Here is a 45075-nt window from a genome sequence, read left to right as displayed (position 1 = left end):
TATTCATATAGTTAATGTTGGTTTATTCGTGGTGTTACCAAAATTACTGTTTTCCGACACCCCCACCAATTTTAAGCGCTTTACTTATAATGGAGTGCTGGAATATGACTTATATATTTTTGTATTTATAACGAGAGGGAAGGGCGTATGTAGTAAGTCGGATGTTGATGTTTTACGGTAGGCTTTTACAGCTACTATATAATAAGAAAGCTTTTCGCCAACAAACTGAATGCAATGAAACTTGCTTGGCATGTGGCTACTAAGTAAAGAATCGAGAGCGTTGCTTTTAGTTGTTAAGTTATTTGGATCCATTTTGGATCCATTGGTGGGAAGGAATGTCTGATTATGTCTAACATGCTAATAATACATTTTGCTGTATGCCGCTATTTTAAAGGACATTAACAGACTTATTCGGACATTTTAATCCGTTAAAATTGGGCTGAGAGGGTTCAAGTCCCGCCTTCCGCACCAAATCACAGTAACCACCACCCAATTGCTCTGTAAGCCAGAATGGCTGCGCGATTGGGAGGAATTTTGCGGTTCTAAAACCTAATTCTAGGTCATATTCCAACTTGTCAGTAAATACCAGTTTTAGCACGGTTCTTTTGTGCTTTATGTCGTCTGAAAGCCAGAGTTTATGCGGGTTTTCTAAAAAATTCATAGCGGTTCTAAAAGTGGTTTCAAAATCAGGCAATGGTCTGCCGCAATTTTTGATTTTTTCATCTACTTCGGTTTTTTTCGCTCTAGCTCCTGAATACTTTTTTCATAGGTGCTGATAAGTGTTGGGCTTTCAGTATCAATAACCCGAGCCACAAGCTTCTCGATTTTACTCTCAATACCTTTGAGTGTTTCTACATTGCTTGCATGGTTTGACTGGTGATTATTGCGGCGCTTGTCCCAGTGTATCGAAAAGTTCTTCTTTGCCAGTTCAAATAGGTCAGAAGGAGGTTTGAGCTTGATGAGCATGTCATTAAACTTGCTTTCCACTTTCTCTGCTTTTGCGGATTTGCCGTACTGTGAGCAGCTTTTACGGTAACAAAGGTAGTAATCGTAATATTGGAGCGTCCTTTGCTTTTTGCCGAGGTGAGTGTCTCACCGCAGCCTGAGCAGGTGATAAACCCTCTTAGCGGGAAATCCAAATTCAAATCTTTACGGGTAGGAGCTTTAGCTTGGCCGTTTAAACGATTTTGAATGAATGCTTGTCCCAGAGAGCGGAACGAGTGTTGTTAATTGGTTTGTTAGATTTCTTACTCATAATGTGTCCACAACCTTAGGACTTTTATGGTGTTTGACTCTTCCAAAACTTGGTAAACAATACGGTGCTGTATGTTAATTCGCCTCGAATATGCGCCTGCGAGATCACCCACTAACTTCTCAAATGGTGGTGGAGTGTGAAACGGATCTTCCTGAATGATTTCTAAAAGAGCTTTAGTCTTATTTTTTAAACCGCTGCTAGTGAGTTTTTTAGCATCTTTTTGTGCTTGCTTAGTGAAAACAACATTCCATGTCACCAGTCCAAATCTCCATCACATTCTGAAACGTCCGTTTCCATTCCACTTTTAATTGATTCTCTCATTCCAGGGATTGAAAGAAGATACAGAGTTTCTTGTATTGAGTTCCAATCACTCTCGGAGACAAGTACTGCGTTATTTCGTTTACTAGTAATTAAGACAGGCTCATGAGACTCGGCAGTTTCGTCTATAACACGGTACAAATTAGCACGCGCTTCGGTAGCTGATAACGTAGACATAAATATTCCTCCATACTCCCTGAGCGTACGTTAAAGCGTACTAAAATTCAACTGAAATTTAGACACAATAACTCCCAGTGAAATGCTAGCCCCCGCATTTTCGTGGGTTAGCTGAAAGAGTGTCAGGGAAACACGTTCAGGGTTGACAAAGGGAGTCATATCAACGTTTAAGCTAACCGGCAGCTCGTTAGCGCGAAGCGTCCTTTGTTGATGCGCTTTGTGTACGCCCTGCATGGGCATGAACTAATGAGGTGAAAGTTCTCTGTAGGAAGGTCATCATTCTTGAGCAATTAATATTGCTATTAGAAGATAACTACTAGCGAACGGCAAGGGCTAATTCGTGAGGATTTGTCTGAAGGAAGCCGCTAGCCATAAGTTTGCTCATTATGCAGATGGTTTTTCCATACTGGTAAAGACGCCTCGTTCGGGTGAACGCGTGTTAAATAGTATCAGCAGATTCCTGAGTCACCGTTTGAAGCTGGTTGTTAATACAACCAAAAGCCACGTCGTTAAAGCCAGTGAAAGCAAATTCCTTGGATTTACCTTCAAGGCAGGCCGCATTCAATGGCACCCAAAGACTGTTCAGAATTTCAAGCAACAAGTCAGACGGCTAACAAACCGTAACTGGGGTGTGTCGATGCATTACCAGCTCTTTAAACTCAGCCAATATTTACGTGGCTGGATTAATTACTTTGGCATCGCAAATTGTTATCAACGCTGTGTAGAACTGGATCACTGGATCCGGCGCAGAGTGCGAATGGCTTACTGGCGTCAGTGGCGAAAGCCGCGTACCAAGGTACGAAACTTAATGAGACTGGGCGTGCATGTTCAAGCTGCGGTGGCGTGTGGTATCACCAGCAAAGGGCCATGGCGTAGTGCAAAATCTCTGGGGATCAATCAGGCGCTATCACTTGATTACCTAAAATCCGAAGGGCTTTATTCGCTACGTGATGGATGGATCGCGCTTCACTATTGTTACCAACTATCCTAAATGAAACGCCCTGTGCGGAGCCGCATGCAGGGTGTTGTGGGGGCTGGAGGCTAGATACCTCCGGCTACCCGATTAGGTTTCGGACCTCAGCAGTTGCTTTGAATGTTCATTGATTTCGTTGTGCTCGAGCATCTTTAGCGGGCTAGTAGAATTTACAGCCCAATAATGCCTTGGCCCCGAATAATGAATTGTATTAAATATCAGGTTGTGGAATAAGTTAAGACAAAGCAGCAGGTTATCTCTTTCTTTTTCAAGTGAAGCAGCGTTCATTTCTTTTGTTTTTGGATGAGCACTAGCGTTTCTTAGCTTGCTCCAAGACTTTTTTTCATCTTGAGATATGATGCCAAGTTGAACTAAATAATCTAAGGATTTTGCTGCTGTGATATTTTTCCAATAGGATACACTGCTTTTTAATCTGTCAATTTGTGCGGTAGGTATCTCAATCTCTGATATTAATTTTTTGATTCTCAATATTTCTTCATCTAGGTGGTCATTGACACCCAACTGCTTAAACTTAGGTATAAAGACATCATTTAACATGCCTTCAATAGCAACTGACAATGTCAATATTGTAATGCTGTTTTTAGATTGAAACGAGTACCAAACTCTTGCCCATTGACTATAGATGCTTTCAAAGAAATTTGGCTTTACTTTATATAATTCAAAGATATTTCTAAAAATCTGATAATGATAATCTGTTTCGACTCTTTTATTTCCGTATGTGCTTGGCACAGGGTTTGATGATCTCTGGCGTTTTTGTATGTTACTGATGCTTTTTATAATACTTACTTGACTTTGCTTGTTTCTCTTTACTATGAAAATTGGCTGAAGCATGCTTCCACTTGTAAAGCCGATATAGAATTTTAGACATTCAAAAACTTGCTCAACATCAAATACTCCTGTTACGCGACAATATGTATATTGTTTCTTGTCAATAATGGATATCTTGAACTTATCCATCTCGATAACAGTTTCATTCCAGCTATGGGATTCATAACCTAGCGTAGATGTTTCGCTGTTGGATTTATTTGCAGGAATATCACAGTATTCGGAAAACTCGAAATAGAGAAAGTTATCATCTCCTTCTTCAATTTCTTCGCACTGTAAGTTACTGAGAATAATATTTTTTATATTTGGTGGTTGCCTATCAGATAAACTGAATTCAACGGAGAATCCTGATGCTTTCAAAGTATCACCAGATATGGTTTCACATTCTAGATAGAACTTTTCTTTCTCATCCAGTGAGTCTTTTGGAAGTTTCTCTGAAAACATTACACTCGGTATATTATTATTTTGAGTGCATATGAATTCGAGATATAGAACTCCATGCTTGTTAATTTTTATAACACCATGTCCAAATAGCTCAACCCCATCTTCTTGCCATATCTTTATATTTATACAATGAAGTTCAAGCTTTCCTTCTCTCAGTAGTGGCGATAGTTCTTTTGTTGATTGCATTTGTGCTCTAAACTCTTGAAGATGTTGATAATTGCTATGAGAAACCTAACGCCTCGTTAAGAGGCAAAAAATTGTTGGCTAAAATTAGCGACGAAGGAGCAAAAGCCAACTGTTTTTTGTCCTTTTAAACGACTTGTTATAAGTAAACTACGCCGTACTATTTTTTAAAGATTCTTTCTACTTCATCACGTATAGGGCGATAAAAGAATTTCTTACCCAGTAAGATAAGTACTTCATTATCAGGATCAATTAGCTTGAATATTTTACCGGTTGGTTCATCGGCAGTTTCATGATGACCAATCATTGGAGAAGGAAAGAAAAAACCAGCATCATGAGAAATAACATATGTATCTAATTTCTCATCAAAATGCTCCCAAGCATTGCGTATGTCTCTATTAGCAATAGGAGAGTCATCGGTAACACCGAAGTGTTCTTTTAATTTTATTCCTCGGCTTTGTCTCATGGCTAATTGCTCAGGGATCTCTTTCTTTTTGCCCATTGAGGTCGGCCAAAAATATCGAGACAGAGCCGCAGCGTGGCCAATAGCTTCCTGAATTGAACTAATCAGTTCATAAGCATCATCGCTACCAACCATTGAATCATATCGAGCAAAAGCATTTAAACAACGTTCTGCCGAATAATGAATGGATTGTCCATAAAACGCCAAATGCATTGGTTGAATACCGTCACAAGTTTCATGTGTGATTTTTGCTCTGCGTTCTAACTCGGCATTATCCATATGTGACTAAATCCTCATTTACTTATAACAGGGTATTACTGCGAATTCTCGGTAACAACCTGCATTAGTAATGCCTCAATTTCACCACTTCGCAAAAATTCCCTAATTTTAACAGCACGATAGCCGAAATATCTACTCTTAATTGAGTTGATTATTTTGATGAAAGCGAGAATTGAGATTTATAGAGGTCTCTGTAAATCCAGTAAGTGTTCTATTTATATTATTATTATCAAACACATAGAAAAATTACACTGTTAAAAACGAGCCTTTAAGTGCGTGAAAGCAAAAATTTCCACTCTAAGTTCAATTCCATGAATCAACACCAAGCTACAAGAAACAGCGGCTCGGTAGCATCGAAGCGCTGAGCACAAACAAAACTCCCATCACTCCGCAGTTCTCCCCACGCCGCACCTGCGGATTTCATCAAGCGTTTTTTCTGCATGTGCAGAACTGCCATGAGTCGCCGTAGAGCTAGCCTAGAGCGCATATTTAACATTATTAGGAATTCTGCATATTTCGCATTTTTGCAGTCTTAAAATGCATTTGAGAGTCTGGCTAAAATCATCATTGAAATTCAATAAATAGGGCGATGCTTCGGAAAAGGGTAATTTGGGTAATCAGATTACTAAATAGTTACCGTTAAGTTACCATTTGTTGAATGAAATAAACTCTCTTATATTCATATGGTTAAGAGTGATTTTTTATGATGTTACCAAAATTACTGTTTTGCGACACCCCCACTAATTTTAAGCGCTTTACTTATAATGGCATGCAGGAATTCAACTATATATTTTTGTGTGTAAAACGATAGGGAAGGGTAATCTTACTAGGGAGTAGTAAGCCGGATGTTGGTGTTTTAGGGAACGGTTTTACAGCTTCTATTTATTAAGAAAGCTTTTCGCTAACAAACCGAATGCAATGAAACTTGCTTGGCATGTGGCTACTAAGTAAAGAATCGAAAACGTTGTTTTTTGTTGTTAAGTTATTTGGATCCATTTTGGATCCATTGGTGGGAAGGAATGTCTGATTATGTCTAACATGCGAATAATACATTTTTCTGTATGCCGCTATTTTAAAGGACATTAACAGACTTATTCAGACATTTTAATCCATTGAAATAGGGCTAAGCGGGTTCAGGTTCTGCCTTCCGTACCAAATAAAACAAGGCTAGTACGGTTAGTGCTTAGATGCGGTTCATTTTGCAGCAGTGCGGGCAAGCCTTGATTACGGAGCCATTCCAAACTTAAAACGTTAATGCTATGCCTTATGAACCTTGAATGGCTTCGAGCCCTTCTCTCATTGAGATGATCGAGGCCTTTAGTTTTTCCTTTTTAGACTCATATTCTCCTAACGTATCTTCGCAGTTAGGCGCTTCAGTTAGGCGTCTTGAGGCTTCGTTTGTTTCTAAAATTAACTGTTCTATATAATGTGTTGATGTATTCATAGGAAAGCAGAAGTTTTCTTTTAATTAGTTCTTCACTCTATTCATTGTTCGCGCCCTACGATGCTTCGGCAGGGTAAAAAAAATGAACAATCTAAGTGTATCCTAATCCCTAAAGTATGTTGTTGAAAAGAATACCTCGGAGGCATTAGGTAGCTATTCTAATACGTAACAGGTAAAAAGAAAGTCCAAAGTTCTAACAAATCTGTTCGTGTATTTAAGAAGCTTCTGGTTTAAATAACAAATGTTTTATTTCAATCGTGTTTGCCGTCTTTAACTAGCGTAGATAAAAGTTTGATTAAAATTCAAAGAATTCCTTAAATTACACTGTTACTAGGGCAGATCAGTAGCTATACTGTGCGCCGAAAATTGTAAGTATAGAAAGATTGATAAAGGATACATTAAGTGACTCCTATTACTAAAACCTTCCAGTATGGCAAACATACTGTCACCTTGGAAACAGGTGTAATCGCAAGACAAGCAACCGCAGCTGTTCTAGCAAGCATGGATGATACCTCTGTTCTTGTTACTGTGGTGGGCAAAAAAGAAGCAAAAGAAGATCAGGACTTCTTCCCATTAACAGTAAACTACCAAGAAAAAGCCTATGCGGCGGGTAAAATTCCGGGAGGGTTCTTCAAGAGAGAAGGGAGACCTTCTGAAGGCGAAACGCTCATCGCCCGTTTAATTGACCGTCCTATCCGTCCTCTTTTCCCAGATGGTTTCAAAAACGAAATTCAAGTTGTTATCACAGTTGTTTCAGCTAACCCTGAAATCCCAACTGACATTATTTCCATGATAGGTACTTCTGCGGCGTTAGCCATTTCAGGTATACCTTTCAATGGCCCACTTGGTGCCGCACGGGTTGGCTATCAAGACGGTCAATATATCCTGAACACCCTTACTTCAGAGCAAGAAAAGAGCCAACTAGACTTAGTTGTTGCTGGTACTGAAAATGCAGTATTGATGGTTGAATCTGAAGCTGACGTACTTCCTGAAGAAGTTATGTTAAGTGCAGTGATGTTTGGTCACCAAGAAATGCAAACCGTGGTTAATGCGGTTACTGAGTTCGCCAAAGAAGTGGGTACAGAATCGTGGGATTGGCAGCCTCCTGCTGAAAACACTGATTTAAAAGCAAAAGTAAAAGAACTTGCTGAAGCAGACATGATTGCTGCTTACCAGATTTCTGACAAGCTTGAGCGTAAAGTGGCCGTTGAAGCTGCAACAAGCAAAGCAACTGCTGCCATTTTAGAAGCTAACGAAGAACAAGCTGAAAAAGAAGTTCGTGACTTATTGCACGACTTAGAAAGCGACGTTGTTCGTTCACGTATCTTAGCGGGTGAGCCTCGTATCGATGGTCGTGACCCGCAGATGGTTCGCGCCTTAGATGTAGGCACTGGCATTTTACCAAGAACACACGGTTCATCGCTTTTCACTCGTGGTGAAACACAAGCCTTGGTTGCAGTAACATTAGGTAACGAGCGTGATGCTCAGATGATTGATGAACTAGGTGGCGTAAGAAATAGCCGCTTCATGTTGCACTACAACTTCCCTCCATATTGTGTAGGTGAAACGGGCATGATAGGTTCACCTAAGCGTCGTGAAATTGGTCACGGTCGTCTTGCTAAGCGTGGTATTCAGGCGGTTATGCCTGATCCTTCTGACTTCCCTTATGTTATCCGCGTTGTTTCTGAGATTACAGAATCAAATGGTTCATCATCAATGGCATCAGTTTGTGGTACGTCATTAGCATTGATGGATGCAGGTGTCCCGATTAAAGCATCAGTTGCTGGCATTGCAATGGGCTTGGTAAAAGGCGACGAAAACTTCGTGGTATTGTCCGATATTCTAGGTGACGAAGATCACTTAGGCGACATGGACTTTAAAGTGGCGGGTACAACAAACGGTATCACTGCTTTACAAATGGATATCAAAATCGAAGGCATTACCAAAGAAATTATGCAAATCGCGTTGAAACAAGCGAAAGAAGCGCGTTTGCACATTTTGGGTGTAATGGACCAAGCAATTCAAGGTCACAGAGAAGAGCTTTCTGAGTTTGCACCTCGTATTTATACCTTAAAGATTGATCAAGACAAGATCCGCGACGTTATCGGTAAAGGCGGGGCAACTATCCGTCAAATTACTGAAGAATCTGAATGTAACATTGAAATTGAAGACGATGGTACAGTGAAGGTTTACGCGACGGATCTTGAGCGTGCAGAAAAAGCGATTGGCATGATTGAAGCTATTACGGCTGATTTAGAAGTGGGTAAAACTTACCACGGTAAAGTCACCCGTTGTGTTGATTTCGGTGCATTCGTTGAAGTGTTGCCAGGCAAAGAAGGTCTAGTACACATTTCACAAATTGCTCACGAGCGCGTGAATAAAGTTTCTGATTACTTGAAAGAAGGCCAAATGGTTGATGTAAAAGTAATGGAAATTGATCGTCAAAATCGTGTTCGCCTGAGCATGAAAGAGTTGATTGAAAAGCCGCAGGCAGAAGAAAAGCCTGAGCCGGGTAACGAAGCGTAACCGGGCTAAGAGCAAAATTTGAGAAGGGAGCTTGGCTCCCTTTTTTTATCGGTTAAATTTATGCAAAGAGAGAAAGTGCAATGACACCAGAACAAATCCAACAAGTAGAAGCTGGCGTATTTAAGCGTCTTGTTGCACATTTAGACAACAACAAAGATGTTCAAAATATTGATTTAATGATCCTTGCTGATTTTTGTCGCAATTGTTTATCAAAGTGGTATGCCGCAGAAGCAAAGGCTTTAGGCGAAGAAATGGATTATGAAACCGCTCGAGAAAAAATTTATGGTATGCCGTACTCCGAGTGGAAAGATAAATATCAAAAACCTGCAACACCTGAACAAATGGCTGCATTTGAAGCCAAACAGGCGAAAAAGTAAGTATTCCGTCAAGCGCGTTTCAAACCGTTACGATTTAGCGATGCATAAGGTTATTGATGTTCAAACAAAGTTCATTAGACTACTGACATTGTTGCTGTTTTCCCTATTCATGCATCTCAGTAAGGCCCACAAAAAGGAATCAGAATGACACGATTGAAATGTGCCATGTTGTTTGTTGCTGCACTTGCAGCGTCTGGTTGTACTTCGCTTTCAACAAAAGGCGGGAGTACGGCGCAAATGAATAATTTACTCATTGCAGAACCAGAAGCGAGTAGCTTGCGCAATCAACGTTGGTTGGCGCGTTTGAATCATATTTTGAGTCAAGTCGAAGATATTCCAAACGATCAACGCGCCGAATTATTATTTCAACGAGGAACTCTGTATGACGGGTTTGGCTTGTGGGCGTTGGCGCAAGCGGATTTCCTTGCAGCCTTAAAATATAAGCCAGATATGGCTGAGGCGCATAATTTTTTGGGTATACATTACACCCAGAATCAAGAGTTTATTCGTGCTTATGATGCATTCGATTCTACATTAGAAATCGAACCCACCCATGAATTTGCCCATCTCAATAGAGGTATTGCTCTATATTACGGCGGTCGCCCTGAGCTTGCTGTCAGTGATTTTGAAGCCTTTTATCGTGAAGATCCCAAAGATATTTTTAGAGCACTTTGGCTGTACATTGCAAAACGAGAAATGGACCCTGAGCAAGCCTTGAATTCGCTAAAGCGTATGCGTGATGACTTGGATAATAGTCGTTGGGAGGTCAACATTGTGGATTTCTATATTGGCCAAATTAGCGAAACAGAATTAAAGAACCGTTTGGTGTTGAACGTTCATAATGACCAAGAGCTAACTCGTCGTTTATGTGAAGTGTACTTTTACTTAGGCCGCTATCATTCTTTTGAAGGCCATCATGGAGAAGCCTCAAATTACTTTAAATTCTCACTTAGCACCAACGTCTACGAATATGTGGAACACCGTTATGCGCGTTTAGAATTAGATTTGATGCACAAGCGTACGTTAATGGAGTAGCCCCCGAAATGAGAACAGTGAAACAGTTGATTCCTATCGCAATACGTACTGTTGTCGCTGTCTTGTTTTTTGGCACTTTAAGCTTTAGCTCTAATCACAATACCGCACTACTCATGCATTATGCTGATAACAGTGATCAACCACAGCGTTATTGGTATCGTGCGGCGCAACTTGGTGATGAAACCGCTATTCAGCTATTAATCACTTTTTCAACAGAAAAAGAACAACTGCATTGGCTAAAGTTGCTTTCCGAAATGGATATTGCTGATGCGCAGTATTACTTAGGCATGCTCACCGAAAGCAAGTCTATTCGTGCCAAAATGCTGAGCCTCGCAGCAAGCCAAAATCACCTTGGTGCGTTATTTGAGCTTGGTCAAAGTAGCCCAGATAACGCAAGTAAAACCGCCGCCTTTACTAAAGCTGCCGATTTGGGACATGAACCTTCACAATATGCACTTTATCAGTGGTATTGGATGCAAGAAGAATATGCGCTGGCGCTACCGTGGTTAATCAAAACAGCAGAACATCATGGGCCTAGTGCTTTGCTGTTAGCGCGCTATCTGTGGAAGTCAGAACAGCGAAATGACGCGAAAAAATGGTTTAATAAGGCTTCATCGCTTGGTAACAAGGAAGCCAATACATATTTGTCGTTGATAAAGAGCTATTGGCAAAAAGCTCCACGCAGAAGGGGATTAACTTCAAGCTCGGATTCTCAGCAATGCGCGATGAACCTACAATTTGTTGCCAACGGCTTAGAATCAATCAAACAAGCCACGGAGTTTAAACGTTTATTAAAAAAAGATAAGCGTCTGAGTTCATTGCCAATATGCGTAAATCAACCCGTGTGGCTAGAAACGAAACGCATGCATTGTCAGCATTTCGCCATTAACGATTACCGCATGACTTGTGATGTGAGCGCGCTCGATAAGCATTTCGAACCCGGTGATTTTACCCATGTTGTCATTTTTGCAGAACAAGGCAAAGCCAATGTAAACAATGGCATCATGTATTTGGATTTAGCAGATAAATACTCAGTTTTTGTGCATGAGCTAGCGCACTTTGCAGGCTTTGTTGATGAATATCCTATCAGTGATGAATTGGCCGAGCGCGTGTGTCTTGCGCAAGCTTCTCATCCCAATATTTTGGTGAGAGCCTTACCGGAAAAGCGGGATAATGAAAATGGTAGCGCTGAAAAAATTGAGGCCGAATTTTTAGATGATGTTGATACACTTTCAATAGCGTCACCAGAGCCTGAATTTGATACCGGATATTGGCAACAATTTTCAAATAGTTTGGTCATCAGCAAGACCCGAACTTGTAACAACCACCCAAATCAAGCTTATAAGTTTGTAGGTAAAATGACCTTCATGGAATATCACGATCAGGAGTATATTCCAGCATTGTATCTTGATATATGGCGCAGCAGGTTAAATTCGCCAGAAATGCTGGTCCCAGCGTCATTAAACGTGACCCATGCGCTGGAAGATAAAGGTGATTTTGCTGGCGCTGAAAAGTGGCGAGCGCACTTTATGGCATTTAGACGTGGTCAAATTCATGCAGCAGCCAATACAACGCCTGATACAACAGGGCAGGCAACAACTCCTATAAAAGAAGCGCAAGAAAGCGGTGCTAGAAATACTCTCGAAAACTAGAAAGGCGCCCACAAAAATGAGCGCCTTTTAACTATCTAATGGTTAATGACTAAGATTAACTACCAAGTGGCAATTACAAATACTCTTTAAAGAATAACACCACAGCTTGGGTATAAATGTCTCGGTTTTCTTTTTTGCGATAGCCGTGACCTTCGTTAAGGGCATCCATGTACCAAACCGGTTTGCCTTTTTCTTGTAACGCTTTCACGATTTGTTCCGCTTCGGTAACGGGCACACGCGGATCGTTATGGCCTTGCACAACAAACATCGGTATATCAATTTTATCCACATGGTTATTCGGGCTAATCGCTTGTAGATGTTTACGCATGTCTGGATCGCGCTCATCGCCATATTCTACGCGGCGTAAATCACGTCGATAGGATTTGGTGTTCTCAAGGAAGGTCACAAAGTTGGAAATGCCGACAATATCCACTGCCGCTTTTAAGCGGTCACTATAATGCACAGCACTCGCTAAAACCATGTACCCGCCATAACTGCCGCCAATCACCGCAACACGCTCTGAATCTAGGTCTGGCTGGGTTTTAATCCAATCTAACAATGCACCAATGTCTTTTACAGAGTCTTCACGTTTGAAGCCATTATCAAGGCTTAAATATTCCTTACCATAACCCGCAGAACCGCGCACATTTGGGGCAATAACGGCTGCACCGAGTTGTTTTACCCACAGTTGGAATGTGCTGCTAAAAGACGGTCGATATTGAGACTCGGGACCACCATGAATGCTAATAATCACCGGGAGCTTTTGTTTTTTGGTGGTGAGTTGAGGTTTGTAAATAAAGGCTGGAATAGAGCGTTTATCAAAACTTTCGTAGCGAATAAGCTGTGGCTCAGCAAATTTCGAGGTGTCTAAACCGCCAACTTCACTGAAAGTCCAGCGGGTGAGTTTGTCTGAATGTAATGGTTTTCTATCTAGCTTTAATACGTAACTGTCGCTTGGCGATTGCGCCGTGTTTAAAGTCAAACCTAAATTGCGCCCAGTGTCACTAAAAGAAAGGCCACCAATTAAACCAATGGGTAAGTCTTCCACTTTTTTATAAGTCAGGTATTTGGTGTCCATCAAATACAAGGTGTTAAAACCTTCTTCATTGATGGTAAAGGCGGCTCGTTTGCCAGTTTTATCAATGGCAAAGCCTGCTACATTCCAGTCAATATTTTTCGTAATAACCGTGACTTCGCCACTTTTAAAGTCTTTGTATGCAAGCTGATTAAATTCACTAAATTGGTTGGTAATAAAGAAAAATCCCTTTTCGTGTCTATCGTAGGCAAGGCCAAAATTCACGGAGTCTTTTTCTAAATCGCCAGCAATTAGCGTCCTTTCTTTACTTTCAACATCCAGTAAATACACATAAGAATTGGCCGCGCTGATATATTCTTGAACGAGCAGTTGTTTGCTGTCTTCAGACCATGCAATTGGGCCCCAATAACTGCCTGAATTAGCTTCTAACAGCAGTTTAGCCGAACCTTTATCTTCTGGTGACATGTACCATAAGTCATTAGAAGTGCCGTTACGTTTCGTGCTTCTAAACGCAAATAAGCTGCCATCCTGATTCCACACCATATTGTCGTTTTTCGACTGACCGTCGGTTAACATGGAGTAGTCGCCCGTTTGGGTATCTAACAAATATAATTGTGCGAACTCACTACCGCCTTCGTCCATAGAAAACCCTAAATTATTGGTATTAGGGCGACGATTCACACTGCCAATGGGTTCTTGGAAAAAGGTAATTTGTTGGCGAGCGCCACCGGCGTTATCCACCTTATGAATTTGGCTTACGTTGCCAAAACGTGTAGAGACAAAAATACTGCTACCATCTTGTGTGAACTCGCGAAAGGGCGCAGAGCGAACATTCTGGTAACGACGCAAATCGTTAACAATCTCCTTGGGAATCTCGGGTACATCTTGCATCACAAGATTACCATTATTAGCAGTACGAACCTGCGGCCCTTCAGCATAAGCATGAGAAACCATGCTAAGTGCTGTTGTTGCTACCAAGAGCAAGCGTGAAATTCGGCGTTTTTGCATCCTGTATTTCCTGTCGTTGTTTTTATGCATTGTTATGTATTGTTAAGAGGCCCATTTCTCCCAGAAACAGACAGGCACGATATGCCAAACAATACCCTTCTTATTTATAAATAAAACAAATAGTTAAAACCGAAAAACAGATTTTCGCAAGTCGCATCCGGTAAAGTGCAGGAATTTGAGGGGAGATGAGTTTGAGTCGGTAATTGGGCGAGTGGAAAATAGGTAGAACTCAGGCACAGAAAAAATTCAATGATCGTTTTGCATAAAGGTTGGGTTAAAAGGCTGTTTAAAATGCCATTGTTTAGACGTAAAAAAGGGTATCGCTTAATTGATACCCTTGTAAGTCAGAAGCACGTTAATCGTTATAACTACATACCTATTGCAAATTATCAGTCTCTCCATAGAGAACTGCGAGCAAATCCTCTGTCGCCGGGAAGTGGCAGTGGAGCGTACATGGAAATATCCACGGCGAGTTTGCGACAAATCATCTATGGGATGACTGACAATTAAACCCCACTCTTTAGCGTCAAATAAACTTGCTCTTCACTTTCATGTTGTTGGTTATTTTACTTCCTCACCCGCTGCTTGCTTATCGGCATGATAGCTGGAGCGCACCATCGGGCCGCAGGCGGCGTGGGTGAAGCCCATTTCGCGGGCGTCTTTGTCGAGTTGATTGAACTCGTCAGGGTGAACGTAGCGTTTAACGGGGTAGTGATGCTTACTCGGTTGTAAATATTGACCGAGGGTCAGCATGTCGACGTCGTGGGCGCGAAGGTCTCTTAATACTTCTCGAATTTCATCGTTGGTTTCGCCCATGCCCATCATTAAGCCGGATTTAGTTGGAATGCCGGGGTAACGCTCTTTGAATTGTTTGAGTAGGTCAAGCGACCATTGGTAGTTCGCACCTGGGCGACATTCTCGGTATAGCGATGGAATGGTTTCTAGGTTGTGGTTGAATACATCAGGTAAACCTGCGCCAAATATTTCAAGTGCGCGTGCCATACGGCCACGAAAGTCGGGAACCAATACCTCAATGGTGGTGCTTGGGCTGTGCTCGCGAATGGCGTTGATGCAATCGACGAAATGTTGTGCGCCGCCATCGCGCAAATCGTCACGGTCTACCGAGGTAATAACCACATATTTCAGCTTCATTTGGGCAATGGTTTTGGCGAGTTTTTCGGGTTCTTCGGCGCTTGGTGGTAATGGCTTTCCGTGAGCAACATCGCAAAATGGGCAACGACGAGTGCAAATATCGCCTAAAATCATAAAGGTTGCAGTGCCGTGGTTAAAGCATTCCGCTAGGTTTGGGCAGCTTGCTTCTTCACACACCGAATAGAGGTTGTTCTCGCGTAAGGTCTTTTTGATTTCGTCAATGCGGTCGGTAGAGCGGGGAAGTTTAATTTTAATCCACTCTGGCTTACGCAGCATTTCTTCTTTTTCGGTCGGGATGATTGTCACCGGAATGTGACGTACTTTATCCTCATCACGTAATTTCTCGCCTGCTACGCGGCGACTACTTGGGTTAGACATCTATTCATCTCGCTAATGTTGAGTTAGCTCTGGAATGCTATCCAATCCAGAGTCAGAGTATTCGATACGTTCTATTTTTAGATGTTGGCAAAGCGCTTCAACGAGCATGGTTCCTGCCTGCGACATGTTATCAACGCCGCCTAAGTCTGCACTATTGACCATTTCCATCCCGGCATAACCGCAAGGGTTAATGCGCTGAAAAGGTGATAAGTCCATATTGACATTAAACGCGAGGCCATGAAAGGTGCAACCTCTTCGAATGCGTAAGCCTACGGAGCAGACTTTTTTCTCATCAACGTATACGCCTGGTGCGTTTGCTTTAGGATAGGCGGTAATGTCATTCACTGCTAAAGTGCTTACAACACATTGCTCTAGTGCGGTAACAGCCTCACGCACGCCAATATTAAAGCGTTTTAAATCTAAAAGGATGTACAGCATTTGTTGGCCGGGGCCGTGGTAGGTGACTTGCCCGCCACGGTCAACTTGTACAACAGGAATGTCGCCGGGAGCAAGAATATGTTCTTCTTTACCAGCTTGTCCTTGGGTGAACACGGGGTTGTGCTCCACAAGCCAGATTTGGTCAGGCGTATCGCTTCCCCGATTATCGGTGAAGGTTTGCATTGCTTTCCAGATGGGAATGTATGCCTGACGACCAAGTTGTCGAACAATGATTTGTTTTTGCAATGCGCTACCTCGGTTATAGCACCACGCGAACTAGCTCTAATTTGGCCAATTCTGTGTAGATGGTTTCCATATGTTCTTTGCTGGTGACTTTCACACTGATGGAAACAGAGTGGTAGTTACCTTTCGCGCTAGGTTTGATGGTTGGTGCATAATCGTCAGGTGCATGAACATTCAAACACGAAACAACTTGGGTTGGTAAGTCGTCGTGAGCAACGCCCATAACCTTGAAAGTTTGATGGCAAGGGAAATCCAACAATTCGTCAAATTTAGTATCCACGCGGCTTCTCTCATTACTTGTCTTTACTAAAAATTGGCGGGATTATACAAGATTTAATGCGGTGAGGTAATAGCAAAAAGGGAAGCGGATGCTTCCCTTGTGTAACCAATTCTTGATGCTAGTTAGCTTTCTCTTCCGCTTTGGTGTCGGTTTGTTGTGGCGTGTCGTCATCTAAACCAAACTTAAGGCTAAAATAGTCGCTCATTTTATCAAAGAAACCACCTTCATTGACACCGTGTAAGGTCACAAGTGGATATTCGGCAATGTCTTTATCATCGATTTGCAAATACAGTTTGCCAACCACTGAGCCTTTTTCGATAGGCGCTTCTAGCTTGCTATTCAACTGGAAGTTCGCTTTTAAATCTTTACGCTGACCACGAGGAATGGTTATCGGCGTGTCTTGCAAAATACCAAGGTCGACGGTGTCTTGGTCGCCCATGTAAATGCGGTGTGATACGAAACTCTCGCCTGCTTGATAAGGCGTAATGGTCTCGTAAAAGCGGAATCCGTATTTCAAGAGTTTTTTATTCTCAACTTTACGAGCACGCTCGCTTTCTGTGCCCATAACAACGCTGATCAAACGCATGTCACCTTGCACAGCAGAAGTGATTAAGCTATATCCTGCGGCTGAAGTGTGTCCAGTTTTAATTCCATCAACATTTAGGCTTTTATCCCACAGTAAACTGTTTCGGTTGTATTGTTTAATACCGTTGAAAGTGAACTCTTTTTCCGCATAAATGGCGTACATTTCAGGTTCTTCTGTAATAATTGCTCGGGATAGGATTGCCATATCTCGTGCGGTAGTGTAATGCTCAGGGTCGTGTAAACCGTGGCTATTAACATAGTTGGTGGATGTCATACCCAATGCTTGTGCGTAGGAATTCATCATAGTGGCAAAGGCGTCTTCGCTTCCTGCGATGTACTCTGCCATCGCAACACATGCATCGTTGCCAGATTGAATGATGATGCCGCGCAGTAAGTCCGATACTTTGACTTGTTTGCCAACTTCAATGAACATTTTTGAGGATTCAGGAAAGTTCTTCGACCACGCGTTCTCGGAGATTGTTACCATGTCATCCATGGTAATGGTGCCGTTTTTAATTTCCTGACCAATGACATAGGAGGTCATCATTTTGGTTAAACTGGAAGGGTGGAGCTGAATGTCTTCATTCTCAGCAGCAATTATATGGCCCGTGTCATAATCCATCAGCACAAATCCCTTAGCGCCAACAGGAGGTACGGGGGGTACGATTGTGGCGGCATGAGTGGTGAGGGTGAAAAAAGTAAAAAGAAAAATACCAATAAAAGCAGAATAAAGGCGTTTGTTTGTTAATCCCATTCTAAGTCCGTTCTTCTCGTTTTATGTTTTGATGTGTTCGAAAATGGCAGCCAATATAGCACATATGACAACTGCTTGGGCAGAAATGCGAGCGCTTCTTACCAGCACATTGTAACCATTCCTTAGCTGAGACTGGTAAAGTCGAAAAAAGTTTTATTGCGTTACCTGAAATTGATCATAAACAGTATAAGCATTGTGGTATCCGTTTGCTTTTAATTCGTTTAGCAGCTTTTTTGCTTCTTGTTCATTGGAAAGCGGGCCTAAACGTAAGCGATAAATACCATTACCTTCGGGTACATGCGTTGGCACTTGGTACAACATGGTCAACCCTTTGGCGAGGGCATCGATTTTACGTTGATCTTGTAAAGCCGCTACCTGAATAAATAAGGCTCTATCACTTTCTTGGTTAAGCGGAGATGCAGGATTTGGCTTCTCTTTTCCTACCGTAATTTGCCCGTCTGGCGTCACATGTACCACTTGTAATTTTACGTGAGCTGTTCCGGTTTTTAGTATGCCAAGTTTGCGCGCTGCGGCGTAAGATAAGTCGATTAAACGGTTGCCATGAAACGGGCCTCGGTCGTTTACTCTCACAATCGCGGTTTGTTGGTTGTCTAAGTTGGTTACTTTCACATAGGAAGGAATGGGTAAGGTTTTGTGGGCGGCGGTCATTTCGTACATGTTGTACACCTCGCCGTTTGCCGTAAGATGACCGTGAAACTTTTGTCCATACCAAGAAGCTCTGCCAACGGCTTCGTAGCCTTTTCCGGTTTGCAACGGTTGGTAGCGCTTGCCTAATACCTCGTAGCTGCGACTATTAACTTGGTTGTAATCTTCGTAAACGGGCTTGGCATCTTGTGTTGTGATATTGCTGGGTAAGCGATGAGGGGCCGAGTCGTTACGTTGGGAATATCGCCCCCCTGACGACACGCAGCCAGACAAAACCAGAATGCTAATTAAGCCAAAAATGATAATTCTCATAAACACTCAGCGCCTAAAATGCCTTTGACTTAGTTATTCTCTTGATAAGAAACGTTTTTGTGTTGCTATTGCCATTAGAATGCCAAAACCTGTCATTAATGTCACCATTGATGTGCCGCCGTAGCTAACTAAAGGCAAGGGCACACCTACCACGGGAAGAATGCCCGATACCATTCCCATGTTAACGAACACGTAAACAAAAAAGGTTAGGGTGATGCTACCGGCGAGTAGTTTGCTGTAAGCTTCTTGAGCGCGAACTGCAATGATCATACCTCTGATAACTATAATCCCGTAAAGCAACATCAGCCCTGCAACTCCAGCAAAACCAAATTCTTCACTGAATACGGAAAAGATAAAGTCAGTGTGGCGCTCTGGTAAAAACTCTAGCTGTGACTGCGTTCCTTGGAGCCAGCCTTTGCCATCAATACCGCCTGAGCCAATAGCAATTTTGGACTGAATGATATGGTAGCCGGAGCCGAGAGGGTCACTTTCTGGGTTTAAAAATGTTAAAACACGCTGTTTTTGATAATCCTTCATTAGAAAAAACCAGAGGATGGGGGCAAAAGCCGATGATAAGAAAACAAATAAGCTAATGAGCTTCCAACTCATTCCTGCCAAGAAAATAACGAATATGCCAGAGCAAGCAATTAATAGAGAAGTTCCCAAGTCGGGTTGTTTAGCAATTAATAGCGTTGGCACGATAACAATAATAAAGGCAATAGCGACTCTAAATGTACGAGGTGGCAAGTTAAAGCGGCTGATAAACCATGCTACCATCATCGGCACCGCAAGCTTCATTATCTCGGATGGCTGAAAGCGGAAAACCCCAAGGTCGAGCCATCGTTGTGCGCCTTTACCCGTGACGCCGATAATCAGTACCGCAATCAACATCAGCACACCAATAACATAAAAGTAGATCGATAAACGTCGATAAGCTAACGGTGGAATTTGCGCCATAATCAGCATGGCCACAAAAGCGATCCCTAAGCGCACTACTTGTTTTTCGACGAGCAGCAGATCTTGGCCTCCCGCGGAATAAATGGTGAAAAGACCTACGCCCATTAATGCTAACAGAGCGACTAAAAGCGGAGTGTCTAAATGAATTTTTTCTAAGAAGCTAGTTTGATTATTGTCGAGGTTATTCCGTGACATGACGAGCTTGCTCCTGATGTGAATGTGCCGCTTCAGGTAATGCGCCGTTCAACTCAACGGTTTGAGAAATGAGTGTTGGGCGATCTTTGAAATAGTAGTCAAAAATGGTTCTAGCGATGGGAGCCGCTTGTGAACTTCCTCCTCCGGCATTTTCTAAAGCAACCACCACCACAATTTCGGGGGAGTCGTAAGGTGCGTAGCCAACGTACATTGCGTTATCTTTTAGATGATCGGCAACCGTCTCTTCATCGTACTCTTCATCTTTGCCAATACTAAATACTTGCGCGGTTCCTGTTTTTCCTGCGGAAATGTAATTGGTGTTTTTAAACGCGCGTCTGGCGGTGCCTTTTTCACGGTTTACTACGCCGTACATTGCATCAAGCACAATATCCCAGTTTTCAGGATTTTTTACTTCAATGGGGGCGAGGGTTTTGGGTTCAGCCAGTCTTACATCACCTTCGAAAGAAAAGCCTCGAAGTAACTGAGGGACATAGCGTTCCCCGCGATTTACTAACGTAGCAATAGAACTGGCCAGTTGAATAGGTGTTGCGGTCCAATAGCTTTGACCAATGCCAACAGAAATTGTGTCGCCAATGTACCAAGGTTGGTTGAATCTGGCGCGCTTCCATCCCCTTGAAGGCATATTTGCACTGGATTCTTCGTATAAATCGAGCCCTGTATACTGCCCGAAGCCGAACTCAACCATGCTACCGTTAATACGGTCAATACCGAGCTTGTAGGAAAGGTCGTAGAAAAACACATCACACGATTGCTCTATTGAGCTAGTAACATCCACCCAGCCGTGACCCCAAGGTTTCCAGTCGCGCCATTGGTGCTCAACGTTTTTAATTTTGAAGCGTCCATTATCGAACAAGCGGGTATCTGGTTTTATGACACTTTCTTCAAGCCCAAGTAAGGCAAGATGGGGCTTAACCGTGGACGCAGGAGGATATTGACCTTGGGTTGCGCGATTAATAAGAGGACGATCTTTGGATTGCAATAAATGGTTGTAGTTTTTGCTGCTGATACCATGAACAAATAAATTCGGATCGTAACTCGGGTTACTGTACAAGGATAAGACCCCGCCATCTCTGGGGTCGAGTACAACAACCGCACCGCGCTTTCCTTCCAGCGCCTCTCGCACGACTTGCTGAAGTTTAATGTCAATATTAAGTACAATGTCTTGCCCCGGTGTTGGGGGTTGGAATTGCAATGTGCGGATAATTCTACCTTGGTTGTTAACTTCTACCTCTTGATAACCAACATGTCCGTGCAGCAACTGTTCATGGTATTTTTCAACACCACGTTTTCCGATGTCGTAGGTGGCCGCATAATTGGCTTCAAGTTCTGCCTCTTGCAGTTTATTTAAATCCTTTTTATTGATTTTAGCGACGTAACCAAGCATATGGGTAAGTGCATCTGCGAACGGGTAGTAACGAGTCAAACGCGCATCTACACTAACGCCCGGATGCATGTGCTGGTGGGCCGAAACCAGAGCAACTTCTTTTTCTGTTAAGCGATTCCGCAGTGTGACAGGCTTAAAGCGGCGTTGACGCTTGTATTCTTTATAAAAGTCGTCAATTTCAGATTGCTCTAAGTCTAATAATGTTTTTAAGTAGGTTAGTGTTGCTGCTAAATCATCAACTTCTTCAGGAATGATTCGAAGACTAAAGATAGGGCGGTTTTCAGCCAGTAAAACCCCATTTCTGTCGTAAATAAGGCCTCGGTTTGGGGCAACGGGTAATACTTTAATTCGGTTTCCGTTAGACCGAGTTTGGTAATCTTCAAAGCGAGTGACTTGCAGGTAGTATAAATTACTCAGTACCGCAAACATCATTAACGCAATAATAAATAGTGCAATAACGGTACGACGAGCAAACAAGTTTGCCTCAGCAGTATGGTCTCTTATTGTTATTCTTTTTGGTGGCAAGGTCTTATCCCAGTGTTATTCACGATGGTAAGGGTGATTGTTATTTAAGGACCAAGCCCGATACAAGCTTTCGGCAATCACAATTCTTACTAAGGGATGAGGTAGGGTCAAGGGGGAAAGCGACCATTTTTGCTCTGCATTCGTAAGGCACTCAGGCGAAAGCCCTTCAGGGCCTCCGACCATTAAACTGACGTTGCGGCCATCTAGCTGCCACTTTGTTAGTTGCGATGCGAGGTCGTGAGTGTTCCACGTCTTGCCTAACACATCCATTGCCACAATGTGGTTTCCTTGTGGAATGGCTGACATAATTTGCTCGCCTTCTTTGTGCAAGATGCGTTTAATATCGGCATTTTTCCCGCGTTTTCCAGCGGGAATTTCCTTCAAGGTGAGACTCGTATCCGAGGGGAAACGGTTGGCGTACTCGTTGAACCCTTGCGTTACCCAAGCTGGCATTTTGTTGCCTACCGCAACAAGTTGAATTTGCATAGTAAACGTTCCTTATTGCGGTATTGCGCTCTCTGGGTAAGCTTTAGCCTGATTAACTCCAAAGTTTTTCTAATTGATAGAAGTCTCGAGTTTCATCTTGCATTACATGAACAACCACATCACCAAAATCCACAAGAACCCATTCGCCTAAATCTTCACCTTCAACGTTTAAAGGAGCCATGCCTGCATGCTTGCTTTCTTGAATAACGTTTTTAGCGATGGATACAACGTGACGTTTGGAGTTACCCGAGCACACTAACATGGTGTCGGTCATGGTGGATTTGCCTTGCACATTCAAGTCAATAATATCTCTGCCTTTGACATCTTCGATTTTGTCGATGACAAATTGCTTTAATTCTTCGTGTTCCAAAGGATCTCCTTGGTCAATAGTTGGTTATAGCAGAGTGCAAAACCAACGGTCTTACAAAATAATAATTAGGTTAAGTATAAATGATGCTGCCGGATATAGGAAAGTATGTAATCAGGCAAATACGCATCGACAGGGGCATCTTGTGCGAGTTTTTCTCGAATTAGCGTGGATGAAATGGGGATTTCGTCGGTTTCAGCGAAAAATACCTTCCCGTTTGCTTGCTGATATAAGTCCGACACCTTAGCCGTCACTCTTGCTGAAATCTCAGGATGTAGCGTCTTAATCTTATCTTGGTATCCGGGGCGGCTGCATACAACAAGGTGACAATATTCAAAAATATCCCGCCAACGATGCCATTTATCGAATGACGCAATGGAGTCTGAGCCAACAAAAAATGCTAATGTTTGGGGTGTACTTGCTTCATCAAATTCTTGATTTATCTCTTCTAATGTATCAACGGTATAGGAAGCCTTATGGCGACGAAGCTCTCTGTCGTCCACTTCAAAAATTGGATGCGCATTAGCGACGAGTTTAACCATTTCAAGGCGATGATGTGGCGCTGTTTTAGGTGTGTTTTTATGAGGCGGCACATGGCAAGGGAGTAATCTGATTTTTTCAATACCAACCTGCTGTGCGGCTTGTTGAACTGGAATAATATGAGCGTGGTGAACGGGATCAAAAGTACCACCGTACAAGCCAAGTAAAGGGGTTGATTTATTCATTGGGAAAACAAAAGGCGTTAGCTTGTTGCGTAGTCAAGAGGCAGTGCCTCTAGCTGCATTGGTATAAACATCAAGCACAGGTGGCATAGTTCGACATAAGGTCTGGCAATCGCCGATTGTTTGAGTGCTCGATCTAAATGAGACAATTTTTCTTGAATAGCATTAAGTTGTGTCATATCCAATCTGCGTAACGCATCCTGATACAAGCCTTTTCGATTCTGCCAAATGCGTAGGCTACCCCATAGTTTATCTAATGGCTGATTATGTTGTAGAGCAAGGCTTAATGTACTGACTGTGCGCCACTCTTTAACCAAAGCCCAAAGAATGATGTTTGGTTCAATGCCTTCGGCTTCCAAGCGGTTAAGCAGTTTCACTGTTTTTTGAGCGTCGCCCGAGAGTATGACGTCGGCAAGTTGGAATACGTTAAAACGAGATTGCTCGACGAGCACTTTGTCTATTTGGCTAACGTCAACCTGACCATCGGGGTAGAGTAAAAGCAGCTTTTGCAATTCCTGTTTTGCCGCAAGCAAATTGCCTTCGAAAAAATCGCTAAAAAAAGCGGCTAGTTGCGGGTTAGGTTGAAGTCCTACAAGCTGTATTTGTTCATTTAACCAAGCTTTTAACCTGTCACCTTCAAGTGGGTAACAGGGAATATAAATGCCTTGTTGGTCGAGTGCTTTAAACCATTTGCTATTGGTGACGCTCTTGTCCACTTTCGGACCATGAAGCGTGAGCATAACATCGGGATTATTTTGGGCGGCAATCTCCAGTAGTGTTTTGCTGCCTTCCGCTCCGGGTTTGCCTGTCGGCAATTCAAGCTCAATATATTGGCGCGATGCAAACAAGGACATACTTTGGCTGGCTTCTATTAACTGCGACCACTCAAATTGGCTGTCGGCTACCAAGGTATGGCGTTCATCAAAACCGTGTTGTAATGCTTTGGTTCGCAAGGACGCAATAGCATCGAGCTTTTGTTGCGGCTCATCGCCAAAAATCATGGCAAAACACGGTAATGCGTTATTGAGGGTGGATTCAAGTCGATTTGGATAAACCTGCATAACCTAATTCGTGATACTTAATGAGCGGATGATGTTATCCGCAGCTTGTGTGCGAAGTTCATCGAGAATCAAATCAAGTTCGCGGGACTTTGCCAGCACTTGGTCTGGATCATCTTGATATTCACGCGTTAATACAATCTTTTCTTCCCTAGGGTCACTGCTCGCATGGGCAAAAAATTGATACTTTACTTGATAAACTAATTCATATTCCGCAACTTGCCCACTTGGAAACAAGGAAAGAATACGTCGCTCAAGCTTTTCTGGCTGAATGTATATCGTAGGTACTTGGTTTTGGAACAATTCGCGCTTTTCTTGCACATTTACGTCTAAAAACATGAGTCGATTGGACAAGGTTTTTTGCAAAGGCGAGTGTCGTTCAGCACTACTGATTTGCATCTGACTAAACTGCTTAGCAATTTGGTAGTCGCTTCGGAGCTTAAAACCACAGCCTTGAAGCACAAAGGTGGTGAGCACGAGGCTCACCCAAATCTTGATTTTACGCATATACTGCCTTTTTAGTTGGCAACAATATTAAGAAGTTTGCCCGGTACATAAATTACTTTGCGGATGGTCTTGCCGTCAACAAAGTGCTGTACGTTGTCTTCTTGCATGGCCTTCGCGTGCACCGATTCTTGATCAGCATCGGCGGCAACGGTAATTTTTGCTCTTACCTTACCGTTTACTTGGCAAACAACCAGCTTTTCATCTTCCACCAGAGCACTTTCATCCACCTTAGGCCACGCGGTTTCAATATCTTGACCCGGTTTTAACATAGACCAAAGTTCATGGCTGATGTGTGGAGTAATAGGGTTAAGCATTTGAATAACGGCTTCTAGCGCTTCACGCACTAATGAACGCTGTACGGGGGTTTCTTGCTGCGCTTTTTGCAGCTTGTTCATTAATTCCATAACGGCGGCAATAGCCGTATTGAAGGTTTGGCGACGACCCATATCATCACTCACCTTGGCAATGGTTTTGTGTACATCACGACGCAAAGCTTTGTCGTCTGACGAAAGCTTGCTGACATCTAGCTCACTTACATCACCCGCTTCAAGGTGCTCTTGCACTGTGCGCCAAACGCGGCGTAAGAAACGGCTTGAACCTTCTACTGCTGAGTCTACCCATTCCAGAGTTTGCTCTGGTGGTGCGGTAAACATCGTGAACAAGCGAATGGTATCTGCGCCGTGTTTTTCAATGGCTTGTTGTGGGTCTACGCCATTGTTTTTAGACTTCGACATTTTGGTCATGCCGCCGTGAATAACAGGCTTGCCATCGGCAATAAGCTTAGCAGATACAAACTGGCCTTTGTCGTCACGTTCAACCTCAACTTCTGTTGGGTTGAACCATGTTTTCTTGCCTTTTTCATCTTCACGATAGTAGCTGTCTGCTAACACCATGCCCTGACACAACAAACGCTTGAACGGTTCATCGGAATCAACCAAGCCTTCGTCACGCAATAATTTGTGGAAGAAGCGAGAGTATAACAAGTGTAAAATCGCGTGCTCGATGCCGCCGACGTATTGGTCCACAGGCAACCAATAATTGGATTGTGTTGGATCTAGCATGGCATCGGGATTACCCGCCGAGCAATAACGAGCATAGTACCAAGACGATTCCATAAAGGTGTCGAAGGTATCGGTTTCGCGTTCTGCCGCTTCGCCGTTATAAGTGGTTTTGCGCCACGCGGGGTCGGCTTTAATCGGAGAGGTGACGCCATCCATTTCCACATTTTCAGGCAGTAACACAGGTAGTTGATCCGCTGGAACTGGAACCGATTCACCATTTTCCAAATTAAGCATAGGAATCGGTGCACCCCAATAGCGTTGGCGCGAAACGCCCCAGTCTCGCAAACGGTAGTTCACGGTTTTCTTGCCTTTGCCTTGGGCTTCTAATGTGGCAGCAATTTTTGCAAATGCTTCTTCAGAGGATAACCCGTTGAATTCGCCTGAGTTGATAAGTGAGCCTTTTTCCGTGTAAGCGGCTTGGCTTAGGTCGGCAATGTCTTCGTCGTTATTTGGCGTAATAACTTGCTTGATTTCAAGCCCATATTTGCTCGCAAATTCATAGTCGCGCTGATCATGCCCCGGCACGGCCATGACTGCGCCTGAGCCGTAATCCATCAATACGAAGTTGGCGACCCACACTGGTACTTCTTCGCCCGTTAACGGGTGAACGGCCGTTAGCCCTGTTGCACAGCCTTTCTTTTCCATTGTGGCAATGTCGGCTTCTGCAACTTTGGTGTTTTTGCATTCTTCAATAAAAGCGGCTAATTCAGGATTGTTTTTCGCCGCTTCTAACGCTAACGGATGTTGCGCTGCCAGGCCCACATAGGTGACGCCCATTAAGGTATCTGGGCGCGTCGTATAAACGGTTATTTGATTCGTTTGGCTTCTTAAGGCAATAGCTAAATTGAAGTCTGAATCCGCAAGGTTAAAGCTTAATTCCACGCCTTCTGAACGACCAATCCAATTACGTTGCATGGCGCGAACTTGGTCTGGCCAATCTTCTAGTTGGTCTAAGTCTTTTAATAATTCTTCGGCGTAGTCGGTGATTTTAATAAACCACTGAGGAATTTCTTTTTGCTCAACTAAGGCACCAGAGCGCCAGCCGCGACCGTCAACAACCTGTTCGTTAGCGAGCACGGTTTGGTCAATTGGATCCCAGTTTACCGTGGCGTTTTTCTTGTAAACCAAGCCTTTTTCATACAAGCGTGTGAAGAACCATTGCTCCCAACGATAGTAATCAGGGTCACAGGTTGCAGACTCACGATCCCAGTCGTAGCCAAAACCTAACGATTTTAGCTGTTGCTTCATGTATTCAATGTTGGAATAGGTCCATTTTGCAGGTGCGGTTTGGTTTTGAATTGCAGCATTTTCGGCTGGTAAACCAAAGGCGTCCCAACCCATCGGTTGCATCACATTTTTGCCCTGCATTCGCTGATAACGACTAATAACATCGCCAATGGTGTAATTACGAACGTGTCCCATATGGAGCTTGCCACTGGGATAGGGGAACATGGAGAGGCAGTAAAACTTTTCTTTGCTTGGGTCTTCAGTCACTTTGTAGGTTTGTTCTGAATCCCATTTTTGTTGAATGTGCTTTTCTAATTCCTGTGGATTGTATTCTACTGCCATTAAAGGTTCCGTAAATCGTGTTAAACAGACTCGTTTGCCCTTATTGCGTTTGTTTTTCAGGCCAAGTTTGCAGGCTGAGAATGAAGTCCAAAATTCAACTATAAATCGGCGGTAAATCAAGTGCCGACAACAAACTTGGAAGGGCTGAACAATTGAGTCAGTATTGGGTTTAATTTAAAGCGCCATAGGATACCGCAGGGCGCAGGAATTTCACAATAGTATAAATAGGCTTAAGTATAGAAAATGATGGGTAACTAGGGCGAGTGTTTAAGTGTTTGGTGTAAAGGCTATTTAAGAGCGAAGAAATTGCCGTAAAGTGTAAACGCTGCCCGCCTCACTTTCTCAAAGTCGCTTTCGCATCCCTGCTCGCTCAGGACTTTTCTTCCTGAAAAGTATGCTTTTCGAAAGTGAATCAGTCATCGTATTTGGCGTTTTCCGTTTGTAATTTAACAAGTTGCCGGTAGCGAATTAGGCGTAAACCCTCAGCCGCAGGGAAGCGGCTGCGGAGCGTACACGGAAGTATTCACAGCGAGTTTGCGATAAATCGCTACCGGTGACTGACAATTAAACACAGCTAACTAGCTCAATTGCTCAAGTTGGTTGTTCGCTATTTTAAATTTGTGTACTTGTACCATGTTTAAATAAGCGTGAGGGTTATCGTAGTAGCTAACAGCAACAGTCGACTCCCCATTTACTTCGCTATTAACATTGTGGAATTCCACCTCTACCTGTTCTTCGGAAACGGACACAATTCCAACGCCGTGTTGCCACATATCGGCGAACTTCAATGTGTCGGGAACGTCGTTTCGTTGCGTGGCGGTTCTTACCATTATGTTAAAGAATGACGGTAATTGGTTTACCGCATCGGGCACATCGCCAAGTTGGGCAAAAATGTCGTTTAATCCCTGTGTTAAGAAGCTGCCAAAGGTTCCTGATGAAACGGAGGCGACAGTAAAGTTGAACGATTTATTGCCTGTGGTCGCATCGGCGGCATGTTCTGTTACATAGGTTGAGTGAATGTCGCCACCGAGGGTAATCACCCCGTTTCTAGCGAGCACATCATTGATGAAACCTGACTTAAATTGCGGTGCGCCATCCCAGTGATCTACATTAATGTAAAAGCGTTGACGTAACGCCGCTGGCAATACATCGGAATCTAAAGCGGATTCTAATGGTACGGATCCCGAAAAAGGGCGGTTTGCGGATAAGTCAAATAGAAGCGACGAGAACGATACTGAGCTGCCAAGCATTTTCCATGTTGCATCTGAAGTCGCGAAGGTTTGGGCAATCCAGTTGGTTTGTTCCGTTGCAAAGGCATTTTGCGCGGTTGCGCCTTGTTGGTTTTCCACAAATTCGCGATAAGCGGCGAATAAATCGTAAGTTTCTTTGATCACCACGTAACGCGCGCCAATATCAGCAAATAAATTGGTTTTACCCAAGGAATAATAAGCGATGCCCTGCTCAACACCCGATTCCGGCAAGGCAGGCAGCGCTTGTATTGGATGCTCTGCGGGTAACTGTGCCTTTGCTGTGCCTAAGACGATGTTTAAATACGTTGTGGCAAGCTTTCCCTGAATCGCATCTACGGCTCTTTGCTGCGCTTGTGTCAACGCGTCTGCTTGAGATAACGGCAATTTAGCGGCTAAATCGCTGGCATAAAGGCCAGTGAATATTTCGGTAAACGCAGCTTTATATGGTGCAAACGGGGGTAAATCGATGTCTACATAAGGTGAAAGTGATCCAATAATCGCATCAATTTCAGGTTGAGCGCGTCCTGCTGCCGTTAAAAATTGCGTTAACGTGGTTTGGTCCATTGCCACGGTGCCGGGAAAGGCGTCTTCAGGGATTAAGTGGTCTGGACGATAAGTGCGGTAGTCACTCATCACCAAATGCAAATGTTGACCGAAGCGGAAATCGCGGTAAATGCGAGTATTCGGGAACAAATGTTGTTCCGAAACCGCAAGTGCGTCGCTGTCTGCCTCTGGTTCCATATGCAAAGCTTCATGGTCAATTGGAATGTACTCGAAAAACGCCTGCTCAGAATGGCGTTTACGCGCGAGGTTTTGCTCATCAGCAGTACCATCTAAATAGGTGCCGTTGTCTTGCCATGAGTCGTCTGAAAACTCATGATCATCCCAAATGACAATCATGGGAAAACGTTCGTGTACTTGGCGTAAAAGGGCATCTGAACGATAAGTTTTGTATAGTTGGCGATAGTTGTCGAGGCTGGCGGCTGCTTGGAATTGGTTGTCTCCTACGCCAATGGTGAGTGCGCCCTCGGCATCATCAAACACAATGCTTCGGTCTTCGCCGCCGCTTTGGAATGAAGAATCCCCAGTGGTTTCATAAATGTAATCACCTAGGTGAACCACAAAATCCAAATCGTCTTGCTCTAATATTGAAAGATAGTTGTTGTAGTAACGGCCGATATAGTCCTGACAAGAAGCGTAAGCAAATTTAATGGCGCGGGCATTGGAATCCGTTGGTGCTGTTTTGGTACGGCCGATGCGACTACTCTCAATGCTATCGCCGTTGTTAATTAAGAAGCGATAATAGTAGGTGGTGTCTTCGTTTAAGCCCATTACACGCACTTTTACGCAGCCATCAGCAGCGACTTCGGCGAGTGCTTCAAATTCGACAACAACAGTTGAGAAGGTATCGCTGGTGGAGACTTGCAGTATTAACGGTACATTGGCATCGTTTTTAACGGCGCGGGTCCAAACGATAACAGAGTCGGGGCGCGGGTCGCCTGATGCGACTGATTGTGGGAAGAATTGACCTGTTTCATCAATCAAAATTGGGGTTGGTGTTTCCACCTCAACGCGGCTACTAGAACCGCCGCCACAGCCAACCACTAAGCTAGATGCAAACGCGCCAGACGCGGTAACAGCAAGGGTTTTGAGAAACTTTCTGCGAGAATATTGCATTGAGAAATTCCTTATTGTTTTGATTTTTCCACTCATTGGACCAGAAATCGGTAACGGGAATATGACAAAAATAAGATCATTCCTCAATTAAAAAATTACGTAAAATTTACCTTTGTTTTACTTTTTATTTACATTTCTCGCTTTCCGATTTGAGCGACGCATCCATACTCTCAATAGAATGCTGCCAACTGGTATTGATAGATTGGGTAATTTCAACGTTGTTTTCCACATCAACCCCAAAATCCTACTGGCTTAATACCTTGGCTTTTACATCGGATGAAAGTGAGCGCGCTATCGCGGTGAATAACGCAGGAAAAATGAGGAGTACATATTTAAACCGTGTTTTTTTCGTTGAAAAGTGCGGTCATTATCAAAGTTAAGCATTCAGTTTGAGCGAAAACTAAGCGTAAAAACACTGAAATCTAATAGAAAATTGACAGCGCAAGCGAATCAAGTTTCACTGACGTATAACTAAGGTGTGTTGACCTTAATGTACCGCTATCATTGATATTTGATTCGTGCAGCGTCACTTTTAGGAAAAAATATAGAATGAACAAACTTGAGCCTCTTAGCGTTCAGCAATTAACCGCCAAACCGAATTCTCGGCTGCTGGACTTAGCATTAAAAGACGGAGCTGTATTACAAAGCACGTTTATTGGTCAGGAGCGGGCCAAAGAGGCGTTGCAGTTTGGTCTCGGAATTGATGCGCAAGGCTACAACTTATATGTAATGGGCGAACCAGCAACGGGTCGCTATACATTGGTTCAAGAATATGTGGTGAAAGAGGCCAAAAATAAAGTGGTGTCGCCCGATGACTGGTGCTACATCAATAACTTTGATGATGAGCGCGAGCCTTTTGCGCTGAAATTAGCCGCAGGTGAAGGCAAAAAGCTACAAAAAGAAATTAGTGGCTTATTTGATGAATTACTGGATACCTTCCCAGCCGCGTTTGATAACCCGAATTATCAACGTAAAAAGGCGGCGATTAATCGTGAATATGATCAACTTTATAATAGCGTTATTGATGAGCTGGAAGATATGGCTCAACGCAAAGGTGTTGCTCTGTATGAAGAAAGTGGCTCTATTAGCTTCTCGCCTATTATTGGCGGTAAACCTATTGATGATGAAGAGTTTGCGAAATTAAGTGAATCTAAACGTCAACATTATTACGATTTGATTGATGAATTGGAATCCATGTTGAGTGAGCGTTTAATTGAAATGCCATCTTGGAAGCGTCAATCTTCTGAGCGTTTACGTAAATTAAAAAAAGAAACGGCTGATGAAGCCATTCGTCCTTTGTTGAAAGAGCTAGAACACAAATACAGTTCTGAGCTTGGCATTTTAAAATTTATTCGCTCGCTAAAAACGCATCTTGTGCAAACCGTTATCGAAGTGATGTCCTCGGATGGTAAAGAGGATAAACATGATGAATATGACAGGCGTAGTATTTTAGAAGAACAATACATGCCAAATATCCTCACGAGTCATGAGGTGGATGGTGAAGCGCCTGTTGTGTATGAACCTAATCCGACTTACCAAAATATATTTGGACGAATTGAATACAGTAATATTCACGGTTCCCTGTACACCAATTATAGAATGATTCGGCCCGGTGCATTACACCGAGCTAACGGCGGGTATTTATTGCTTGATGCCGATAAAATGATTCAGCAACCGTTTGTTTGGGAATCGCTAAAACTGGCACTGAAATTTGGTCATATCAAAATTGATATTTCTCAACATGATTACGGCATGGTTAACTCAATTACCCTGAATCCGCAGTCCATTCCGTTGGATGTGAAAGTCGTGCTGATGGGCACTCGAGACTTGTATTACATGATGCAAGAGTACGACGATGAGTTTGATGAACTGTTCCGTGTGCTGGTGGATTTTGATTATGAAATTGGGTTAGACAAAACTACATTGTTTGAGTTTGTTGGGCGGGTCAAACATCATTTGGACAGGCTTAACCTTGGCAGTATTTCTAAAGCTGGTATGTCGCGATTAATTGAATACAGCTTGCGCTTGGCTGAGCATCAAGAGCGTTTATCTGCGCGCTTTGCCAATGTAATTGAATTGCTTCAGGAAGCGGCTTTCTTTTGTCGTCAGAGTCACGCTGAAGAAATGGATGTATCGCATCTTGAAATGGCTTTGGAGGCAAAGGCCAGACGCAGTGGGCGCATTAGTCAGGCATTGCTTGATGATATTAAAGAAGGACAAATCTTAATTGCTACAGAAGGCACTGCGGTTGGGAAGGTAAATGGACTCACGGTACTGGAAATTGGCGATAGTGTGTTTGGTACACCCACACGGATCACCTCGACAGTTTATCCCGGCTCAAATGGCGTGGTAGATATTGAGCGGGAAGTGGAATTAGGCAGAGCCATTCACTCTAAAGGCGTTATGTTATTAACAGGGTATTTGGGGCACAAATACGCTCGGGACTTTCCGTTAACCTTGAGCGCTAATATAGCGATTGAGCAATCCTACGGTCACATTGATGGTGATAGTGCATCACTAGCTGAATTGATCGTGTTAATTTCGGCGTTAACGAATGTGCCAATTAAACAAGAATTAGCTATTACCGGCTCTATTAATCAATACGGACAAGTGCAGCCGGTTGGTGGCGTGAATGAAAAAATCGAAGGTTTCTTCGAAATCTGTAAAAAGCGCGGGTTTACTGGTTCTCAAGGGGTCATCATTCCGAAATCGAACCAAGTGAATTTGATGTTAAATAAGCATGTATTGGCGGCGGCGAAAAAGGGCCTTTTTCATATTTATATGGTTGAAACGGTTGATGATGCGTTAACTTTGTTGACGGGCAAAGATGCTGGCACCTTGTCCAGCCGAAACCGTTACCCGAAAGGTTCTGTGAATCAAATTGCAGTGGCGAGGTTGCGTGAGTTATCGGATACCGTAAACGGCTCGCAAGAAAACGAATAACACTTTGAATAGTGTAATCGCCTAATCTTGTGCCGGTTTGGAATAAATCGGCACACGTTTCAACAATAATTTAAACGCCTGCCAGTAAATTCCCGCAACAGTTTTTATCGCTAAACTCGGAATACGACGTAAGTGCTTTTGTAAGCTTGATGAAGTAAGGGCTTCCCGTTGCATATTCATGCCAGCAATAAAGTGTTTTTGTTGTTGATGAGGCGCTAACGCCCCAGTGGGGGCAGAACAGGTTATCGATAAATTTAAGTGTTGGTCAGGTTGTGAAATTTGCCAATGATACGTCATATTCATGGGGTTAAACGGCGATACATGAAACGTTTTTTGGGTTGGCGCTGGCAGTTGTTTAGTGCTGACTGGTGGAAGTGCTACTAAATAGTGTTGTCGTTCGTTCCAGGGTGTGTTGCTAACTTCGGCTAGCACATGACTAAAGTGGCCGTCTTCTTGTTGTAAATAGTAAAAGTTAACGGGACTAAAATACCAACCTAACATGCGTAATTGCCCAAGGAAAAACACCTTTCCTTGTAACCTTTTCCCAGCCAGTTCTGACATGCGTTCGAGCGCCCTAATATGCAAAGGTTGCTCGGGGGAATCAAGATAGTCTTCTCGTTTAAATTGCACCCAGCCTTTTTGATTGTAATTCAACCCTGAAACGGTTTCGCAAGTTGATTCAATGTCGGCTAAATCCAGCCAAAATAGAAATAAATGATAATTGAAGCTGTGCTTTTTGGGGATGAATCTCGCATGGTGTATCTGTCCATGATAGATGGCGTTATTCATAATCTGGCTCCAAATCGCTCACACACATCCAAAGCGCTGCGAACCCCATCTTCATGAAAACCGTTGTACCAGTAAGCGCCACAAAAATGCAGGTTGTCTTGCCCGCAAATACTTTCGCGTTTAGCCTGCGCTGCCGCAGTTGCTTCGTTGAATTGAGGATGACGGTAGTTGAATTTCCGCAGTATTTTCTCCGAATCAATGGCTTGGGTGTTGTTTAAGGTTACTAAAAATGTCGTGTTGCTTTTCAGTCTTTGTAATATGTTCATGTTGTAAGTCACGGTGGCAGGGCGTGTTAGTTGGTCTTTCCCTTGCTCTAGCGAGTAATTCCAACTTGCCCAAGCAAGCGGCCTTTTCGGTAGTAAAGAGGTATCAGTGTGCAACACAACTTCGTTATCAGCATAGGCAATGTTGCCAAGAATGTCAGATTGAGCCGGCGTTGGATTGCTTAATAGCGCTAAAGCTTGGTCGCTATGACAAGCGAAAATCACCGTATCAAATTCCTGTACTCCTAATTGGGAGTACACTTGCCAGCCTGCGCCGTGCCTTTCGACCTTTTGAATAGGTGTGCTTAAATGAATTTTGGATTCAAAACCTTTAATCATCGGGGCAATGTAAGAGCGTGAACCACCAACAATGGTATGCCACTGTGGACGGTTGGTAATATTCAACAATCCGTGGTTATTGAAAAACCGTAAGAAAAGGCTTAACGGGAATCGCTTAATTTCTTCTAACGAGGTAGACCAAATCGCCGCGCACATCGGCAAAATGTAGTAGTAAGCAAAGGTGTCGCCAAAACGCTCTTTTTGTAGCAAATCCCACAGGCTCTGGTCGTTTGCCTGTTCTAAGGTTTCAGGTTTTTTACATAATGTATTGAAACGCACAATATCGCTGAGCATTTTCCAGAATCGTGGGCGTAAAATATTGCGTCGCTGAGCTAACAAACTATTGAGATTGTGTCCGTTGTATTCAAAATCTTCTGAACGACTGGTCACACTAAAACTCATTTCGGTTGCTTGTGTTTCAACGCCAAGTTTTTCCATGAGCTTAATGAAGTTCGGATAAGTCCAATCGTTGTATACGATAAAACCAGTATCAATAGCGTAAGGTTGTGAATTCACGGTGACGTCTACGGTTGCTGTGTGGCCGCCAATGTAATCGTTCGCCTCAAAAACGGTAATCTCATGTTTAGTGTGAAGTAAGTGGGCACAGGTTAAACCGGAAATACCGGTGCCAATAATGGCGATACGTTGAGTCATGGGAAATACCTACCGTGTTGGGCTACAGCCTATGTTTGAAAAATCGAACTATTCGCCCAAGTAGTGGAATATGTTCGTACAGCATCGCGCCTAAATCGTAATAATCTTGTTGATAAACTACTTTGTTATTCTTCACACGCAGGGTACTGATACCGGATAACTGTATCTCGTTTCCCGCATTCAGTTTGGGGTGAGCGAAACGCATGTCCCACTCAACAAAGTGGTGTTCGTTGCTTTCTTTGTAGGATTGAATTTGGAAGTGGCAGTGATGTGTTTGTTGCATTAAATTCTGAAAATACAAAGTTAGTTCGGGTAAACCATGAATGCGATGAATAGGGTCGATAAATTTAACGTCCTCGGCGTAGATATGATGAAGACGTGAAATCGAATCGTGTCCAAAATGTGCATAAAAATCAGTAAACTGCTGTTTGATTATTGTCATGATTACCTCCGTTGACTTTTTACTGTTATTTCACTTTTTTCGATCAAAACTAATCCAAAAAAATGTGGCGTCAGTAAAAGCTGCATAGAGACTAATCACCGAAGCGACTGAGAATGACAATGCAATTACCTTTGTTTCCGTTACCGGCACACATTCTGCCAGGGGGCCGCTTGGCGCTGCGAGTGTTTGAATCACGATATTTACGTATGGTGAAAGACGCGTGTTTATCTGGATCGGGATTTGGCATCTGCATGTTGAACGACAAAGGAGATAAGGATAGCAATCAACACATCTATCCGATAGGAACATGGGTTCAAATCGTGGATTTTAATCAACTGGAAAACGGTTTGTTGGGACTGCTAGTGGAAGGCCAGTCTTTTTTTACTGTACGCGACATTGTTACTGATTCGGATGGACTGCGTATAGGAGAATGTGAGATTTGGTCGAAGTCAGCGCAAGAAACGCAACAAAATTTCGATTGTCAGGTGTTAAGGGAACGATTGAAAGAGTTGTTTGATTTGTATCCAGAGTTTGAAGCGTTATATGAAAAACCACAATTTGATGATTGTCGCTGGGTGCTGTATCGCTGGATGGAAGTGTTACCGGTGTCACCCCAACAAAAGCAAATGTTTATTGAAAAACGCTCTTTGTCGGCAGTTTACGAATACTTGCAAGATTTAGTGCGTTGATCCGTTTACTCGCATTGTACGTAAGTCTGTAAAATGCTAGAAAGTGGGTAACGATTCATGCTGGTTGAAACGACCTTGCAACATTCAAAGACAACTTCTAATAAAATGAATGCAGCGAATACAGAAAGCAGTTCAGGGCTCAGTTCAGAGGTGCTTGCTGAATGTCTTGTCGCGGTAGCGGAAAGGCGATGTCGAACTTCATTTTCAAAACTCTTTTCTCATTTTGCTCCGCGCTTGCGCTCCTATGCTTTAAAGCAGATTGGCAATGAAGCTATTGCCATGGAGTTGGTGCAAGACACATTGACTAATGTTTGGCAAAAAGCACATTTATTTAACGGTGAGAAGGGGATGCCATCCACTTGGGTGTTTACTATTGCGCGAAATCTACGCTTTGACTTTCTGCGAAAGATGCAAAGCCGCAAAGAAGATATTTGTGCCGATGATTTGTGGCCTGTGCTGGTGGAACAAACAGCCTCACTAGATGAAGAACTGGTTGATGATACCGTCACCTTAGAGCAAATTCTTGAGAAAGTAGGGCTACTTCCAGAGAAACAAAAACAGGTCATACTTGCAGTGTATGTTCACGGTAAGTCACAGCAAGAAGTCGCTGACGAAACTGATACGCCGCTGGGGACAATCAAGTCTCGTACTCGACTAGCGCTACAAAAGTTAAAGGAGTTGTTGGACGAAAATGATTAATTTTCACCCAAGCGAAATGCAGTTACAAAGCTTTGCCAATGGCACTTTGAATCCGTCACTTTCATTGATTGTGTCCTCGCATTGTGATTTGTGTCGCCATTGCCAACAGAAGCTAAAGGAGGTGACGCAGGTGGTTGCTTCCCAGAGCCTGATTGTTTCTGAGAAAGAGGAAAGTGACCTTTCCGTATTCGGCGATATGATGCAAAACATCATGGACGAACCGGAAGACATGAATACTCGAGCATCGGAGCCCTCGTTTTTGGATTTGGATGGCCGACATTTCCCACTTCCTCGTTCGCTAGGGCGTTTTGTCAATCGCACCGCAAGTTGGAAAAAGCTTGTTGGCAAGTTGTGGCAAGCTCAGGTTGATATTGGCGGTGATGTACGAGCAGAGTTTATTTATATGGAGCACGGCGGTAGTGTGCCGGAGCATACGCATCGTGGTAATGAATGGACTTTAGTTATAAATGGTGAATTTGAAGATGGTCATCATCATTTCGAGACTGGGGATTTGATTCTGTTGGACTCACAACACACGCATACGCCGGTGTCGAACGATCCTGATGGCTGTTTAGTATTTAGTATCGTGGATAAGCCTTTGCACTTCACCTCAGGATTGGCGCGTTTACTCAACCCTTTTAGTCATTTATTTTTCAAGTAAATGAAAGACCTGAAAATTCAAGCAATATAAAAAACCGCCTTTGAGCGGTTTTTTATAGTAAAACAAGTAACAACTTTCTGGTTAGTTTACGTAACTACTATCTGGGAAGTTAAGGCGCAAAGTTTGTAGCGCACTTTCTTTAAGGTCTTTTAGCTCTAGATAGTCGTAGCATTCGACCATGATTTCCAGTGCGTCTTTTACATAGGTTGTGTCAGAGAAGTTTTCAATGACATACTGACCACGGTTAGAAGCTGCAACATAAGCATTACGCTTCATATAGTATCGAGCAACCGCTAATTCATAACGCGCTAAACGGTTTTTAATATGCAACATGCGCTTTCTGGCATCCGCTGCATACTTGCTGTCAGGAAATTTCTCAATGAGTTCTTTAAAGTCATTGAAAGCTTGTCTGGCTTGGGTTGCATCACGATCTGAACGGTCGATACCGACAATATCCTGAAAGAAATTTGTATCGGAGCCCATATTGACCAAACCACGCATATAAATAGCGTAGTCAATATCAGAGTGGTTCGGATTTAACCGAATAAAACGGTCGATGGTGGCAAGGGCTTCATCTGACTTTGCTGCTTTGTAGTAAGCATAAATCAAATCTAGTTGTACTTGGTGCGACAACGGTCCGAAAGGGTAGCGAGAATCAAGTGCACTTAAAGTTGCTGCGGCTTGATTGAAATTACCAATTTCCATGCTGGTTTTTGCGTCTTCATAAAGTGCCTCGGCTCCTTTATTAGCGACTTCAATATCTTCATCATCAGGAGAAGACGAGCACGCGGAAAGTGCGGATGCCATTAATACAGCGGATGCGAAACGCAAAATTGTTATTCTTTTCATAGATGAAACTATTCTTTTCCTGCTAATTCGGGGGAATTGTTATAAGCCGTTTCCTTAGATTTCCAGTGTAACTTCCCATGTGAAAGAACATGAAAAATAGACGGCGATTTCAACAAAGACGAGATTCTACTCCCTATAAACTGCTATTTCCATTTCCGAAGGACAAAAACTCAGTTTTTCTGTGACTCATAGAAAAAGAATTGGTTCCAGAGTGAACAAAATAAAATACAAAAATCGTTGCTTGATACGCGCTTCGAGTGGCTTTTTACAGGGATGAGTGGCAAGATGCGCGCAAATAAAAAGCAAGCATTAGTATTCATGAGTTCGAATCAAGAAATTATTCATTTGCAAACCACATTGACGTTTTCTCATGCAGGTAAGCGAATGGACCAAGTATTAGCAGAGTTGTTTCCTGACTATTCCCGCTCACGCATCAAAGAGTGGATTTTGGCTGGAGGCGTTAAAATTAATGGGGAAGTGGTTGATAAACCACGTACCAAACTACTGGGAAGTGAAGCAGTCGAAATTGAAGGTAAAATTGAAGTGCAAACCGCTCATGAAGCGCAAGCAATTGATTTACCAATTATTTATGAAGATGACGATATAATCATTATTAACAAACCCATGGGGATTGTTGTGCATCCCGGAGCAGGGAATAGAGACAACACCATGCTCAATGCATTATTGAATCATTGTCCCGGTATCGACGTTGTGCCACGTGCGGGCATTGTCCATCGCTTGGATAAAGACACAACAGGGCTCATGGTGGTAGCGAAAACCATTCCCGCGCATACACATTTAGTTGCAGAGCTTCAAGCCAGAGAAATTAGTCGTGAATATGAAGCGATTGTTAATGGCGTATTAGTGGCTGGCGGTACAGTTGATGCACCTATTGGTAGGCACCCAACAAAACGGACCAGTATGGCGGTGCGTCACGATGGTCGAGAGTCGGTAACACATTATCGAATTATTGAAAAATTCAAAGATTTTACGCATTTGCGGTTAAAGTTGGAGTCAGGCAGAACACATCAAATTCGTGTTCATATGTCACATCTTCGTCACCCGTTAGTGGGAGACCCTTTGTATGGTGGGCGAACGCGCTTACCAAAAGGCGCCTCTCAGGAATTAATTGATACCTTGCGCGGGTTTTCTCGCCAAGCGTTACATGCAGTGCAACTGGGATTATTTCATCCAACAAGCGGTGAATGGATGACATGGCAAGCGCCCTTGCCTGAGGATTTTGTTATGTTGCGTAATATTTTGCGTAAAGAGTCTCCGCTGTATTAATTTAATGTGTGAGTAAACGGGCAACGTAGAACTGAATGTGGGAGTCGGTACTGATGAAACAACTAAGTCAATACGGCATATGTCCAGAATGGGATGCTCCAAGTTCAATTTTAGCCGTTTCCACCACAAGAAATAATGTCGGTTTTTCAAACCCTCCTTTTGATAAGCTCAATTTGGGATTACACGTTGGAGATAACAAACAAACGGTGCTGAACAATCGTCAATTGTTGCCTTTTCAGAACATGGGGTGGTTGGAACAAACACACAGTACAACTGTTATTGAATTGACTTCTTCCATGCTTGAAAGTCCCCCAGAAATGGGGTTTCAGGCTGACGCGAGTTTCACCTTTGAGCCCGACGTGACCTGTGTTGTCATGACCGCAGATTGCTTGCCTATTTTACTTTGCGATAGAAATGCAACATGGGTTGCCGCTATACACGCTGGTTGGAAGGGCTTGGCAAATGGGGTGATAGAGTCGACCCTTGAATCTATTGAAAAGCAAAGTGGTTTTGCTTTAAATAAATCTGAAATTTCAGCATGGATTGGTCCTGCTATTGGACAGAAAAGCTATACAGTTGGAGCCGATGTTTATCATCATTTTCAAGATTATCCGTTTGCTTTAGAAGTTGGTGAGACCTCCAAAATGCGACTCGGACTATCATTAGTGGCGCAGTGCAAATTAGCGCAGTTGGGAGTGAGTGATATTTTGGGAGGAGAGCATTGTACCTTTTCTGAGCCTCAACATTTCTTTTCCTATCGCCGTGACGGGCAAACCGGGCGTATGGCTAGCTTAATTTCTATTCAGTCGAATTAACGCCGTTTTACGTCTTTCGTATTTGATCTGAAGCAATTTAAAACTCCCTAAAACTTGAATCTTGGCATCGATACACCCATAAACAGAATAACTTAGATGAATTTTTCTTAAGGTGTATATATGCGGTTAGATAGATTAACAAGCAAATTTCAGATCGCCATATCAGATGCACAATCATTAGCATTGGGGCGTGATCATCAATATATAGAGCCTGTTCATATTATGATGTCTTTGTTGAACCAAGAAGGTGGTTCAGTGAGATCATTGATGGAAACAGCGAGCGTGAACGTGAATCTACTACGTTCAGGATTATCTCAAATTATCGAAAAGTTGCCCCGTGTCGAAGGCATTGGCGGCGATGTTCAATTAGCCAAAGAAACGGTCGTACTGATTAATTTGTGCGACAAAATTGCACAAAAGCGGAAAGACGAATACATCACTTCGGAAATCTACGTGCTTGCCGCGCTAGAAGACAAAGGGCGCTTAGGCGAGTTATTAAAAGAGGTCGGTGTTACCAAAGACAAAGTGGAAAGCGCCATTGAGAAAATGCGTGGTGGCCAAAAAGTGACGGATCCTAATGCAGAAGATGTACGTCAAGCGTTAGAAAAATATACGACAGATTTAACGGAGCGTGCTGAGCAAGGGCGTTTAGATCCGGTTATTGGGCGTGATGAAGAGATTCGTCGAACGATTCAAGTGCTTCAACGTCGCACTAAAAATAACCCTGTACTTATCGGTGAGCCCGGAGTGGGTAAAACGGCTATTGTCGAAGGGCTTGCTCAACGCATTGTTAACGCTGAAGTCCCTGAAGGATTAAAAAACAAACGTGTGCTCTCATTAGATATGGGATCGTTAGTTGCTGGGGCAAAATATCGTGGTGAATTTGAAGAGCGTTTAAAAGCGGTATTGAATGAACTATCGAAAGAAGAAGGCAGTGTTATTCTTTTCATTGACGAATTGCATACCATGGTCGGAGCAGGTAAAGGCGACGGTGCGATGGATGCGGGTAATATGTTGAAACCTGCTTTAGCAAGAGGCGAGTTGCATTGTGTTGGAGCGACAACGCTGGATGAATATCGCCAATATATTGAAAAGGATGCAGCACTGGAACGGCGTTTCCAAAAAGTGTTGGTTGATGAACCCAATGTGGAAGATACCATCGCTATTTTACGTGGGCTTAAAGAGCGTTACGAGTTACATCATTCGGTTGATATTACCGACCCTGCAATTGTTGCCGCAGCAACCTTGTCACATCGTTATATAAGTGATCGACAATTACCGGATAAAGCCATTGACCTAATTGACGAGGCGGCGGCGAGCATTCGTTTGCAAATTGATTCCAAGCCGGAAGAAATGGATCGTCTAGAACGGAAAATCATTCAGTTTAAATTAGAAGAGCAGGCGCTTTCTAAAGAAACAGATGATGCGAGTTATAAACGTTTAGCAGCGATTGAGCTAGAGCGTGAAAAGCTAGAAATGAAATACAAGGATATGGAAAAGGTTTGGGATTCCGAAAAGAATGCGATGCAAGGGACGCAGCATATTAAAGCTGACTTGGAACGCGCTAAGCTGGATTTAGAAATTGCTCGACGTGCCCAAGATCTGAATCGTATGTCGGAATTGCAATATGGTCGTATTCCCGAACTAGAGCAAAAATTGGAGTTTGCTTCGGAAGGTGAGTCAACAGAAACTACGTTACTAAAAAATAAAGTAACAGATAGTGAGATTGCTGATGTGCTATCTCGTTGGACAGGTATTCCGGTTTCGAAAATGCTTGAAGGAGAAAAGTCCAAGTTACTACGAATGGAAGATGAACTTCATAAGAATGTTGTTGGGCAAGGTGAAGCGGTCGATGCGGTTTCTAATTCTATTAGACGTTCTCGCGCAGGGTTGTCTGATCCCAATCGACCTATAGGTTCGTTCCTATTCTTAGGACCAACAGGAGTTGGTAAAACGGAACTGTGTAAAGCATTAGCTGAATTTTTATTTGATTCTTCCGATGCCATGGTACGTATTGATATGTCGGAATTCATGGAGAAACATTCCGTTTCTAGGTTAGTGGGCGCACCTCCGGGTTATGTGGGTTACGAAGAAGGAGGATACTTAACAGAAGCGGTAAGACGTAAACCTTATTCTGTTATTTTGCTTGATGAAGTTGAAAAAGCGCATCCAGATGTTTTCAATATTTTATTACAAGTGTTGGATGATGGACGTTTAACCGATGGGCAAGGGCGTACGGTCGACTTCAAAAATAGCGTTGTGATCATGACTTCGAACTTAGGATCGGATTTGATTCAAGAGCTTCATACCGAAGCGGATTATGAACAAATGAAAGAGGCGGTAATGGGCGTGGTTTCACAGCACTTCCGTCCTGAATTTATTAATCGGATTGACGATACAGTTGTCTTCCATCCGCTAGGGAAGTCACAAATCAAAGAAATTGCGCGCATTCAATTGTCGCACTTAAAAGAGAGGTTAAAAGAAAAAGATATTGAAATGACATTGACTGAAGCTGCGCTGGACAAGTTAGCTGATGCAGGGTATGACCCAGTCTATGGTGCTAGACCGCTTAAAAGAGCGATTCAACGTCAAATAGAAAATCCCCTAGCGCAAAAGCTCCTTGCAGGAACACTTGAGTCTGTGAATGCAGTAAGCGTTGATGCTCAGGATGGGCAGTTTATTATTCGATAATTCGTCTATACTTTAACTTTCTTTCTATACTTAACCGCCTTTTGCTTTTGTATTAGGCGGTTTTTAACTTCACCTCATATCCCGGTTTATGTTATTTTCCTGCCCTTCAATTTGGAGTATTTCATGACAGAATCAAAACATAAGGGCATCTACCTTTTGCCCAATCTACTGACCACTGCTGGTATTTTCTCAGGCTTCTACGCCGTTGTTGCCTCCATGAAAGGTCAATTTGAACCAGCCGCTATCGCTATCTTTGTGGCAATGATCTTTGATGGTCTTGATGGGCGAGTCGCCCGTATGACGCAAACACAAAGTGCTTTTGGGGCGGAGTATGACTCCATGGCAGATATGGTCTCCTTTGGTGTGGCGCCCGCACTAGTGGCTTATAACTGGGCGCTTACTGATCTCAATAAACTTGGCTGGCTTGCCGCATTTATTTACGTTGCCGGAGCTGCACTTCGTCTAGCTCGATTTAATACTCAAATAGAAACAGCAGATAAACGATTTTTTCAGGGATTACCTAGCCCCAGCGCTGCCGCTTTGGTTGCAGGATTAGTCTGGGTTGGCTCGGAATATCAGATAAAAGAAGTGTTTAATGAATATTTTGTGCAAGGTGTGGTGGCGCTGATTACTGCTTTGGCTGGTGCGCTAATGGTTAGTAATTTCAAATATAACTCGTTTAAAGAAGTTAACTGGCAAGGCAAAGTTCCCTTTGTTGCGCTATTAATTGTGATGCTTATATTTATTGTTGTTGCCACTGAACCCGCGTTGGTTCTATTTCTGGTTTTTGCTTTGTACACATTGGCGGGGCCTATCAATACCTTTCGAAGTGTAGAGAACATTAAACTAGAACACGTAGTGGGGGATACCGATGTTAATGACGCGGAATTTAACCCAGAAAGTAAGGAACAAGATAAGTAAATAGTGAACATTTGCTCATTAATAACTCTATATTTAACAAATTTGGAGATTAAATGAGCTTAAATGGTGTGTTTTTTGATGTTTCTCTTGATTTGATTGATGTAAGCTATTGAAAAATAAGAGTTAGTTTGAATTAAGAAAGCGTGTTAAAAAAATTAAAATAATTCAAAAAAATCCTTGATTAATTCATTTGCCTCCTTATAATGCGCATCAGTTCTGACGGGGAGCACCAAGTAGAGAAATCTACAAGTTATGTTGCAAAGCTTGTTTGAAAAAATTCAAAAAAAGCATTGACAACTTAATCAAAGGGTTTAAACTTCACGTCCGCTTCGAGAGCTTAAGTTTAAAGGTTTCGAAGCAAACGTTCTTTAACAATTTGCAATAGACAATTTGTGTGGGCACTCACTAAAAAAGAGTGCTAACCAAGAAA

The 45075-nt window shown here is 43.0% G+C and carries 40 protein-coding genes and 1 pseudogene; 15 read left to right on the top strand and 26 right to left on the bottom strand.

Annotated elements, in window-relative coordinates:
- On the top strand, nucleotides 1-181 hold a 181-nt coding region (locus tag HJG39_RS17105), incomplete at its 5' end, for a hypothetical protein (RefSeq protein WP_268411161.1).
- Between the two features lie 207 nt (nucleotides 182-388).
- Here HJG39_RS17105 and HJG39_RS17100 read toward each other — a convergent pair.
- From HJG39_RS17100 to HJG39_RS17085, 4 genes are all read right to left on the bottom strand, one after another.
- Nucleotides 389-694: a hypothetical protein gene (locus HJG39_RS17100; RefSeq protein WP_268411160.1), complete on the bottom strand. Its 306-nt coding sequence runs from the start codon at nucleotides 692-694 to the stop codon at nucleotides 389-391.
- 29 nt (nucleotides 695-723) lie between these two features.
- On the bottom strand, nucleotides 724-987 hold the full coding sequence (locus HJG39_RS17095; RefSeq protein WP_268411158.1) for a hypothetical protein: 264 nt from the start codon (nucleotides 985-987) through the stop codon (nucleotides 724-726).
- 260 nt (nucleotides 988-1247) lie between these two features.
- On the bottom strand, nucleotides 1248-1511 hold the full coding sequence (locus tag HJG39_RS17090) for a Txe/YoeB family addiction module toxin (protein ID WP_268411155.1): 264 nt from the start codon (nucleotides 1509-1511) through the stop codon (nucleotides 1248-1250).
- Nucleotides 1508-1750, bottom strand: coding sequence for a type II toxin-antitoxin system Phd/YefM family antitoxin (locus HJG39_RS17085; RefSeq protein WP_268411152.1), 243 nt, complete (start codon nucleotides 1748-1750; stop codon nucleotides 1508-1510). The genes HJG39_RS17090 and HJG39_RS17085 overlap by 4 nt, the downstream gene beginning before the upstream one ends.
- Nucleotides 1751-2108: 358 nt before the next feature.
- On the opposite strand from HJG39_RS17085, the pseudogene HJG39_RS17080 reads away from it, so the two are divergent.
- A pseudogene (locus HJG39_RS17080) lies at nucleotides 2109-2741 on the top strand (group II intron maturase-specific domain-containing protein); the annotation flags it as partial.
- 72 nt (nucleotides 2742-2813) lie between these two features.
- On the opposite strand, the gene HJG39_RS17075 reads toward HJG39_RS17080, so the two are convergent.
- From HJG39_RS17075 to HJG39_RS17065, 3 genes are all read right to left on the bottom strand, one after another.
- Nucleotides 2814-4199 (bottom strand): hypothetical protein, encoded by a 1386-nt coding sequence (locus HJG39_RS17075; RefSeq protein ID WP_268411150.1) that lies wholly within the window; start codon nucleotides 4197-4199, stop codon nucleotides 2814-2816.
- Between the two features lie 157 nt (nucleotides 4200-4356).
- Nucleotides 4357-4938, bottom strand: coding sequence for a hypothetical protein (locus HJG39_RS17070; RefSeq protein ID WP_268411147.1), 582 nt, complete (start codon nucleotides 4936-4938; stop codon nucleotides 4357-4359).
- Between the two features lie 316 nt (nucleotides 4939-5254).
- The gene (locus HJG39_RS17065) at nucleotides 5255-5395 is read right to left on the bottom strand and encodes a hypothetical protein (protein ID WP_268411144.1); all 141 of its coding nucleotides are present in this window, start codon (nucleotides 5393-5395) and stop codon (nucleotides 5255-5257) included.
- Nucleotides 5396-6784: 1389 nt separating this feature from the next.
- On the opposite strand from HJG39_RS17065, the gene pnp reads away from it, so the two are divergent.
- The 4 genes from pnp to HJG39_RS17045 all read left to right on the top strand — a co-directional run bounded on the left by pnp (nucleotide 6785) and on the right by HJG39_RS17045 (nucleotide 11972).
- A complete protein-coding gene (gene pnp / locus HJG39_RS17060; RefSeq protein ID WP_268411140.1) occupies nucleotides 6785-8908 on the top strand; it encodes a polyribonucleotide nucleotidyltransferase in 2124 nt (707 codons plus the stop codon).
- A gap of 80 nt (nucleotides 8909-8988) precedes the next feature.
- Nucleotides 8989-9285, top strand: a complete 297-nt coding sequence (locus HJG39_RS17055; RefSeq protein ID WP_268411137.1) for a DUF1244 domain-containing protein — start codon at nucleotides 8989-8991, stop codon at nucleotides 9283-9285.
- 144 nt (nucleotides 9286-9429) lie between these two features.
- Nucleotides 9430-10320 carry a lipoprotein NlpI gene (nlpI, locus tag HJG39_RS17050; protein WP_268411133.1) on the top strand — a complete coding sequence of 297 codons (891 nt, stop codon included), beginning with the start codon at nucleotides 9430-9432 and terminating at the stop codon, nucleotides 10318-10320.
- Nucleotides 10321-10328: 8 nt separating this feature from the next.
- The gene (locus HJG39_RS17045) at nucleotides 10329-11972 is read left to right on the top strand and encodes a tetratricopeptide repeat protein (RefSeq protein ID WP_268411130.1); all 1644 of its coding nucleotides are present in this window, start codon (nucleotides 10329-10331) and stop codon (nucleotides 11970-11972) included.
- 73 nt (nucleotides 11973-12045) lie between these two features.
- Here the strand turns inward: HJG39_RS17045 and HJG39_RS17040 are convergent, their stop codons facing one another.
- On the bottom strand, nucleotides 12046-14016 hold the full coding sequence (locus tag HJG39_RS17040) for a S9 family peptidase (RefSeq protein ID WP_268411129.1): 1971 nt from the start codon (nucleotides 14014-14016) through the stop codon (nucleotides 12046-12048).
- Nucleotides 14017-14307: 291 nt separating this feature from the next.
- Here HJG39_RS17040 and HJG39_RS17035 point away from each other — a divergent pair, with 291 nt between their 5' ends.
- On the top strand, nucleotides 14308-14526 hold the full coding sequence (locus HJG39_RS17035) for a hypothetical protein (RefSeq protein WP_268411126.1): 219 nt from the start codon (nucleotides 14308-14310) through the stop codon (nucleotides 14524-14526).
- Nucleotides 14527-14577: 51 nt separating this feature from the next.
- Here HJG39_RS17035 and lipA read toward each other — a convergent pair whose 3' ends face one another.
- From lipA to HJG39_RS16965, 14 genes are all read right to left on the bottom strand, one after another.
- Complete coding sequence (lipA, locus tag HJG39_RS17030; RefSeq protein ID WP_268411123.1) at nucleotides 14578-15546, bottom strand: lipoyl synthase; 969 nt, start codon at nucleotides 15544-15546, stop codon at nucleotides 14578-14580.
- A 12-nt stretch (nucleotides 15547-15558) separates the two neighbouring features.
- Nucleotides 15559-16167, bottom strand: a complete 609-nt coding sequence (gene lipB, locus HJG39_RS17025) for a lipoyl(octanoyl) transferase LipB (RefSeq protein ID WP_442781040.1) — start codon at nucleotides 16165-16167, stop codon at nucleotides 15559-15561.
- 76 nt (nucleotides 16168-16243) lie between these two features.
- Complete coding sequence (ybeD, locus tag HJG39_RS17020; protein WP_442781039.1) at nucleotides 16244-16450, bottom strand: DUF493 family protein YbeD; 207 nt, start codon at nucleotides 16448-16450, stop codon at nucleotides 16244-16246.
- Nucleotides 16451-16625: 175 nt separating this feature from the next.
- Nucleotides 16626-17846 carry a serine hydrolase gene (locus tag HJG39_RS17015; RefSeq protein ID WP_268411114.1) on the bottom strand — a complete coding sequence of 407 codons (1221 nt, stop codon included), beginning with the start codon at nucleotides 17844-17846 and terminating at the stop codon, nucleotides 16626-16628.
- A 153-nt stretch (nucleotides 17847-17999) separates the two neighbouring features.
- A complete protein-coding gene (locus tag HJG39_RS17010) occupies nucleotides 18000-18824 on the bottom strand; it encodes a septal ring lytic transglycosylase RlpA family protein (RefSeq protein WP_268411111.1) in 825 nt (274 codons plus the stop codon).
- A 33-nt stretch (nucleotides 18825-18857) separates the two neighbouring features.
- Nucleotides 18858-19976, bottom strand: coding sequence for a rod shape-determining protein RodA (gene rodA, locus HJG39_RS17005; protein WP_268411109.1), 1119 nt, complete (start codon nucleotides 19974-19976; stop codon nucleotides 18858-18860).
- Complete coding sequence (gene mrdA, locus HJG39_RS17000) at nucleotides 19963-21906, bottom strand: penicillin-binding protein 2 (RefSeq protein ID WP_268411106.1); 1944 nt, start codon at nucleotides 21904-21906, stop codon at nucleotides 19963-19965. The genes rodA and mrdA overlap by 14 nt, the downstream gene beginning before the upstream one ends.
- Nucleotides 21907-21921: 15 nt before the next feature.
- A complete protein-coding gene (rlmH, locus tag HJG39_RS16995; RefSeq protein ID WP_268411103.1) occupies nucleotides 21922-22392 on the bottom strand; it encodes a 23S rRNA (pseudouridine(1915)-N(3))-methyltransferase RlmH in 471 nt (156 codons plus the stop codon).
- Between the two features lie 52 nt (nucleotides 22393-22444).
- Nucleotides 22445-22762, bottom strand: coding sequence for a ribosome silencing factor (rsfS, locus tag HJG39_RS16990; protein WP_268411100.1), 318 nt, complete (start codon nucleotides 22760-22762; stop codon nucleotides 22445-22447).
- A 65-nt stretch (nucleotides 22763-22827) separates the two neighbouring features.
- Entirely contained in the window at nucleotides 22828-23484 is a 657-nt protein-coding gene (nadD, locus tag HJG39_RS16985; protein WP_268411097.1) for a nicotinate-nucleotide adenylyltransferase, read from the bottom strand.
- Nucleotides 23485-23501: 17 nt separating this feature from the next.
- Nucleotides 23502-24542, bottom strand: a complete 1041-nt coding sequence (holA, locus tag HJG39_RS16980) for a DNA polymerase III subunit delta (protein ID WP_268411095.1) — start codon at nucleotides 24540-24542, stop codon at nucleotides 23502-23504.
- 3 nt (nucleotides 24543-24545) lie between these two features.
- Nucleotides 24546-25046, bottom strand: coding sequence for an LPS-assembly lipoprotein LptE (locus tag HJG39_RS16975; RefSeq protein ID WP_268411093.1), 501 nt, complete (start codon nucleotides 25044-25046; stop codon nucleotides 24546-24548).
- A gap of 11 nt (nucleotides 25047-25057) precedes the next feature.
- The gene (gene leuS / locus HJG39_RS16970; RefSeq protein WP_268411091.1) at nucleotides 25058-27676 is read right to left on the bottom strand and encodes a leucine--tRNA ligase; all 2619 of its coding nucleotides are present in this window, start codon (nucleotides 27674-27676) and stop codon (nucleotides 25058-25060) included.
- 578 nt (nucleotides 27677-28254) lie between these two features.
- Nucleotides 28255-30603: an alkaline phosphatase D family protein gene (locus HJG39_RS16965; RefSeq protein ID WP_268411088.1), complete on the bottom strand. Its 2349-nt coding sequence runs from the start codon at nucleotides 30601-30603 to the stop codon at nucleotides 28255-28257.
- 549 nt (nucleotides 30604-31152) lie between these two features.
- Here HJG39_RS16965 and HJG39_RS16960 point away from each other — a divergent pair.
- Nucleotides 31153-33546 (top strand): Lon protease family protein, encoded by a 2394-nt coding sequence (locus HJG39_RS16960; RefSeq protein WP_268411085.1) that lies wholly within the window; start codon nucleotides 31153-31155, stop codon nucleotides 33544-33546.
- Nucleotides 33547-33567: 21 nt separating this feature from the next.
- On the opposite strand, the gene HJG39_RS16955 is transcribed toward HJG39_RS16960, so the two are convergent.
- Genes HJG39_RS16955 through HJG39_RS16945 form a run of 3 tightly spaced genes read right to left on the bottom strand, consistent with a single transcriptional unit; the run spans nucleotide 33568 to nucleotide 36033 of the window.
- On the bottom strand, nucleotides 33568-34335 hold the full coding sequence (locus HJG39_RS16955) for a DUF1365 domain-containing protein (RefSeq protein ID WP_268411082.1): 768 nt from the start codon (nucleotides 34333-34335) through the stop codon (nucleotides 33568-33570).
- Nucleotides 34332-35591, bottom strand: coding sequence for an NAD(P)/FAD-dependent oxidoreductase (locus tag HJG39_RS16950; RefSeq protein WP_268411079.1), 1260 nt, complete (start codon nucleotides 35589-35591; stop codon nucleotides 34332-34334). Before HJG39_RS16950 ends, HJG39_RS16955 begins: the two co-directional genes overlap by 4 nt.
- A 22-nt stretch (nucleotides 35592-35613) precedes the next feature.
- Complete coding sequence (locus HJG39_RS16945) at nucleotides 35614-36033, bottom strand: nuclear transport factor 2 family protein (protein ID WP_268411077.1); 420 nt, start codon at nucleotides 36031-36033, stop codon at nucleotides 35614-35616.
- A gap of 113 nt (nucleotides 36034-36146) precedes the next feature.
- Here HJG39_RS16945 and HJG39_RS16940 point away from each other — a divergent pair, with 113 nt between their 5' ends.
- From HJG39_RS16940 to HJG39_RS16930, 3 genes are read left to right on the top strand one after another with little or no spacing between them, the layout of a single operon-like run.
- Complete coding sequence (locus tag HJG39_RS16940) at nucleotides 36147-36722, top strand: LON peptidase substrate-binding domain-containing protein (RefSeq protein WP_326849273.1); 576 nt, start codon at nucleotides 36147-36149, stop codon at nucleotides 36720-36722.
- A gap of 57 nt (nucleotides 36723-36779) precedes the next feature.
- On the top strand, nucleotides 36780-37421 hold the full coding sequence (locus HJG39_RS16935) for a sigma-70 family RNA polymerase sigma factor (protein WP_268411075.1): 642 nt from the start codon (nucleotides 36780-36782) through the stop codon (nucleotides 37419-37421).
- Entirely contained in the window at nucleotides 37414-38082 is a 669-nt protein-coding gene (locus tag HJG39_RS16930; RefSeq protein ID WP_268411072.1) for a ChrR family anti-sigma-E factor, read from the top strand. Before HJG39_RS16935 ends, HJG39_RS16930 begins: the two co-directional genes overlap by 8 nt.
- Nucleotides 38083-38163: 81 nt before the next feature.
- Here HJG39_RS16930 and HJG39_RS16925 read toward each other — a convergent pair whose 3' ends face one another.
- Nucleotides 38164-38931 (bottom strand): outer membrane protein assembly factor BamD, encoded by a 768-nt coding sequence (locus tag HJG39_RS16925; RefSeq protein WP_268411070.1) that lies wholly within the window; start codon nucleotides 38929-38931, stop codon nucleotides 38164-38166.
- Nucleotides 38932-39249: 318 nt separating this feature from the next.
- Here HJG39_RS16925 and rluD point away from each other — a divergent pair, with 318 nt between their 5' ends.
- From rluD to pssA, 4 genes are all read left to right on the top strand, one after another.
- Nucleotides 39250-40218 carry a 23S rRNA pseudouridine(1911/1915/1917) synthase RluD gene (rluD, locus tag HJG39_RS16920; RefSeq protein ID WP_268411164.1) on the top strand — a complete coding sequence of 323 codons (969 nt, stop codon included), beginning with the start codon at nucleotides 39250-39252 and terminating at the stop codon, nucleotides 40216-40218.
- Nucleotides 40219-40271: 53 nt separating this feature from the next.
- Entirely contained in the window at nucleotides 40272-41033 is a 762-nt protein-coding gene (pgeF, locus tag HJG39_RS16915; RefSeq protein ID WP_268411067.1) for a peptidoglycan editing factor PgeF, read from the top strand.
- Between the two features lie 120 nt (nucleotides 41034-41153).
- Nucleotides 41154-43724 (top strand): ATP-dependent chaperone ClpB, encoded by a 2571-nt coding sequence (clpB, locus tag HJG39_RS16910; RefSeq protein ID WP_268411065.1) that lies wholly within the window; start codon nucleotides 41154-41156, stop codon nucleotides 43722-43724.
- 123 nt (nucleotides 43725-43847) lie between these two features.
- Nucleotides 43848-44645, top strand: coding sequence for a CDP-diacylglycerol--serine O-phosphatidyltransferase (gene pssA, locus HJG39_RS16905; RefSeq protein ID WP_268411062.1), 798 nt, complete (start codon nucleotides 43848-43850; stop codon nucleotides 44643-44645).
- The last annotated feature ends 430 nt before the right edge of the window (nucleotides 44646-45075 follow it).

Origin of the sequence: Alteromonas sp. a30 (assembly GCF_026788005.1) — a bacterium.
Taxonomy (GTDB): Bacteria; Pseudomonadota; Gammaproteobacteria; order Enterobacterales; family Alteromonadaceae; genus Paraneptunicella.
The sequence above is the reverse complement of the archived record's forward strand: the minus strand, read 5'-3'. Positions and strand labels throughout refer to the sequence as shown.

Excerpts from the sequence above, each read along its gene's own strand:
- HJG39_RS17085 (WP_268411152.1), bottom strand. The coding sequence starts at position 1,750 with ATGTCTACGTTATCAGCTACCGAAGCGCGTGCTAATTTGTACCGTGTT.
- HJG39_RS17075 (WP_268411150.1), bottom strand. The coding sequence starts at position 4,199 with ATGCAATCAACAAAAGAACTATCGCCACTACTGAGAGAAGGAAAGCTT.
- HJG39_RS17070 (WP_268411147.1), bottom strand. The coding sequence starts at position 4,938 with ATGGATAATGCCGAGTTAGAACGCAGAGCAAAAATCACACATGAAACT.
- HJG39_RS17065 (WP_268411144.1), bottom strand. The coding sequence starts at position 5,395 with ATGGCAGTTCTGCACATGCAGAAAAAACGCTTGATGAAATCCGCAGGT.
- HJG39_RS17055 (WP_268411137.1), top strand. The coding sequence starts at position 8,989 with ATGACACCAGAACAAATCCAACAAGTAGAAGCTGGCGTATTTAAGCGT.
- nlpI (WP_268411133.1), top strand. The coding sequence starts at position 9,430 with ATGACACGATTGAAATGTGCCATGTTGTTTGTTGCTGCACTTGCAGCG.
- HJG39_RS17045 (WP_268411130.1), top strand. The coding sequence starts at position 10,329 with ATGAGAACAGTGAAACAGTTGATTCCTATCGCAATACGTACTGTTGTC.
- HJG39_RS17040 (WP_268411129.1), bottom strand. The coding sequence starts at position 14,016 with ATGCAAAAACGCCGAATTTCACGCTTGCTCTTGGTAGCAACAACAGCA.
- HJG39_RS17035 (WP_268411126.1), top strand. The coding sequence starts at position 14,308 with ATGCCATTGTTTAGACGTAAAAAAGGGTATCGCTTAATTGATACCCTT.
- lipA (WP_268411123.1), bottom strand. The coding sequence starts at position 15,546 with ATGTCTAACCCAAGTAGTCGCCGCGTAGCAGGCGAGAAATTACGTGAT.
- lipB (WP_442781040.1), bottom strand. The coding sequence starts at position 16,167 with ATGCAAACCTTCACCGATAATCGGGGAAGCGATACGCCTGACCAAATC.
- ybeD (WP_442781039.1), bottom strand. The coding sequence starts at position 16,450 with ATGGGCGTTGCTCACGACGACTTACCAACCCAAGTTGTTTCGTGTTTG.
- HJG39_RS17015 (WP_268411114.1), bottom strand. The coding sequence starts at position 17,846 with ATGGGATTAACAAACAAACGCCTTTATTCTGCTTTTATTGGTATTTTT.
- HJG39_RS17010 (WP_268411111.1), bottom strand. The coding sequence starts at position 18,824 with ATGAGAATTATCATTTTTGGCTTAATTAGCATTCTGGTTTTGTCTGGC.
- rodA (WP_268411109.1), bottom strand. The coding sequence starts at position 19,976 with ATGTCACGGAATAACCTCGACAATAATCAAACTAGCTTCTTAGAAAAA.
- rlmH (WP_268411103.1), bottom strand. The coding sequence starts at position 22,392 with ATGCAAATTCAACTTGTTGCGGTAGGCAACAAAATGCCAGCTTGGGTA.
- nadD (WP_268411097.1), bottom strand. The coding sequence starts at position 23,484 with ATGAATAAATCAACCCCTTTACTTGGCTTGTACGGTGGTACTTTTGAT.
- holA (WP_268411095.1), bottom strand. The coding sequence starts at position 24,542 with ATGCAGGTTTATCCAAATCGACTTGAATCCACCCTCAATAACGCATTA.
- HJG39_RS16975 (WP_268411093.1), bottom strand. The coding sequence starts at position 25,046 with ATGCGTAAAATCAAGATTTGGGTGAGCCTCGTGCTCACCACCTTTGTG.
- leuS (WP_268411091.1), bottom strand. The coding sequence starts at position 27,676 with ATGGCAGTAGAATACAATCCACAGGAATTAGAAAAGCACATTCAACAA.
- HJG39_RS16965 (WP_268411088.1), bottom strand. The coding sequence starts at position 30,603 with ATGCAATATTCTCGCAGAAAGTTTCTCAAAACCCTTGCTGTTACCGCG.
- HJG39_RS16960 (WP_268411085.1), top strand. The coding sequence starts at position 31,153 with ATGAACAAACTTGAGCCTCTTAGCGTTCAGCAATTAACCGCCAAACCG.
- HJG39_RS16955 (WP_268411082.1), bottom strand. The coding sequence starts at position 34,335 with ATGAATAACGCCATCTATCATGGACAGATACACCATGCGAGATTCATC.
- HJG39_RS16950 (WP_268411079.1), bottom strand. The coding sequence starts at position 35,591 with ATGACTCAACGTATCGCCATTATTGGCACCGGTATTTCCGGTTTAACC.
- HJG39_RS16945 (WP_268411077.1), bottom strand. The coding sequence starts at position 36,033 with ATGACAATAATCAAACAGCAGTTTACTGATTTTTATGCACATTTTGGA.
- HJG39_RS16940 (WP_326849273.1), top strand. The coding sequence starts at position 36,147 with ATGACAATGCAATTACCTTTGTTTCCGTTACCGGCACACATTCTGCCA.
- HJG39_RS16935 (WP_268411075.1), top strand. The coding sequence starts at position 36,780 with ATGCTGGTTGAAACGACCTTGCAACATTCAAAGACAACTTCTAATAAA.
- HJG39_RS16930 (WP_268411072.1), top strand. The coding sequence starts at position 37,414 with ATGATTAATTTTCACCCAAGCGAAATGCAGTTACAAAGCTTTGCCAAT.
- HJG39_RS16925 (WP_268411070.1), bottom strand. The coding sequence starts at position 38,931 with ATGAAAAGAATAACAATTTTGCGTTTCGCATCCGCTGTATTAATGGCA.
- rluD (WP_268411164.1), top strand. The coding sequence starts at position 39,250 with ATGAGTTCGAATCAAGAAATTATTCATTTGCAAACCACATTGACGTTT.
- pgeF (WP_268411067.1), top strand. The coding sequence starts at position 40,272 with ATGAAACAACTAAGTCAATACGGCATATGTCCAGAATGGGATGCTCCA.
- clpB (WP_268411065.1), top strand. The coding sequence starts at position 41,154 with ATGCGGTTAGATAGATTAACAAGCAAATTTCAGATCGCCATATCAGAT.
- pssA (WP_268411062.1), top strand. The coding sequence starts at position 43,848 with ATGACAGAATCAAAACATAAGGGCATCTACCTTTTGCCCAATCTACTG.